Origin of the sequence: Streptomyces sp. NPDC048496 (genome assembly GCF_043200055.1) — a bacterium.
Classification (GTDB): domain Bacteria; phylum Actinomycetota; class Actinomycetes; order Streptomycetales; family Streptomycetaceae; genus Streptomyces.
In genome coordinates this window covers 1-57,671 of sequence record NZ_JBICXB010000029.1, presented here as the reverse complement: position 1 = coordinate 57,671, position 57,671 = coordinate 1, and the positions used below count along the sequence as shown (strand labels likewise).

The following is a 57,671-nucleotide window of genomic DNA, read 5'->3' as shown; positions in this document are numbered from 1 at the left end:
GACGTACCGACCGCCATCAAGCGCAAGATCTCGCTGATGTGCGACGTCGACGAAGCCGCTGTGGTGGCCTGTGTGGACGCCAAGTCGATCTACGACATTCCGAAGGTGCTGCACACCGAGGGTCTGGACGCGTACGTGGTGCGCAAGCTCGACCTGCCGTTCCGCGATGTCGACTGGACCACCTGGGACGACCTGCTGGACCGCGTCCACAACCCTGACCACGAGGTCACCGTCGCACTCGTCGGCAAGTACATCGACCTGCCCGACGCGTACCTCTCCGTCACCGAGGCCATCCGGGCCGGCGGCTTCGCGAACAAGGCCCGGGTCAAGGTCAAGTGGGTCGCCTCCGACGACTGCAAGACCCCGGCCGGTGCCGCCAGGCAGCTCTCCGACGTCGACGCCATCTGCGTCCCCGGTGGCTTCGGCGACCGCGGTGTCAACGGCAAGATCGGTGCCATTCAGTACGCCCGTGAGAACAAGGTGCCGCTGCTCGGCCTCTGCCTCGGCCTGCAGTGCATCGTGATCGAGGCGGCGCGCAACCTCGCCGAGATCCCCGACGCCAACTCCACCGAGTTCGACGCCGCCACCTCCCACCCCGTCATCTCGACGATGGAGGAACAGCTCGCCTACGTCGAGGGCGCGGGTGACCTGGGCGGCACCATGCGGCTCGGCCTGTACCCGGCGAAGCTCGCCGAGGGCTCGCTGGTCCGTGAGGCGTACGGCGACCAGCCGTACGTGGAGGAGCGTCACCGCCACCGCTACGAGGTCAACAACGCCTACCGCGCCGAGCTGGAGAAGAAGGCCGGTCTGGTCTTCTCCGGCACCTCGCCGGACAACAAGCTCGTCGAGTACGTCGAGTACCCGCGCGAGATCCACCCCTACCTGGTCGCCACCCAGGCGCACCCGGAGCTCCGTTCCCGCCCGACCCGCCCGCACCCGCTCTTCGCGGGCCTGGTGAAGGCGGCCGTCGAGCGCAGGACGGGCGCCCGGGCAGACAGCAAGCGGGGCGCCACGTCGGGCAAGTAGTCCGGCGGCAGGCAGGCGTTACCGTTGACCGGGGTACGGATCGATCGAGGATCCGTACCCCGGTTTCTTTTTTGTGGGAGGACGTAGATGGTTATCCAGGACACGCCCGAGGAGTGGCAGGTCACTGCGACCGGGACCCCCTTCACGGGCAACAAGACCAGCGTCCGCACCGATGACGTGGTGATGCCCGACGGATCGGTCGTCCGCCGCGACTACCAGGTCCACCCCGGATCGGTCGCCGTGCTCGCACTCGACGACGCGGGCCGGGTCCTCGTACTGCGGCAGTACCGGCACCCCGTGCGCCACAAGCTCTGGGAGATCCCCGCCGGACTGCTCGACGTCCCCGGTGAGAACCCGCTGCACGCGGCGCAGCGCGAGCTCTACGAGGAGGCGTACGCCAAGGCCGAGGACTGGCGGGTACTGACCGACGTCTACACCACGCCCGGCGGCTGCGACGAAGCCGTACGGATCTTCCTCGCCCGGAACCTCTCCGAAGCGGACGGTGAGCGCTTCGCGGTCTCCGAGGAGGAGGCCGACATGGAGCTGGCACGGGTGGAGCTGCAGGAGCTCGTACGCGGGGTGCTCGCCGGGGAGCTGCACAACAACTGCCTCGTGGTGGGTGTCCTCTCGCTCGCGGCCGTGCTCGCCGGTGACGGGATCGATTCGTTGCGGCCGGCCGAGGCGCCGTGGCCGGCCCGGCCGTTCGAGGCCTGACGGTCTATCGGGACGCAGGTAAGTCTTCCGGTCGGACGAACTGCTGATCCGATCGGGGGGCGCACCCGCCGCGCTCCACTCTGAGGGCGCATACGCCTGAACTACGCTCGGAGTGCCCTGACCGGAGTCCCGGCGGGCAACGCGTGCAGCGAAGTGGAGCGTGGCCCGTGACGGATCAGGCGGTGGACACCAGCGGCCCGGCGACGGCAGCGGGTACCGAGAAGCCGTCCGGCGCCGCACCACCCCGATTCTTCGGCCGCGAACGCGAGTTGAAGGCGCTGCGGGCCGATATCGAACGGGCCGGGCTGGACACCCTGGCCGGCCGCAAGACCGCCCGTGCCCGGGTCCTGCTGATCGCCGGACGCCCCGGCTCCGGACGCACCGCACTCGCCGAGGAACTCGCCCGCGGGCTCATGGACTCCGGCGACTACCCCGACGGGCTGCTCCGGGTCCGGCTTACCGAACCCGGCGGCGCCCCCGTCCCCACCGAACGCACCGCACGCGAGCTCCTCGACCAACTGGGCGTCACCGGCCCGCCCGGCGCGGACGGTGACGAACTGTCCGGGATGGTCCGCGAGGCCCTCGCCGCACAGAGCGCCCTGCTGCTGCTCGACGACGCGGCCGACGCCGAGCAGGTCGACCCGCTGCTGCCGGACAACCCGGACTGCCTCGTCGTCGCCACCGCGCAGGGCCCGCTGACCGGCATTCCCGGCGTCCGGCCCTGCACCCTCGGCGGTCTCGACGCGGGCTCCGCCGTCCAGCTGCTGGCCCGCACCATCGGCCAGGTCAGGATCACCGTCGACCCGCGGACCGCCGAGACCCTCGCCGAGGTGTGCGGCGGGCAGCCGGCTGCTCTGGTCATGATCGGCGGCTGGCTCGCCACCCATCCGATGGCATCGGTCGCCGACGTCACCAAGCAGCTGCACGAGCTGCCGGACGACGACGAGCAGTCCACCGGTGCCCGCCCGCTGGCCCGTGCCTTCCGGCTGGTCCACGAGTCCCTGCCGCCGACCGCCGCCCGGATACTGCGCCTGCTCGCGCTCGCCCCGGCCGGACTCGCCGACGCCCACACCGCCTCCGCGCTGGCCGGCTGCTCGGTCTCGGCCGCCCAGTCGACCCTCGACGACTTCGTCCTGCTGGGCCTGCTGCGGACCAATGGCGCGGAGCTGTCGCAGTACGCGGTGCCCGGCTGCCTCGTCCCGTTGCTGCGCGCCCTGCTGGCGGACCGGGACCGGCCGGCCGAGGTCCAGCTGGCCCGGGCCCGGATGCTGGAGCGGACCGTACGGCAGCTGCAGTCCTGCCGGGCGGTCACCGAGCCGGAGGGCTCCCCGGCCGGCAAGAAGCTCGCCGGGCTGCCGCGCTCGCTGCGCTTCCCGGATCCCGAAGCGGCCGCTGCCTGGCTGCGGATCCGCCGGCCCGCTCTGCTCGCCTCCGCCCGGATCGCCGTCGAGGACGGTGAACTCGACACCCTGGCAAGGCGGTTGGTGGCCGCGCTGGTGCGGGCGCTGGCCGTGCACCAGGGCACCGAGGCCGCCGCACCCGATCTGTACGGGCTGCACGGACTGGTCCTGGCCGTCGCCGAGCGGCGCAAGCTGCCCCGTGAGCAGGCTGCCGCGCTGCTCAATCTCGCCGATCTGGATGCCAGGACCGGGCGTACGAAGGAGGCGCTGACCCGATACCGGGCCGCGCTGGACGCCGGGCGGGCGGCGAAGGACCCGTACGCGACCGGCAGGGCGATGGAATCCGTAGGCGGCGCCTACGCCGAGCTGGGGGACTTCCACCGGGCCTCCGACTGGTTCGGCCGGGCGCTCGCGCAGCGGCTCACCCAGGGCGAGCGTGCCGACGAGGCGCGGTTGTACGGGCGGCTCGGCGCCGTCCACACCTATGCCGGGCGGTACGGCGAGGCGCTGCGGAACTGGCGGGCCGCGGCGGCCGGGTACCGCAGGCTCGGCGACCTGCCCGCCCAGGCGCGGGCGCTCAGTGAGGCCGCGCGGGTGCAGGAGTACGCGGGGCGGCCGCAGGAGTCGCTGCAGACCTGCCAGGAGGCCGTGGAGTGGGCGCGGCAGGCCAAGGACGTACGCCTGCAGGCGGCGCTGGAGCTCCGGCTGGCCGACACCCTCGAGCGGCTCGGAGACCCCACTGCGGCCCGGCTGCACCGCGGTATGGCGGACAGGCTGCTGGGCGAGAAGGGCCCTACCTGCGAAATCCGCAGTGTGTCGGCAGAAAATTAATGCTTTGTAAGGCTAGACAGCAGGAAGCCCTTCATTAGACTGGTCTTGCCGCGAACCTCCGTGGTGTCTCCATTTACACTAAGTGTGTCCGGGTATGTACCGCCGTGCCCGAGTAACCCTCTGAGTCAAGGACCGTGATCGACGTGAAGGTCGGCATCCCCCGCGAAGTCAAGAACAACGAGTTCCGCGTGGCCATCACGCCCGCCGGTGTGCATGAGCTCGTCCGCAACGGCCACCAGGTCGTCGTCGAGCAGAACGCCGGCGTCGGGTCCTCGATCACGGACGAGGAGTACGCCGCCGCCGGTGCGCAGATCCTGCCCACTGCCGACGAGGTCTGGGCCACGGCCGACCTGCTGCTGAAGGTCAAGGAGCCGGTTGCCGAGGAGTACCACCGCCTCCGCAAGGACCAGACGCTCTTCACCTACCTGCACCTCGCCGCCTCCCGCGAGTGCACGGACGCACTGCTGGAGTCCGGCACCACCGCCATCGCGTACGAGACCGTCGAGACCGCGAGCCGCGCACTCCCGCTGCTCGCGCCGATGTCCGAGGTCGCGGGCCGCCTGGCACCCCAGGTCGGCGCCTACCACCTGATGCGCTCGGTCGGCGGCCGTGGTGTGCTGCCGGGCGGCGTCCCGGGCACGGCCCCCGGTGAGGCGGTCGTCATCGGCGGCGGCGTCTCCGGCTGGAACGCCACGCAGATCGCCGTCGGGCTCGGCTTCCACGTCACGCTGCTCGACAGGGACATCAACAAGCTGCGCGAGGCCGACAAGGTCTTCGGCACCAAGGTCAAGACCGTCGTCTCCAACGCCTTCGAGCTGGAGAAGGCCGTCATCGAGGCCGACCTCGTCATCGGCGCCGTGCTGATCCCCGGCGCGAAGGCCCCGAAGCTGGTCACCAACGAGCTCGTCGCCAAGATGAAGCCCGGAAGTGTACTTGTCGACATTGCAATCGATCAGGGTGGTTGCTTCGAGGACTCGCACCCGACGACGCACGCCGACCCGACCTTCACGGTCCACAACTCGGTCTTCTACTGCGTCGCCAACATGCCTGGCGCGGTGCCGAACACCTCCACGTACGCGCTCACCAACGCGACGCTGCCGTACATCCTGGAGCTCGCCAACCGCGGCTGGGTCGAGGCGCTGCGCCGCGACGCCGCGCTCGCCAAGGGCCTCAACACCCATGAGGGCCAGGTCGTTTACCGCGAGGTGGCGGAGGCGCACGGCCTGGAGCACGTCGAGCTGAGCACGCTTCTCGGCTGACGAGTCGGCGCATCCCGTCAACCCCGCACGTCCGGCCGGACCTTGCCGAGCAAGGTCCGGCCGGACGTGTGTCGGCCCCTGTGAAGCCTCCGCGCAACTCGCGCTGAATGTAACTCTTTGCCCGTTTCGTACAGTTGTGAAATGTGCGCCGGAGTGACTGCGCACCCTTGACAGGGGGGTGTTCGATTGCCGACACATCGGGCCGGGTCCGGCGGATTGTGTTGCTGCGAACCGGTGACACGCCATAGAGTCGCCAATCGTCGGCATGGTGTCACGCTGACCTATCGATAAGTTTCCTGGTCACGTCCAAGGAGGTAAGACGACTTGTGAATGAGTCGACATTTACTCCCGGGGGTGTTCAACCAGGGATGCCTGCACGGGGCCAGAGCCCGATCGGGCTGGAGGCTGTCGGCTCCGTCGCTGTCCGCACCTTCGCCACCCACCAGCACATGACGACAGCCCCCCAGATGATGGACGGCCTAAACGTGAACGCCATGGCCGGCAACGAGAGTGGCCGAGAGACCGCCCACTTCGCCGACTTCGACGAGGTGCCCCAGGGGCACTTCTACGACCCCGACGCCGAGTACGAGCCCGATCCGGAGTACGCGGCCACCCTCGCGCCCGACGCTGCCCGCCAGCGCCGCGAGCGGATCGGCCCGACCGGCCGGCCCCTGCCCTACTTCCCGATCCCGGGTCCGCTGACCGACCACGGTCCCGCGAAGATCATCGCGATGTGCAACCAGAAGGGCGGCGTCGGCAAGACCACGTCGACCATCAACCTGGGTGCCGCACTCGCGGAGTACGGACGCCGTGTCCTGCTCGTCGACTTCGACCCGCAGGGCGCCCTGTCCGTCGGTCTCGGCGTCAACCCGATGGAGCTCGACCTCACGGTCTACAACCTGCTCATGGAGCGGGGCATGTCGGCCGACGAGGTCCTCCTGAAGACCGCCGTGCCCAACATGGACCTGCTCCCGAGCAACATCGACCTGTCGGCTGCCGAAGTACAGCTGGTCAGCGAGGTGGCCCGGGAGTCCACGCTGCAGCGCGCCCTGAAGCCGCTGATGGCCGACTACGACTACATCGTGATCGACTGTCAGCCCTCGCTGGGCCTGCTCACGGTGAACGCCCTGACGGCCGCTCACAAGGTGATAGTGCCGCTCGAGTGCGAGTTCTTCGCTCTGCGCGGCGTGGCACTGCTCACCGAGACCATCGAGAAGGTCCAGGAGCGGCTCAACCCGGATCTGGAGCTCGACGGCATCCTTGCGACCATGTACGACTCCCGTACGGTGCACAGCCGCGAGGTGCTCGCGCGGGTCGTCGAGGCCTTCGACGAGCACGTCTACCACACGGTGATCGGGCGCACGGTGCGTTTCCCGGAGACCACGGTCGCCGGTGAGCCCATCACCACGTACGCCTCCAACTCGGTCGGTGCCGCCGCCTATCGCCAGCTCGCCAGGGAGGTGCTCGCCCGGTGTCACGCCGAGTGAGTCTGCCCGGGGCCGACGAACTGTTCCGTACCACCGGGGGGATGGGGCTGCAGTCCTCGTCCCCCGCGGACCGGCGGCGCAAGGCGAACGGCGAGGCGCGGGTGCCGGCTCCGGCCGGTGAGAACGAGACTGCGGCGGACAGCTCCGGAGCGACCGGGGGAGCGGCCGAGGCAGGCGCCGTACCCTCCCAGGAGGAGCACGCGCCGGCGGACGCCGACGCGGGGGATTCCCGCAGCCGCGGCGACGACAGCGACCGGGTGGCCGTGGCCGCGCAGACGGCCCGCCGCCCCCCGGCCTCCTCCCCTTCCGCCGCCGCGCAGCAGGAGGCCGTTCCGGCCGTCCAGCAGCAGCGCAGGCGCGGAGGCGGGCGCGGAGCGAACCGGCGGCCCAGCGGCCGGGAACGCCACGACGAGAAGATCACCGTCTATGTCTCCGCCGAGGAACTGATGGACCTCGAGCACGCGCGGCTCGTGCTGCGCGGCGAGCACGGACTCGCCGTCGACCGCGGGCGGATCGTCCGTGAGGCGGTCGCGGTGGTCCTCGCGGACCTGGAGGCGCGGGGCGACGCGAGCATCCTCGTACGGCGGCTGCGCGGCCGCTGACCGGCGGGGCGCCGGTAGCCTGCCCGGAGAGCCGCGCTGCTCGGCGGGCGGACCGTACCGTAGTGGCCACCGCCGACCGGCGGTCCGGCCCGTACTGAACGGGCTGCCGCCCGCCGCCCGTATCCCGCCGCACCCTGGACCTCCATGCCGACGAACGACGAGCCCGCCCGCACGCCCCGGCGACCCCTGGGGCGCGGTCCGGGGGGCCGGCCTGCGCCGGGTGCGGAGGCGCCGTCGGCGACCGGCGGGCCGCGGGAGGCCGGCGCCCCGGCCGTGCCTCTCTCCGTCACCGGGACCACGGAGTCCTCGGCGGTCACATATGGCGACGTGACGTCGGCGCACGGCGACCGGGCGACCGCGGCGGACGGGCACGGCGCCGCGTCCGCCAGAGAGCCTGCGGCGCCCGTAGAACCTGCGGCGCCCACAGAGCCCGCAAAACCCGCAGAGCCCGCAAAACCCGCAGAGCCCGTAGAACCCGCGGCGCCCGTAGAGCCTGCGGCGCCCGCGGAGCCTGCGGAGCCCGCAGAACCCGCGGAGCTGGAGCTGCCGGATCCCGCTGGGCCCGCGGAACCCGCTGAACCCGCGGGCGACGGGCGGTTCACCGTGCGGCTCGCCAACTTCGAGGGACCGTTCGACCTTCTTCTGCAGCTCATCTCCAAGCACAAGCTCGATGTGACCGAAGTCGCTCTCTCCAAAGTCACGGATGAGTTCATGGCCCACATCCGGGCCATGGGGCCGGACTGGGATCTCGACCAGACCACCGAGTTCCTCGTCGTCGCCGCGACCCTGCTCGATCTCAAGGCGGCCCGGCTGCTGCCCGCCGCCGAGGTCGAGGACGAGGCGGATCTCGCGCTGCTCGAAGCGCGCGACCTGCTCTTCGCGCGGCTTCTGCAGTACCGCGCGTACAAACGCATCGCGGAGATCTTCAGCGCCCGGCTCGAGTCGGAGGGACGGCGTTTTCCACGGACCGTCGGGCTGGAGTCGCACCATGCCGAGCTGCTGCCCGAGGTGGTCATCAGCATCGGCGCCGAGGGGTTCGCCAGGCTCGCCGTGAAGGCGATGCAGCCGAAACCCAAGCCGCAGGTGTACGTCGATCACATCCACGCCCCGCTGGTCAGCGTGCGGGAGCAGGCCGAGATCGTGGTGGCGCGGCTGCGGGAGGCGGGGGAGATCAGTTTCCGGCAGCTCACCGAGGACGCCGCGGACACCCTCACCGTCGTCGCCCGGTTCCTCTCGCTGCTGGAGCTGTACCGGGAGAAGGCTGTCACCCTCGACCAGGAGGAGGCGCTCGGCGAGCTCATGGTGTGCTGGGCCGGGGGAGCGGATGCCTCACCGAGGGTGACGGACGAGTTCGACCAGGACGTACAGGAGGACGCAGAGGCATGAGTGAGCGCAGCGAGCAGGACGGCATCGGCGCCACCGTCGCGGATCTCGAGCTCAAGCCCGCCCTGGAGGCGGTCCTGATGGTCGTCGACGAGCCCGCCACCGAGGAACACCTGGCCAAGGTGTTGGAGCGGCCCCGGCGGGCCGTCGCCGATGCGCTGCGGGAACTGGCCGACGAGTACACCGTGCAGCGCCGCGGTTTCGATCTCCGGCTGGTCGCGGGCGGCTGGCGCTTCTACACGCGCCCGGAGTACGCGGAGGCCGTCGAGGGCTTCGTGCTGGACGGCCAGCAGGCCCGGCTCACCCAGGCCGCCCTGGAGACCCTGGCAGTGGTCGCGTACCGGCAGCCGGTCAGCCGCTCACGCGTCTCCGCGGTGCGCGGAGTGAACTGTGACGGCGTGATGCGGACCCTCCTGCAGAGGGGCCTGGTCGAGGAAGCGGGCGCGGAACCCGAAACAGGTGCGATCCTGTACAGGACGACGAACTACTTTCTGGAGCGGATGGGCCTGCGCGGCCTGGATGAGCTCCCGGAGCTCGCGCCCTTCCTCCCCGAGGCGGACGCGATCGAGGCTGAGACGCTAGAGGGTGTGCCGTCGTTCGATCCGGACGCACCGGACACCCCGGATACTCACGCAGACGACAAGACGGAATTTTGATGCGAAGCAGTGGCAGGAACAGCGGAAGCGGCAGCGGCAAGAGCGGCGGCAACCGGAACCCCCGGGGTGGCGGCGCCGGGCGTGACGACAGGCAGGACCAGCGTCCCCGCCGGCCCCGGCCCGAGGAGCGCCGCTACGACGTGGGCGGCACGACCGGTGCCGGTGAGAAGAGCGGCGACGGCCCCCGCAAGGGCCGCGGCGCCGCGGCGCGCGGTGGCGCCAAGGGCGGGCCGAAGACCGCGCAGGGCGGCGGCAGGAGCGGCGGCCCGCGGCGTGGACCGCAGGGCGCCCCGTCCCGTCCGCGCGAGCTCGACGCCAAGATCGAGCAGCGCAACCGGGACAGGTACGCGAACAAGCCCGACATCAAGACGCCCAAGACATTCCCGGGCGCCGAGCAGGAGGGTGAGCGCCTGCAGAAGGTCCTCGCCCGCGCCGGCATGGGCTCGCGCCGCGCGTGCGAGGAGCTGATCGAGCAGTCCCGTGTCGAGGTCAACGGGCAGATCGTCGTCGAGCAGGGCATGCGCGTCGATGTGCACAAGGACGAGATCAAGGTCGACGGTCTGACCGTCGCCGCCCAGTCGTATCTCTTCTTCGCGCTGAACAAGCCCGCCGGTGTCGTCTCCTCGATGGAGGACCCGGACGGCCGCCAGTGCCTCGGCGACTACGTCACCAACCGTGAGACGCGTCTCTTCCACGTCGGCCGGCTGGACACCGAGACCGAGGGCATCATCCTGCTCACCAACCACGGCGAGCTGGCCCACCGTCTCACCCACCCCAAGTACGGCGTGAAGAAGACCTACCTGGCCGCCATCCAGGGACCGCTCCCGCGTGAGCTGGGCAAGCGCCTCAAGGACGGCATCCAGCTGGAGGACGGGTACGCCCGTGCCGACCACTTCCGGGTCGTCGAGAACACCGGCAAGAACTACCTGGTCGAGGTGACCCTCCACGAGGGCCGCAAGCACATCGTCCGCCGCATGCTGGCCGAGGCGGGTTTCCCGGTCGAGCGGCTCGTACGGACGTCCTTCGGGCCGATCCCGCTGGGCGACCAGAAGTCCGGCTGGCTCCGCCGCCTCACCAACACCGAGGTGGGCATGCTGATGCGGGAGGTCGGTCTCTAGTGCCCCTCCCGGCAAGTTTTGCCCCGTCGCGCCGCCCAGTGCGCCCGCTCGCCGCGTTGGCCAAAAGCCCTGGTAGCTCCGCTACGAGGGCTTCCGGCCGCCTTGCGACCGCACGCACTGGACGACGCTCCTCACGGGGCAAACATTGCCGGTCACGGCACTAGCGGCCCCTTCGCCCGCGGCTCCGTCCGCTCTCAGGCCCGCGGCCGGTTCCTTGCTTCGATTTTCGAACAGGAATCGGTCGCGGGCCTTTTGCTGCCATCGTTGAGTCTTTATAGTCAGAGTGACTATTAAGGAGGCGGGTGTGAGTCTCGCGGACATCCTCGATCCCCTGCAGCAACCCTTGGTGACGGTCCTGGACACCCCGGTCAGCTGGACCGAGGTCCTCGGCTTCGGCAGTGGAGCGCTGTGCGTCTGGCTCGTGGCCCGTCAGCACCTCGCCAACTGGCCGATCGGCATCGACAACAACCTCTTCTTCATCCTGCTGTTCACCCAGTCCGGTCTGTACGCCGACGCCGGCCTGCAGATCTTCTTCATCACCCTTGCCGTGTACGGCTGGTGGACCTGGACCCACGGGGGTGGACCGGGTTCGTCCGCCCTGCCGGTGCGCAGTACCACGCGCACCGAATGGGCCTGGCTGTGCGCGGCAGGGGTGGCGGGGACCCTCACCGACCACGACGGCGTCGCCTTCGAGGACGACGGGCTGCGCGACGGCGAGGAGCTGCGGCCCTGGATGACCGACCGGTTCCGGGCCGAACTCACCCGTACCGGAAGGGCGTTCGTCGAGCTGACCGGGACGCATGAGAAGCGCCTGGAGACCGCGCTCACCGCTGTCGACGCCCTGCTCGCCGCAGGCTGGAACTTCGCCGCACCCCTCCCGGAGCGACGATGAGCACCGCCCCGGAGGGCTACGACCCGCATGCCTTCGAGCCGTTCGCCGTCACCGTCGACCTCGCGGTCTTCACGGTCCGCGGCGGACGGCTGCACGTCCTGCTCGTCGAACGCGGAGAGGACCCGTACAAGGGTCACTGGGCGCTGCCGGGCGGCTTCGTCCTGCCCCGTGAGTCCGCCGAGTCCGCCGCCCGCCGGGAGCTCGCGGAGGAGACCGGGCTGACCGAGTCCACCGTCTCCGCCCTCCACCTGGAACAGTTGCGTACCTACAGCGATCCGGACCGCGACCCCAGGATGCGGGTCGTCTCCGTCGCCTACGCCGCGCTCGTCCCCGACCTGCCGGAGCCGCGCGGCGGCGGGGACGCGGCCAATGCCCGCTGGTGGGACGCCGGAGCACTCGGCGCGCTTGCCTTCGACCACGACCGCATCCTCGCCGACGCACACGACAGGATCGGCGCCAAACTCGAATACACGTGTCTTGCCACCGCCTTCTGCCCGGCCGAGTTCACCCTGGGCGAGCTCCAACAGGTGTACGAGACCGTCTGGGGCGTCGAGCTCGACCGACCCAACTTCCGGCGCAAGGTCCTCACCACGCCCGGCTTCGTCCAGGCCGTGGAGGGATCACCGCGCCGCACCGGCGGACGGGGGAAACCGGCCGCCCTGTACCGGGCGGGTGCCGCCACCGCCCTGCACCCTCCACTGCTGCGACCGGAAGGAAGAAGCACATGATCGTGACCAGGACCATCACCAAAGGCGCTGCCACCGGCGCGCTGACCGGGCTCGCGCTCGGTGACGCGCTGGGCTTCCCGACCGAGTTCAACAACGTGCCCTCGATCCTCGCCAAGTGCGGGCCGTGGCGGCAGATGCGGCTGCCGCGTCCCGCGATCGTCTCCGACGACACCCAGATGACGCTGGCCCTTGCGCGGGGCATCCGCACCGCCATGGACCGGGGACTGCTCACCGCGCTGCGGCTGACCCGGCCGGTACGCGAAGAATTCGTCGAGTGGTACCACTCACCGGAGAACAACCGCGCCCCCGGCCGCACCTGCATGACCGCCTGCCGACTGCTCGACAGCGACCGGCTCTGGCAGGAGGCCAGCCAGACCGGCTCCAAGGGCTGCGGCGCCAATATGCGGGTGGCGCCCGTCGGACTCGTACCCGGGCTGAGCGAGGAACAGCGCTCCGGCGCGGCGCAGTTGCAGGCCGCTCTCACGCACGGACATCCCACGGCGCTCGCCGCCTCCGACCTGATGGCGCGCGCGGTGTACCTGCTTGCGCAGGGCGCGGAGCCGGCGGGGCTGATCGGGCAGCTGCGCTCGTACGCGTACGAGAACAGCAGCCGTTACCTCTCGCGCTGGCTCGGCGACCTGTGGCGGTACGCGGGCGACGACTCCGGCGAGAGCTACATCCGGCGTGGCTGGGACGAGTGCCTGACCGCACTGGCCCGAGTGCAGGACGCCCTGCGCGACCCGTCACCGGAGGACGATCCGTGCGAGACGACCGGTGACGGCTGGATCGCCGAGGACGCCCTCGCCACGGCCCTGCACTGCTTCCTGCTGTTCCCCGACGAACCGGTCACCGCCCTGCGCCGGGCCGCCTGCACGCGCGGCGACTCCGACTCGATCGGCTGCCTGACCGGGGCGCTGGCCGGGGCACATCTGGGGGCCGCGGCCTGGCCCAAGGAGTGGTCGGAGCGGATCGAGTACCGCAGCGATCTGCTGTCGCTGGGGGCGCTCTGGGACTCTTGATCCATGCGCACGAAATCGATGCACCTGCACGAGGCCGGGCTGCCGGTCACGGAGTTCGGTCCGGTACTCGCCGAGGAACCCGGTCCGCTGCTGTTCGCCACGGTCTCCGGGGCGCATCTGTACGGGTTTCCGTCCCGGGACTCGGATGTGGACCTGCGGGGGGTTCACCTCCTGCCCGCGGAGGATCTCGTCGGGCTGCGCGAGCCGGAGGAGACACGTTCGCGGATGTGGGACCGGGACGGGATCGAGATGGATCTCGTCACGCACGACCTGCGGAAGTTCGTCCGGCTGATGCTGAAGCCGAACGGATATGTGCTGGAACAGCTGCTCTCGCCGCTGGTGGTGCATACGAGTGAGCTGCATGCGGAACTGATGGAGCTTGCGCCCCGGGTGGTGACCCGCAACCATGCCCACCACTACCGGGGGTTCGCGAAGACGCAGTGGCGGCTGTTCGAGAGCACCCGTGAACTGAAGCCGCTGCTCTACACGTTCCGGGCGCTGCTGACCGGTATCCATCTGATGCGCAGCGGCGAGGTACGGGCGCACCTGCCGACCCTGCTGGGGGAGGTGGCGGCGCCGGGGTATCTGCCGGAGCTGATCGCGGCCAAGGCGGAGGCGGAGCACGGGGGCGCCGGGGGTGTGGACGGCGCGGTGGTGTCCGGTGACGTGAAGGCGTTGCACCGGGTGCTCGACGAGGCGCAGGAGGAGTCGGGGCTGCCGGAGGCGGCCGGGCGTGCGGTGTTCGACGGGCTGCATCAGCTCGTGGTGCGTGCGCGGTTGACCGGGGGCGGGACTCTGTCCTCGGTCTCCCCCTGACCCAAAGAGCATGGAGACCCCCTCGACGGGCCTGAGGGCGGCTCGTCAGCGAGGTGCTGGTCGCACGGGGGTGACCCCGCCGGGGACGGTCCGCTGTGACCCGGTGCCCCTGCGGAGCGTCTCCCCGGGCGACGAACGTCCGGGCGCGACGCGGGGGAGCCCGGGTTCTTCTTCATCGCCCTGCGGGGCTCCCCTGTGCGACCCCGGACCGGCCGTCACGGGGCAGCAGACCGGTGGTGGTTGCGGGCGGGCCCGCTCAGCCGGTGCCGGGTGACAGCGCCGACGTTCGGCGGGTGCGAATCAGGAAGTCCTCCACCCGGGCCCGGTCCGGCTCCGGTGGGAGCGGGGAGCCCGCTGCCGCCTCGTCGTTCTCCTCGGCCAGGCGGGTCATCCGGCGTTCGACCTCCGGCCAGGGAACCTCGCCGCGCTTTACCGCGAGCAGTTCCTCCCTGGCCGCGCCGACGTCGACCGTCAGCTCTCCCGTACGCAGCAGATCCCGGCCGCTCGCCAGCAGCCGCAGCAGATGCATGGCGTGCTTCCAGCGCGGCGCACCGTAACTACGGACATCCGCCTCCAGCTTCCTGCGCTGGCCCAGCGCGTAGCGGACGAAGGTCCGGTGGGCGAGACGGGACAGGAACGCGTCGCGCAGAGAGAGGAGTTCGTGGCCGACGGGGGTGACCCGTTCCACCAGGGGGGAGTGCAGGCACTCCAGGACATTGGGGTTGGCGATCAGCGCCAGTTCGCAGAAGCGCTCCAGTTCCCAGGAGAATTGCTCCTCCGCCGGGCCCTCGACGTGTTTCGGCGGTTTCTCGAACCGCCAGAAGAGGGGGGTCGGCGCCAGAAAGACACCGCGCCGGTCGATGTCACTGCTGTCCGTGGCGAGCCCGAACGCGCGTGAGCCCATCACACAGGAGTAGATCGTGTGGTCGCGTACGAGGGCCGTGGCGTCCGGGGTGGTCATGCAGGTGAGCGTACGTGAGGGCAAATGCGTTGCGGGCAGGGAGCCATGGTGCCGGCATCGGCCGCATGACGATGATCCGAAAGGCCCGGCGCGCACCCCTCCGGTGAGCGCGACGACCCCACCTTCGGGGTACGTTTCGCCGCGGTGGAGCTGCTGTGCGGATGGGCGACCACTGAGGACGGGCGGCCGTTGCTGGTGACCGCGCTCGACGCGCTGGTGGGTCGGGTGCGCTCGGGGAACGAGGAGCGGGCAGCGCTCCGGGTTCTCGACTCGTTGCACCACCGGTACTACGGGCTCCGCCCGATCGGCGCCCTGGACGCCGTCACCGAGGCGCTCCGGGCCGCGGGGCTGACGCACTCCGCCTCCGATGTCGCCGAGGCCGCGCTGCTCGCGGACGCCCGCAGACTGCCCTGACGCGACCGTCCCGGCGGGGGCTTCGGCTCCCGTCGGGACGGCCGGTGTCATACGAGCCGGATGGTGTCACCGGTGACGGTGATCCGTTCGGTGGGCAGCGGGCCCGGCGCGGGACCGGCCACGACCGTCGCGTCCGTGATGCGGTACTTGCTGCCGTGGCAGGGACAGTTGATGGTGCCGTCACTGACCGAGTCGACGGTGCACCCCGCATGGACGCAGATGGCGGAGAAGCCCTTGAACTCGCCCTTCTTGGGCTGGGTCACCACGACCTTCTGCTCCGTGAAGATCGTGCCGCCGCCGACCGGGATGTCCGAGGTCTTGGCGAGAACCGTGCCGCTCGCGGTGGAACCTTTCGGCGCCGTGGTGCTTGCCTTGGTGCTCGGGGTGACGCCCGGTGAGGTCTCCGGTGCGGATACCGTGCTGCCTCCGTCCCCGGACGAGCCGCATGCGGTCACCAGCCCGGCGGCGCCCGCCGCGGCTGCCGTGAGGACCGTCCTTCGTCGTGCGTCCATGGGCTTGCTCCCTGTGTGGTGGCCACGACCGGGTGAGCTGTCTGCTCCCGGCATGGGCATCGTGACCCCGCGGACGCCAAGGGCCTAGCAACCTGGCGGCAGACTCGCCCGAGTGGCAGACGCACCGGTTCTGGCCGACATTGTCGATATTCCATCCCTCTTCCGAGGGGCAGCAGCGCCCCCGTACCGCACGCACCCGCGGCAGGCTCTGCGAGGCGCTCCTCGCAGCCTGCGAGGAACAGCCGCTCGACCGGGTCAGCGTCTCCGACGTGGTCCGCCGGGCCGCAGCCGGCCGGGCCACCTTCTGTCTGGACTGCAGCGATCTGCGTCCCCTGGCCCTGGACGTCTGCGCCGAGACCGCCCGACAGGCGGTCGACGCCCTGCACGCGTGGGACGACGTGCCCCCGGCGCCGAGGCGCCCCGACGGCCTGGTTGCCCTCATGGAAGCCGTCCGCACCCGCGCCGGGGTCTACCGGAGCCTGCTGCGCGCGGGCCGCTCGGCGAGCTGCTGTACGAGGAGCTGCGCCAGTGCGGCATCGGCGAACTCCACTGCCGCCGCCCCCGGAAGCGGCGAGGACCCGATCGCGAGTGCCGTCGCCGGACTGTTCACCGGCGTCCTCGCCGACTGGGTGCACGGCCGGATCGATGCCTGCCCGGCGCAGCCGGCCGGTCGGGTCCGGCGGACTCTGCTCGCCGTGCACGCCACCGCCGCGTCCCGATGACCGCTGTGTCTCACGGACAGAGCACCTCGGTCGTCGGCGGCCCCGCCCCTCTAGGCTGAAAACGCGCAGGTTGGCGCGGAGCAGGCGCGACAACCATGCAGCGGCACGAAGAACAACGGCACGAAGAACAACAGCACGAAGAGTGAGGAGCCAGACGTGGCGGTACGAGCGGTCCGTGGAGCTGTCCAGCTGGACCGGGACGAGGCCGGACACATGGACGAGCGGGTCAGCGGCCTGCTCACCGCCATCCTGGAGCGCAACAGCCTCGTTGCGGACGACCTGATCAGCATCTGGTTCACGGCCACCCCCGATCTGCACAGCGACTTCCCGGCCGCCGCCGCACGCGGCATCGGCATCGTCGACGTACCGCTGATCTGCGCCCAGGAGCTGGACATCGAAGGGGCGATGCCCCGCGTGGTGCGCATCCTCGCCCATGTCGAGACGTACCTCGCCAGGTCCGAGATCACGCACGTCTACCTCGGGGCCACCGCCTCCCTCCGCAAGGACATCGCCCAGTGAGAACCGCCGTCGTCATCGGAACCGGCCTGGTCGGCACCTCCGCAGCCCTCGCCCTTGCCGGGCGCGGCGTCCACGTCCACCTCCTCGACCACGACCCGGCGTCCGCCCGCACCGCGGCCGCGCTCGGCGCCGGTACGGACGAGGCGCCCGAGGGCCGCGTCGACCTGGCGGTCATCGCTGTACCGCCCGCCCATGTGGCCTCGGTGCTCGCCACCGCCATGCGGGACGACATCGCCCGCGGCTACCTCGACGTCGCCAGCGTCAAGGGCGGCCCCCGCCGCGAGCTGGAAGCCCTCGGCGTCGACCTCACGCCGTACATCGGGACGCACCCGATGGCCGGCAAGGAGCGTTCGGGTCCCCTCGCTGCCACCGCCGACCTCTTCGAGGGGCGCCCCTGGGTCCTCACCCCGACCCGCGACACCGACACCGAGGTCCTCAACCTCGCCCTGGAGCTGGTCGCGCTCTGCCGCGCCGTTCCGGTCGTCATGGACGCCGACGCCCACGACCGGGCCGTCGCCCTTGTCTCCCACACCCCGCAGCTGATCTCGTCGATCGTCGCCGCACGCCTGGAGGAGGCCGATGAGACGGCCGTACGCCTCTGTGGCCAGGGCATCAGGGACGTCACCCGGATCGCCGCCTCCGACCCCCGGATGTGGGTGGAGATCCTCTCCGCCAACCCCGGCCCGGTCGCCGATGTGCTCGCCGGGGTCGCCGCCGATCTCGACGAGACGGTACGGGCGCTGCGCAGCCTCCAGACCGGCGACGAAGACAAGCGCCGCGAGGGCACCGACTCCATCGAGGACGTGCTGCGGCGCGGCAACGCGGGCCGGGTCAGGGTGCCCGGGAAGCACGGGGCGGCCCCGGCGTCGTACGAGATCGTGGCCGTGCTCATCAGCGACCGGCCGGGCGAACTGGCCGGGATCTTCGCCGACGCGGGCCGGGCCGGGATCAACGTCGAGGACGTCCGCATCGAGCACGCCACCGGGCAGCAGGCGGGTCTGGTGCAGCTGATGGTCGAGCCGAGCGCGGCCCCCGCACTCGCCGCGGCGTTGCGCGAGCGGGGCTGGTCGATCCGCCAGTAGGTGGTGTCCCGCGCATCACGGCCGGACGCCCCAGGGCCCGCGGCGGCCAGGTCCGGGGGCACTTGTCCACAGGGTGCAAAGGCCCGTCCAGACACTCGGTAACCTTGAGCGGGGCGGGTTCGCGCGTCCCCGTCCCGCCCACCCCGAGTACCAGGAAGGTGTCCACCACCGTGGAAACCGTAAGCGCCGCCGCCCGGACGGCCCCGGCCGCAGTGATCGTTGCCATAGACGGCCCGTCCGGCACGGGTAAGTCGAGCACGTCGAAGGCCGTCGCCGCCCAGCTCGGCCTGAGCTACCTGGACACCGGCGCCCAGTACCGGGCGATCACCTGGTGGATGCTGAACAACGGCATCGACGTGCAGAACGCCGCGGAGGTCGCGACCGCCGCGGACAAGCCGGTCATCGTCTCGGGCACGGACCCGGCCGCCCCGACGATCACGGTCGACGGCGAGGACGCCGCGGGGCCGATCCGTACGCCGGAGGTCACCTCCAAGGTCAGCGCCGTCAGCGCGGTCCCCGAGGTGCGGGCCCGGATCACCGAGCTGCAGCGGTCCATCGCCGCGGGCGCCGAGGTCGGCATCGTCGTCGAGGGCCGTGACATCGGCACGACCGTGCTGCCCGACGCCGACCTCAAGATCTTCCTGACCGCCGCCCCGGAGGCCCGCGCGGCCCGTCGCAGCGGAGAGCTCAAGGGCTCCGATCTCGCCACCACCAAGGAGGCGCTGATCAAGCGGGACACCGCGGACTCCAGCCGGAAGACCTCGCCGCTCGCCAAGGCGGGCGACGCGGTCGAGGTGGACACCACCGAGCTGACCCTGCAGCAGGTCATCGAGTGCGTCGTCACCCTCGTCGAGGAGAAGCGGGCCGCGAAGTGACCCCTGCCACGGGCACGCCCACGCTGCGTGGAGCGGCGGTCGGGCGCGGGATCGGCATCGGGCTGATGTACGGGCTGTGGAAGCCCCGCGTCCTCGGTGCGTGGCGGGTACCCGCCTCCGGACCCGTCATACTCGCGGTGAACCACTCCCACAACATCGACGGGCCGATGCTGATGGGCACCGCGCCACGGCCCGTGCATTTCCTGATCAAGAAAGAGGCGTTCGTCGGCCCCCTCGACCCGTTCCTGCGCGGAATCGGTCAGCTGAAGGTGGACCGTACGAGCGCCGACCGCACCGCCATCACCCACGCCCTCGGCGTGCTGCAGAACGGCGGGGTGCTGGGGATCTTTCCCGAGGGCACCAGGGGTGAAGGAGACTTCGCCTCGCTGCGGGCCGGACTCGCGTACTTCGCGGTTCGCAGCGGGGCGCCGATCGTCCCCGTGGCCGTTCTGGGAAGCACTGAGCGCCGCGGGCGGTTGATATCGGAACTGCCGCCGTTGCGCAGCCGGGTCGATGTCGTCTTCGGCGATGCCTTCGAAGCACAAGAAGGTGCGCCCCGGCGCACCCGGAAGGTGCTGGACGAGGCGACGGTACGGATCCAGGAGCGGCTGACCTCGCACCTGGACAGGGCCAGGCGCTTCACCGGGCGCTAAGTAAGACTTGAGTAGTGGGCCGCGTGATCGTGGTCCATCGATGATGATGCAAAGAGGAACGGACTTCATGAACGACCAGATTCACTCCGGCGGCTCGGACCACGAGCACGGAGCGCTTGGCGACGCCGAGTACGCGGAGTTCATGGAGCTCGCCGCGCAGGAGGGCTTCGACGTCGAGGACGTCGAGGGCGCGATCGACGAGGCCGGTCACGGACCGCTGCCCGTCCTCGCCGTCGTCGGCCGCCCCAATGTCGGCAAGTCGACCCTGGTGAACCGGATCATCGGCCGCCGCGAAGCGGTCGTCGAGGACAAGCCCGGAGTCACCCGGGACCGAGTCACCTATGAGGCCGAATGGGCCGGCCGCCGCTTCAAGGTCGTCGACACCGGCGGCTGGGAGCAGGACGTGCTGGGCATCGACGCCTCCGTCGCCGCCCAGGCCGAGTACGCGATCGAGGCGTCCGACGCGGTCGTCTTCGTCGTCGACTCGACCGTCGGCGCGACCGACACCGACGAGGCCGTCGTCAAGCTGCTGCGCCGGGCCAAGAAGCCTGTCGTCCTGTGCGCCAACAAGGTCGACGGTCAGAGCGGCGAGGCCGACGCCACCGCGCTCTGGTCGCTCGGCCTCGGTGAGCCGCACCCGGTCTCCTCGCTGCACGGCCGCGGCACCGGCGATCTGCTCGACGCCGTCCTCGAAGCACTGCCCGAGGCCCCGGCCCAGCGCTTCGGCACCGCCCTCGGCGGACCGCGCCGCATCGCCCTCATCGGCCGTCCGAACGTCGGCAAGTCCTCGCTGCTGAACAAGGTGGCGAACGAGGACCGGGTCGTCGTCAACGAAATGGCCGGCACCACCCGTGACCCGGTCGACGAGCTGATCGAGCTCGGCGGCATCACCTGGAAGTTCATCGACACGGCCGGCATCCGCCGCCGCGTCCACCTCCAGGAGGGCGCGGACTACTACGCCTCGCTGCGTACCGCGGCAGCCGTCGAGAAGGCCGAGGTCGCCGTCGTCCTGATCGACGCCAGCGAGTCCATCAGTGTGCAGGACCAGCGCATCATCACCATGGCCGTGGAGGCCGGGCGCGCGATGGTGATCGCGTACAACAAGTGGGACACCCTCGACGAGGAGCGCCGCTACTACCTGGAGCGCGAGATCGAGACGGAGCTCGCACAGGTCGCGTGGGCACCGCGGGTCAATGTCTCGGCTGTCACCGGCCGTCACATGGAGAAGCTGGTCCCGGCGATCGAGACCGCGCTCGAAGGCTGGGAGACGCGCGTTCCCACCGGCCGGCTGAACGCCTTCCTCGGTGAGATCGTCGCCTCCCACCCGCACCCGGTCCGTGGCGGAAAGCAGCCCCGCATCCTCTTCGGCACCCAGGCCGGCACCAAGCCGCCGCGCTTCGTGCTCTTCGCCTCCGGGTTCCTGGAGCACGGTTACCGCCGCTTCGTCGAGCGCCGACTGCGCGAGGAGTTCGGCTTCGACGGCACCCCGATCCACATCTCGGTGCGGGTCCGCGAGAAGCGTGGCCGCAAGAAGTGACGCCCGGCCGGCCCGCTGACTGACCGGCCGACTGTCTGTCCGTCCGTCCCGGACATGGCGAAGCCCCGCACCGTTCCTGTTGTGAGCGGTGCGGGGCTTCGTCGTACGGTCAGGCTCCCCCGGAGCCCGGTGGCAGCGCCGCAGGGGTGCTGCGCCCGGCGTGCCGGCCTACCCGCTGCCAGGAGCCGAGGCTTCCGGTGCGCGGCCCCTGACCGGAGGGGCCGGAGGCGCCGCCGGAGTGGCCCGCACGGCCGGAGTGGACGCTCAGCGGGGTGCGGGTGCCGAACAGACCCGTACCGAAGGCCATGAAGGCCAGGCCCTCCTCGCCGCTCCGATCACCTGGCAGCGCCCGGAACGACCGGCGGTACTCGGAGTACAACGCGTCGTAGATCGGGGTGTGGGACTGGCCGCCCGATGGCTCCCGCGACGGGCGCATGGCAGGGATCGGGCTCGGACGCTGGTGGGAGGGGTCGTATGAGTGCACGTACGTGCCAACGACCCCACCGGCCGTCGGATGCGGGCCCGGCGAAGAAATAGCTGTTCGTTCCGGGTGCGAGGAGCGTACGGACATGATCAGGTCCCGGCCAGCGGCATCGCCGCCGCGACCAGGAGGCCGCCGCTCGCGGCCTTCTCCAGTGCGTCGCGCAGCAGGTCCTCGCGGGGCTGCTGGCCGATCGATCCGGCCGGGGCGGCGAAGACGAGAACGGTCCGCGATTTGCTGGCCGCGGTCCGCCAGCCCTCGGTGACCTGCAGCGGGGCGTGCGCCTGCCACCAGGCGACGGGGGCGCCGCCGCCCGTGCCCGGCTGCAGCACGGCGTGCAGCTGGCCCATGGCGAGCAGGATCGACCAGCCGTGCAGCAGGGCGGGCAGCCGACCCATCCGGTGGACCGGCTGGAAGCCCTGCTCCAGCAGGAGCTGCAGGAATTCGTCGCCTCCGCTGCCGTCCGTACCGGGGCGGGCGATCGCGCCTGTCGGTTCGACGACCAGCGCCGGGTGGAGCTCGTCGTCGATCAGGACGAGACCGCTGGTGACGCCGAGGACGGCCTGGCCGGGCATGAGTCCCTCCGGGCCCTCCGGCTCGCTGCCGGTGATGCTGCGCACGGCGCCCTGCAGCTGCTCCTCGGAGACCTGGACGACCTGGGAGGGGATGCAGGTCGCGTGCGCGAAGGCGAGAACGGCGGTCTCGTCGCCGACGAACAGCACCGTGCTGGTGCGCTCCTGCTCGGAATCGCCAGGGGTGCGGCAGGAAGTGCAGTCGTAGCTGCCTGGGGCGTTGTCGCCGACGAGCAACCGATCGGCTTCGGCATCGCCGATCTCGGCGCGTACGTCCTCGCTGACGTCGAGCATGCGCGGCACGGGTGGCTCCTCGAACTCGGTACGTGCGCCGGGCGGTTCCCGGCTCATGAAGAGACAACGGGCAATCCGTGGCCGGGGTCACGCGCGAAAGGGAACGGAATCGAACCGTCCGGCGCAGAGGGTGAATCGAAGCCCCGAAGGGGTTGCTTTCGGTCAATTGTTGCCGATTGGAGGCACATTGGCCTGCCTGGCCCGACGAGCGGTCGGTTCGGCGACAGGTCGACAAATCATGAAATCGGTGAAAACGGGAGTGGCTGGACTGGCGTACCTTCCGGGCGGACCGGATCACCCCCACGCCGCCGCACGGTCCCCGCTTCGTTCCGCGTCGCCCGCCCGCCGAGGACCTGGCCGCCTATGTCTCGAAGGGCGTATCCACCGCTGCGTACGCGACGCATGGGGTGATCCGGCTGAAGGTGCCGGTCGAGCTGGCCGCCGAGCGCATCTCGCCGTCCTCCGGAGTGCTGGAGGCGATCGACGCGGACAGCCGCCTGCTGCGCACCGGCGCGGCGAGCCTCGACGTCCTGGTGATCCACGTCATGCTCATGGGCTTCGACTTCGAGGTCGTCGAACCGCAGGAGCTCACCGATGCGATCAGGGCGGCCCGGGACCGGCTCGCCCGGGCGCTCGGCTGAAGGGACCCGCGGACTTTCGACCGACCGCTCGCCCGGTGTGTCCGGCCGGTGAGGGCAGGCTTGTGTCCGGTATACGTGCGGATGCGGGCGGCGGTTGCGGTCGGATGGTGTGGATATCCCGACCAGAAGATAAGGCTGCCATAAGGAAGCATGAATTCCCGGCGGCGGGCCCGTTTTCGAATGTCTTACGGGAAGGAAATTCTGACCATCGGGTAGGTCGTATTTCCTCTGGTTTGCCGAGACGTTGGTGATCGTCTGTAAGTGTGCATGATTACTGTGCGTCGGCCTGAGAACCGCACGTTCGAGTGAAGCAGTTCGAGTGAAGCGGCTGTCGTGATCCTGTGACACAAGCGTGACCGGCGGCGTACGTGAGGATGCCGTGCCGGGTGCCCGCGTCCGGCTTCCGTACCTGCCCGGGGCCGCCTACGGTGAGTGGCATGGCACCTGTTCCGACCCCTCCCGCCCAGCCCGATGACACGCCCGACGCGTATGTCGGCCTCACCGCAGAAGCCGCCGAGCGGAGGGCCCGTGCCCGCGGCTGGCGCACTGTCAGAGCTCTGCCGCCAGGGGCGATCATCACCATGGAGTACCTGGCCGGGCGGATCAACTTCGAGGTCGACCACGCCGTGGTGACCCGCTGCTGGGTCGGCTGAGACTCCTGTCATGAGCAAGGCCCCGACCGAGGTCGGGGCCTTGACTGTGCGGGGGGAGGCTGTGCGTACCGTCCCCGCACGAGGATGCGGTCCGTCAGCCGCCGGCCACCGGGCGGGCCGGGCTCGTGTTGCCTCGCGGCGTTCGGTCCGCGTGCGGTGGGCGCCGACTGCCGGCCGGGGTGACCGGCGTCCGCTCCGAGCGCACCATGTGCGGCGTGTGGGCCCGCTGCCGGGTCCCCGCCGCCGGAGCGGCAGGAGCCGAGGCGGCCGGGCGGCCGCCTGTGGCGACCGGTTCGAGCACCGGCCTCTCGCCCGCGCCGCCACCACTGTCAGGTTGCGGCAACGGCACGGTCCGGGGCGCACCGGCCGCGACGGGCACCGGGGGAGCGGCCCGGCGACGCGCACGGAACTGCTCGCGCACCGCGAAGATCCAGTCCTCGGTACGGGTGATCAACGGCTCGACCCATGGCAGGCCCAGCAGGATCAGCAGCCCAGCGGCCCAGCCGAGCAGCACATCGCTCAGCCAGTGCGTACCGAGGTAGACGGTCGTGAGCCCGACCCCGAGCGAGACCACCGCCGATACGGCCGACAGGTAGCGTCTGGCCCGCGGCGTAGTGGCCAAGTAGGCGAGGATTCCCCAGGTCACCACAGCGTTGGCGGTGTGGCCGGACGGAAATATATCGCCGCCGGCGAAGAGCTCCGCGGAGCCGATCTGGGTCGCGTAGTGCGGGCCGAGCCGGCCCAGGCCGAGCTTGGCGGCGCCCACGGTCAGATTGAGCAGCAGCAGCGAGGCGCCCAGGGTCAGCAGGGGCCGCAGGGTGTGCTGCCGCCAGGAGCGCCAGCCGAGCCAGCAGGCGACCATCACGGCCGTCGGGCCTCGCTGGCCGAGGACGACGTAGTAGTCGAGGAAGGCATGGATTCCGGGCCACTGCTGGTAGGGCCGGAAGAGCATGACCTTCCAGTCCAGGGACACCAGCCAGGAGCCCATCAGCACGGCAACGACGATGGCGAGATAGAACGCCAACGTCCCGCCGAAGAGAGCGATGCGGTGACGGCTCATCCGCGGTGGCTCTATCTTCGGCGGTTCCGGCTCCCGGTCCAGCCGGGCAAAGATGTCGGTACGCACCCACTCGACGTTACAGCGAGTGAGTGCGTGATCCGGTCGTTCCGGCCGCTTTGTGATGACGATGTGATGTGGACTATGTCTCAGTCGGGTCAATATTCCTGACCCGTCAGTGAATCCCGGTGACCTCGTGCTCTATTTCTTCCGCGCTTATTTCGGAAGGGCGTTTGAGTAGCTCCGAATTAACGGGTGCGGTGCAGGTATCCATTTCTCCGGCCGTGATGGGCGGGTGAACGGACGGTGCCCGGCCGGTCACGGAACGGCCACGCGCCGTTGGCGGGGCCGGTCCGGCGTGGCGTACGCCACACCTGTGACCTGTCGGGGTATGAGATCGACCACGTGTGGCCACGTCGAACTCGCGTACGCTGACGGATCACTCGCCCGTCGATGCCGGGCCTGGAGGGGCAGCGCACGCTGCATCCCCGGTTGGCCTGCCGAGCGCGAGGGACCTTTGGGAGGTACATGCATGTCCGGGACGACCACAGCCCGATTCCGGCTGCGCGCAGCCGCCGACGGTGCCAATCGATGGGTCGTCCTGGTCGTCCTCTGCCTCAGTCTGTTGCTCGTGGCGCTCGACGCGACGGTGCTCCACGTCGCCGTACCCGCCGTCACCGAGGATCTGCGGCCCAGCGCCGTCGGTCTGCTGTGGATCGTGGATGCCTATCCACTGGTCTGCGCCTCGCTGCTGATTCTCTTCGGCACCCTCGGTGACCGGGTCGGCCGCCGCCGCATCCTGCTGATCGGCTACGCGCTCTTCGGTGCCGCCTCCGCGATCGCGGCGATGGCGGACAGTCCCGGCGTGCTGATAGCGGCGCGCGCCCTGCTGGGCGTCGGCGGCGCGATGATCATGCCCGCGACGCTGTCCATCCTCCGCCAGGTCTTCCCCGACCGACGCGAGCGGGCCGTCGCCATCGGGGTGTGGACGGCGGTCGCCGCCGTCGGTGCGGCCACCGGACCGGTCATCGGCGGCTTCCTCGTGGAGCACTTCTGGTGGGGCTCGGTCTTTCTGATCAACATTCCGCTGATGGCGCTGATCCTGCCGGTCGGCCGGCTGCTGCTCCCCGAATCGCGGGGCAGCGACGAGGGCCCCTGGGATGTGCTCGGCGCGCTGATGGCCGCGGCCGGAGTGCTCGGTGTGGTTTTCGGCGTGAAGCGCGCAGGCACCGGCGGGGGCGTCTTCGGCCCCGCCACCCTCGTGCCGCTGCTGCTCGGGGCGGCGCTGCTCGTCGCGTTCGTCCGTCGGCAGAAACGCCGTACGCATCCACTGATCGACATCGCGATGTTCGCGCGGCCCGCGTTCTCCACGGCGGTCGGCTGCATCGTCCTCGCCATGCTGGCCCTGGTCGGTCTGGAACTGATCGCCGTCCAGTATCTGCAGCTGGTCCTGGACCTCAGCCCGCTGGAGACCGGCCTGCGGCTGCTGCCGCTCACCTTCGCAGCGATGGCCGCGGGTGCGACCGGCTCGTACACCCTGCGCCGGATCGGACCGCGCCGGATGGTCGGCTGGGGCTTCGTGCTCACCGCCGCCTCGGTGCTGATCCTGACCCTGATGGGGCAGCACGACCGGCCCGCCCTGCTGACCGTGGCGTTCGTCGTGCTCGGCTTCGGGCTCCAGTCCACGCTCTTCGGGGCGTACGAATCGATGCTCAGCGAGGCCCCGGCGGACCGGGCGGGTGGCGCGGCGGCCATCGGCGAAACCTCGTACCAGTTGGGTGCGGGCATGGGGATCGCCCTGCTGGGCAGTGTCATGAACGCCGCCTACGCGCCCGGACTGGCCAAGCTCCCCGCAGCGGGGGTCCCCGCCGAGGCGTCCGCCGCCGCCTCCCACTCACTGGGTGAGGCGTATCAGGTCGCCGCTCAGCTGGGCGGTCCGCTGGGCGGGGTGCTGCGGAGCACGGCCCGGCATGCCTTCATCCACGGGCTGCATGTCACGCTGCTGGTCAGTGCCGGTCTGCTGCTGCTGGGCGCGCTCGCCGCGCTGCGACTGCCGCGGGTGATGGAGTGCCCGCCGGTGGAGATCTGCGAACCCCGCGAGGCCGCCCGGGCGACCGTCGCCGTGGAGTCGCGAGGGCCCCGCGCGTTCCCCGCTCCCCAGGGTGCGCCGGTCCAGGGCCTGCCGAAAGGACCCCCTTCGGCGCCTGCCCGGCGGCAACCCGCCGAGGCCACCGGCTCTGGACGCGCGGCACACTGAGCCGTAACGTCAGCACGACGCCATAACTAACACTGCTAGTTTTAGTATCGTGCGAGCCGCCGGAGGCACCCTCATGTCCACCCCATCTCCCGCGAAGCCGTCGAAGCTCCCGCCCTTCGACCCCGGCGACCCGATCGGCATCGACGATCTGCTCAGCCCCGAGGACCTCGCGATCCGGTCCATCGTCCGCGCCTGGGCCGCCGACCGGATCCTGCCGCACATTGCCGAGTGGTACGAGAACGGTGAGCTGCCCGGCATCCGCGAGCTCGCCCGCGAACTCGGTTCGATCGGCGCCCTCGGCATGTCCCTGCAGGGATACGGCTGCGCGGGCGCCACCGCCGTCCAGTACGGACTGGCCTGCCTGGAGCTCGAAGCGGCGGACTCGGGGATCCGCTCCCTCGTCTCCGTGCAGGGCTCCCTCGCGATGTACGCCATCCACCGCTTCGGCTCCGAGGAGCAGAAGCAGCAGTGGCTGCCGGGCATGGCGGCCGGCGAGATCATCGGCTGCTTCGGGCTCACCGAGCCGGACCACGGCTCCGACCCGGCCGGGATGCGGACGCACGCCAAGCGCGACGGCGGGGGAGACTGGGTGCTCAGCGGCCGCAAGATGTGGATCACCAACGGCTCGGTGGCCGGGGTCGCCGTCGTCTGGGCGCAGACCGACGAGGGCGGCAGCGGCAGCGGCATCCGCGGATTCGTCGTGCCGACGGACACCCCCGGCTTCTCCGCGCCCGAGATCAAGCACAAGTGGTCGCTGCGTGCCTCGGTCACCAGCGAGCTGGTCCTCGACGAGGTACGGCTGCCCGCCGACGCCGTACTCCCCGGGGTCACCGGCCTGCGCGGACCGCTCAGCTGTCTCAGCCATGCCCGCTACGGCATCGTCTGGGGAGCCATGGGCGCGGCGCGTGCCAGCTTCGAGGCAGCGGTCGACTACGCGAAGACCCGGGAACAGTTCGGCAAGCCGATCGGCGGTTTCCAGCTCACTCAGGCCAAGCTCGCGGACATGGCCGTCGAACTGCACAAGGGCATCCTGCTCGCCCACCATCTGGGCCGCCGGCTGGACGCGGGCAGGCTCCGCCCGGAACAGGTCAGTTTCGGAAAGCTCAACAATGTGCGGGAGGCCATCGAGATCTGCCGCACCTCGCGCACGATCCTCGGCGCCAACGGGATCTCGCTCGAATACCCGGTGATGCGGCATGCGACGAATCTGGAGTCGGTGCTCACGTACGAGGGCACCGTGGAGATGCACCAGCTGGTGCTGGGCAAGGCGCTCACCGGCCTGGACGCATTCCGGTAGAACGGGACGCCGGCCGGACCGATCCGGCGAGCGCCCTGCTCAGCTCTGGTTGAAGAAGCCGTCGGCCGGCCGGCCGACGGCTTCGCCGTTGAGCACCCGGGTGTCGGCCGGGGTCAGCAGGAAGACCCGGGTGGCCACGCGGTCGATCGAACCGCGCAGCCCGAAGATCAGCCCCGCGGCGAAGTCCACGACACGCTTCGCGTCGGCAGGGTCCATGGCCGTGAGGTTGATGATCACCGGGACGCCGTCCCGGAAGAGCTCGCCGATCGCGCGCGCGTCCCGGAAGCTGTCCGGGGTGACGGTGGCGATCCGGCGGCCCGTCTCCTCGGCCGCCTCGGAGACCACCTGCACCCGTGGGTCGGTCACCCAGGCATTGCCGGTCCCGGTCCGTGCACCCTCGGCGTACTCGTCGTCGTCGTAGTAACGCTCGTCGTTGTCCTCTACGAGGCCCAGCCAGGCACTCGCCTTGCGCACCGATCCCATGGACGCCTCCTCTCACCGCGGTTCCTTGGTGTTCCGCATCTCTTTCGTATCCCTATGGTCGACCATGATGCGGATCGTGCGCCAAGTGGATAGTCGGCATGCAGGCGATTCGTGACGCTACTGGTGCAAAAGATGTGGCGATTCGTCATGGTTCCTCCCGCATGGGACCCCTGGGAAAAGAAAATATGATGCCCCGGTCCGTACGGGTGACATGAGGGACGTACGGGTGAACGGATCACTCGATACGATGCCTGTCGCGCACCCGCACGAGCGCTGCGCATGACTGAACGGCTCTCGGGGGATTGTCGTGTTCGGAATAGTCAGGCCCTGCACCCATCGGTTGTCCGACGGACTCAAGACCGCGTGGATGGCCCATCTCTGCGGGCTCTGTCTCGCACTTCGCTCGGACCACGGCCAGTTCGCCCGGGTCGTCACGAACTACGACGGCCTGATCGTCTCGGTCCTGACGGAAGCTCAGGCGGAGCGCACCACGGGCCGGTGGCGCACCGCGGGTCCTTGCCCGCTGCGCGCCATGCGGACCGCGCCGGTCGCCCGCGGCGAAGGGGCCAGGCTCGCGGCCGCCGTCTCGCTGGTGCTGGCCTCGGCTAAGGTACGGGACCACGTCGCCGACCGGGACGGGCTGTTGAAGCGCCGCCCGGTAGCCGCGGCCGCCCGCCGGGCCGCCGCGGGCTGGGACAGGGCCGGGGCGCGCACCGGTGCCCAGCTGGGCTTCGACACCGCGGTCCTCGTCGACGCCGTCGACCGGCAGACCGGCATCGAGCGACTCGCGGGGCTCGGTACCCCGCTGCTGACGGTCACCGAGCCCACCGAGACGGCCACCGCGGCGGCCTTCGCCCACACCGCCGTACTCGCGGGCAAGCCGCAGAACGCCGAGCCGCTCGCCGAGGCCGGGCGGCTCTTCGGGCGGCTGGCCCATCTGCTGGATGCCGTGGAGGACCAGGAAGCTGACGCGGCGTCGGGCGCCTGGAACCCGCTCACCGCCACCGGTACCTCGCGCGCCGAGGCCCGGCGGCTGTGCGACGACGCGCTGCGCGGCGTACGGTTGGCGCTGCGTGACGCCGAATTCACCGACGACAAGCTGGCGCATGTGCTGCTCGTGCATGAACTGCGCCGATCGGTGGACCGCGCGTTCGCCACGCAGACGTGCTCCCACCAGGCGGATGCGCACCGGGCCGGTGGACACGGCGTCATCGGGTCCTTCGGGGCGCCGCCCGGCAGTCCGTACGCACCGAACACCCCTGGCAGCCCGTTCGGCCCGCCGTCGCCCCCGCCGGAACCGCCGCGCGACCGGCGCGGGCTGATCACGGGCTGTCTGGTGTGGGCGGGACTCGCCTGCACCTGCCAGATGTGCTGCGGGACCTTCGAGGACCCGTGGAGCCGTCAGCGCCGCGAGGGGCTGTGCAGCCGATGCGACTGCTGCGATGCCTGCGACTGCTGCAGCAACTGCGGTGACTGCTGCAGCAGCTGCGACTGCGGGTGCGACTGCTGAGCCACGGTTCTGGCGCGGGTCAGCAGCCCCGGGGTCACTTGATCTCGGGCGGCGAGATCTGCGAGGTCTCGATCGCCGACGCGCCGATGCCCCACTTCTTGCGGAACCGGATCGACCACTGACGCACCACCGCACCCGATCGGTTCAGGCCCCGGCGGCCCGCGCGCTGCCGGGGCCTTCGCGGGCGAGCGGCGGTACGGATGGCCGGCCCGTTCCGCCGAGTTCAGGCCAAAGGGCCCTCTTGCGCATGGAGTTGACGCCTTGAATACTCCCGAGCAGCGCTTGTCAGGGGCACGTCACATCTGGACTGCGGACACGCGGCCGTGCCCCCGACTGCGCCTCACGGGTCCGACCACCCCACAGGCGGACCCCCGTTTCCCCTCGGGAGGAATGACAAGTGAGGAACAAGCGCACCACCCCCCTCAGCGCCACAGCGAGACGAAGCCGGATCGTCGCCGTCGCCGCGGGCCTGGTGGCCGTCGCCGCAATCGCCGTCCCCAGTGCCCACGCCAACTCCACCACGACATTCAGCGCCGACCAGCTCTCCGCCGCCAGTGATGCGGTGCTCGGCGCCGACATCGCCGGTACCGCCTGGAACATAGACCCGACGACCAAGACCCTCGTCGTCACCGCCGACAGCACGGTCGCCCAGGCCGAGATCAAGCAGATCAAGAAGTCCGCCGGCGCCAACGCGGGCGCCCTGCGCATCGAGCGCACGTCCGGCACCTTCAGCAAGCTGCTCTCCGGCGGCGACGCCATCTACGCCCCCGGCTGGCGCTGCTCCCTCGGCTTCAACGTCCGCAGCGGCAGCACCTACTACTTCCTGACCGCCGGTCACTGCACCGACGGCAATCCGCCCTGGTACACCAACTCGTCGAACTCGACGTACATCGGCCCGACGGTCGGATCCAGCTTCCCGACCAATGACTACGGCCTGGTGCGGTACGACAACACCTCCGTCGCCCACGCGGGTACCGTCGGCAGCCAGGACATCACCAGCGCGGCCAACGCGACGGTCGGCATGTCCGTCACCCGTCGCGGCTCCACCACCGGCATCCACAGCGGATCCGTCACCGGTCTGAACGCCACGGTCAACTACGGCGGTGGAGACATCGTCTACGGCATGATCAAGACGAATGTCTGTGCGGAGCCCGGCGATTCCGGCGGTCCGCTCTACTCCGGCACCAAGGCGATCGGACTCACCTCGGGCGGCAGCGGCAACTGCAGCTCCGGCGGTACGACGTACTTCCAGCCGGTCACCGAGGCGCTCAGCGCATACGGCGTCAGCGTCTACTGACGCACCGGCGCCCGATCGCACACATGACGGGGCCCTCGCCCGAATTCCGGGCGGGGGCTCCCGCACACCCCGCGGCTTTTGAGAGGATGTGGGGGAGGTCGGTCGCGCAGGAACGACGGGGGCGGATGCTGTGCCTCCCGGAGGGATGTCCTCCGGGAACCCCCCGGAGACACTCCAGGGGGTTCCAGTCCGTGAAACGCATCGGAGTGACCGGCCATCGCAGCATTCCCGAGGAGGCGCATGCCCATGTGCTGGCCGGGATCCGGGCGGCGCTCCGCGGGCTCGACGGCTCCCTGGAAGCCCTCTCCAGCCTGGCGGTGGGGGCGGATCAGCTCTTCGCCGACCTGGCACTCGCCCACGGGGCCGAACTGACCGTCGTCATCCCCAGCGGGGACTACGAGACATCGTTCGCCGCCGGCGCCGAACTGGCCCGCTACCGGAGCCTCAAGGACCGGGCTGCCCGGGAGGTGCTGCTGGACTTCCCGCACTCCACCGACGAGGCGTACTACGCGGCGGGTGCCTATATCGCCGATCACTGCGACCGGCTGCTCGCGGTGTGGGACGGCCGGCCGGCCCGCGGCTTCGGCGGCACGGGCGACATCGTGACGTACGCGCGGGCGCTCGGCCGCCCGGTCACGGTGATCTGGCGCGACGGGGTCGAGCGCGCCTGATCCGGATCCGTACGCGCCGGTCGTATACGACCGAATGTGCAACAGCACTCCGCATACGGATCTATTGGCCGCTCGTCACATCTGGTGCCGGGCGAGCCAGTCGGTGTGCTGCGGGGAGACGACGCGCTCGGTCTCGAACACCGCCCGGGGCCACTGCCGTTCGGTCAGCGTGGTCTCCATCGCGACCTGCATCGACTCCAGATCCTTCTCCACGAGCGAGTGTGCGGAGATCAGCGGATGGTGGCGGCGTATCTCGCTCCACGCCAGGCAGGCCGCCGCAGCCGTGGACAGTATTCCGGTAGTGGCGAAGGACTGGGTGGCGGAGAACGTCCTCAACAGGGCGAGGACCAGGGCGAAGGCGGTCAGTGCGGCGATCGTGGTCGACCAGACCAGGGTGGCGCGCCGGGACACCTCCTGGCGACGGCGGTACCAACTGCGCTGTTCGATCAGTCGATCCCGCACATATGTCTCCTTGCGTACGGTATACGCCCTGTCCCGTAACTCGCGCATGGAATCCGTGATGAGTCCGCCCGAATCCGCCGTCCGGTCGCGCGGGTCGGTCCAGCCGACTTTTCTGAGCTCCTGCAGCCCCTCTTCCAGCCGGTTGGCGAACACCGCTTCCGGGTGCTGGGTGCTGGTGTCGAAAGGTGAGCCGTGCACCGAGTAACGCCAGCACATCGATTTGATGAACTCTGCCGCCGAGCGATTTAGTTGCCAATGCGACTTTGCTTTGCGGCGGGAGGAGAGGTACGTCGTGATCAGGACACCCAGGTAGGCCAACACCCCGACCCCATCGATGAGTTGAAACGTGTCAGCAACCTCCCAGCGCCAGGGAAGCGCTGCCGGTATCGCGCCCACGACCAGTAGGATCAGTTGCCAGCGGGTGGTGTTCACAGCCTCCCGTTGCCGTGCGATCGCGATGGCGTCCGTGTGGTGAAAGAGCGCCGGCAGATCAGCGTTCCGGAAGACCATGCTCTGCAGTGGTCCGGGAATCGCCGTCATGTTCACTCCCGTCTGCGGTTTTGTCTTCACCCATATGGCGGAATGGATGGTTCCGTAGCGTCCTGGGCAGTCCCACGTGACGCTCGCGTTGTAAGAGGATGCCCTCAGTTGCCAACCGAGGTCATGAGAGTAAAGTCGTGCCGCCGGACACTGCAATGGTGCAGCTGGACGGTGCAGTTTCCGTGTCCGGAACAATCCCATCAAGGACGGCCGTGAAGAACTCTGAATCCTCCCGCCCCTTCGCCGATGCGAAGAAGAGCCGTGTGCCGCTCGCCGAGATCGACGCGCGCGGCAAGGAAGCCACTCGGAAGCTCGGACGGGTGCATGCCGCCTCCGCCGGTCGCCCGACCCAGGCAGCTACCTTCAACTCGGCTCTCTAGTCACCCCCTCCGGGCTGGCTAGACTGGTGGAATGACAGGACCCCTGGTCCCTTTCCGCGAAATCGTTCTCAAGGTTCACAGCAGGTGCGATCTTGCCTGTGACCATTGCTATGTCTATGAACATGCAGATCAGAGCTGGCGTACCCGTCCGAAAACTATCTCTGACCAAGTCATTTTCCGGACTGCTCAGCGCCTGGCTGAGCATGCCAAGACACATGCACTGCCCTCCGTGTCAGTGATCCTGCACGGAGGGGAGCCTCTGCTGGCGGGCCCCGCGCGTCTGCGCCGCGCCTGCGAGGAACTCACCTCGGCGCTGAACGGCATCGCAGATCTCGATCTACGGATCCATACCAACGGCCTCCAGCTCAGCCCGCGCTATCTCGACCTCTTCGACGAGTTCGGCGTCAAGGTCGGCATCTCGCTCGACGGCGACCGGGCCGCCAACGACCGGCACCGCCGTTTCGCCGACGGACGCACCAGCCACCCCCTGGTCCTGCGAGCCGTCGAACTTCTCCGCCAGGAGCGCTACCGGCATCTCAACCTCGGCCTGCTGTGCACCGTTGACATCCGGAACGATCCGCACGCGGTGTTCGACGCCCTGGCCGAGCTCGATCCACCGCTCATCGACTTCCTGCTTCCGCACGCCACCTGGGACCAGCCGCCGCCGCGTCCGGACGGGTCGCCCACGGCCTATGCCGACTGGCTCCTCGCGATCTTCGACCGCTGGAGGGAACAGGGCCGGCCGGTGCCGGTGCGGTTCTTCTCCTCGGTCCTGTCCAGCCTGAGCGGCGGACCCAGTCTCACCGAGTCCCTGGGCCTGGCCCCCACCGATCTCGTCGTCGTCGAGACCGACGGGCAACTGGAACAGGTGGACTCGCTCAAGAGCGCCTATGAAGGCGCGGCCTCCACCGGGTTCGACGTCTTCACCCACGCCTTCGACGAGGTCGCGGCGCACCCCGGGGTCCGGGCGCGGCAGCTCGGACTGGCCGGGGTCAGCGAGACCTGTCGCCGTTGCCCCGTCGTACGTTCGTGCGGCGGGGGGCTCTACACACACCGCTACCGCTCGGACAGCGGATTCGACAACCCCTCGGTGTACTGCGCGGATCTCGAAGCGCTGGTGCGCGGCATCGAGGTGCGGACGGCCGCGGAAACCGAGTCGGCCGCGGTCGCGGAGCCGCACGAGCTGATCGCCGCGCACCAGGACCTGACGCGGACTCTGCTCGCCCGGCTCCACGCGGACCTCGACGGCCGGGGCGGAGAGCGCTGGGACGAGGCCTGGGAGCTGGTGCAGGCCTTGGACCGGACGGAAGCGGGCGCCGACGGCCTGGACGGTGTACTGGCCCATCCCTACACCCGCACCTGGCTGCTCGACGCGCTGGACGCCGTGTACGACGACCGGCCGGGTGCCGACCGGCCTGCGACGCTGCGGCTGTCGTCGTCCGTGGCCGCTGCCGCCGTACGCGCCGGACTCGAGCGAGATGTCCCCGTCGCCTACCGGGACGGCAGAATCTTCCTCCCCACCCTCGGAGAGGCACGGATCGGTGGGTCGGGGGAGCACGGCACCGCCCTTGTGCGCGCCACCGACGACGGATTCCTGATTCGGCCGGACGGGCAGGCGGCCGAACGGCGGATCGTGCGGACGTCGACGGAGGACCCCGGCTGGCTTCCGGTGCGCCACGTGGGTGTCGGCGGGGCGCCCGGCTTCGTACTCGACGACCTCGACCCGTACCGGGACTGCTTCGACACGCCCGTCGCTCCGCGGCTCGGGCAGTCCGAGGCCGAGGCGTGGAGCGTGGGACTCGCCGGGGCCTGGGAACGGCTGACGGCGGTCGTGCCGGGGCAGGCGGCCGAAGCGGCGGGCAGCCTGATCGCGCTGACGCCGCTCACCGCCGGACACCCCGCTGTGGGGCGGCACGGCTACGGGGCGTTGGGGATCGGCGTGTACACGGATGCCGAGGAACTGGCGCTCGGCCTGCTCCGCGGATTCCGGCGGGCCAAGCTGAGGGCCCTCGTGGATGTCACGGATCTGTACGCATCGGACGGAGCCTGGGACCATCGGACGCCCTGGCAGGAAAAGTCCGTTCCCTTCTCCCGGCTGCTGTCCATGACCTATGAGCGGGTGGGGCTGGGTCTCTTCGACCCCCGGTTCCTGGACGGGGTGCCGCAGGCACTCGACACGCTCGAAACGGCGGCCGAACTGACCATCGACGGAAAGCAGCTGCTGACCGCAGTCCGGAAAGAGATCAGCGGTACACACGGGACATCCGGGGAGAACAGTTGCAAGACTGCTTTTGATCAAGAACCTGATTGACCGGGCGTGAGGATGGATGACTGAAAAGCAGTGTTGAATGACCGAACGCCATGGGGGTGGAGCAACGTCCGCTCCGGAATGATGAATTCGCTCGCATTCTTCCTACACTCCTCGGATGCGAGTGCTCACACAGGACGGGGGTCGTGTGCACGCATCAACGCAACCGCGAGCGGCGGACCATCGGCCGTACTTCTTCTTGAGCTACGCGCATACACCGGGGTACGGCGGTGGAACGGACCCGGATATGTGGGTCGAGCGGCTGTTTCAGGATCTCTGCGGCCATGTAATGGCCATGACCGACCTCCCGGCGGGTGCCTCCGCCGGGTTCATGGACCGGGAGATACGGTCCGGCGAGGGGTGGTCGGAACGGCTCGGAAGCGTGCTGGCCACCTGCCGGGTGTTCGTTCCGCTCTTCTCGCCGCGCTACTTCGCCAGCGAGATGTGCGGAAAGGAGTGGCACGCTTTCGAACAGCGCGCCATCGCCCACCGGGCCCGCAGCAATCAGCCCGCCGAAGCGATCGTACCCGCGCTCTGGGTGCCGGTTCCACCGAACCAGCTGCCCGGGCCGGCGGAGCGACTGCAGTTCAATCACCGTGATTTCGGGGACCGTTACGTCAGTGACGGGCTCTACGGGCTGATCAAACTCAGACTCTTCGCCCAGGAGTACGAACGGGCCGTCTACGAACTCGCCAAACGCATCGTCAGCGTCGCGGCCAGCGCCCGGATCGAAGTGGGCCGCCCCGTCGACTACCGGCTGGCCCCCAGCGCCTTCGGCTCGCAGAGCAGCGGTGCCGGTGCGCCTCGCCCGATGAAGGTGACCATCGCGGCTCCCACCCGGCACGACCTGCCCGAGGGACGCAACGCCGACTACTACGGCGACAACCCGCACGACTGGAACCCCTACCACCCGGCCTCCGCACGGCCGCTGGCCTATGTCGCCGAGGACCTGGTGCGCTCCCTCAACTACCAGGCCACCGTCACCTCCTTCGACGAGGAGTCCGGCCACGCGGAGAGCAAGGGGCCACCGAACAGACCGGAAATCCTGGTCGTCGACCGCTGGGCGCTGATGGACGAGGACCGACGCCGCAGACTCGCGGCCTTCGACGCCGAGAACCGCCCGTGGGTGACCATGGTCGTGCCCTGGAACCGCGAGGACCCCCAGAGCAGAGCCGCCGAGGCGGAGCTGACGGAGAAGCTCGAACAGACCATGCCGTCCAAGATTCGCCAGGGGCGTGCGTATTGCCGCGCCGCGGCAAGGGGAGTGCCCAGCATGGATGCCTTCGGACAGGTGCTGCCCCAGGTGGTGGAGGCGGCGGCCCAGCAGTATCTGCGCCACGCGGTGGTCTATCCGCCGGCGACCGGCGGCGGTCACACTGAACGAACACGACTGATGGGGCCCATGGGCAACACACAGTTCATACCGGACATGCACGACCCTGCGACGGATGCGGAGGACGTATGACGGCCGGGCGTGACGGACGCATCGTCACTTTCTACTCGTACAAAGGCGGTACCGGGCGCACGATGGCCCTGGCCAACACCGCCTGGATCCTGGCTGCCAACGGCAAACGGGTACTGGCCGTCGACTGGGACCTGGAGGCGCCCGGACTCCACCGGTTCTTCCATCCCTTTCTCGACCCGTCGACACTCGGCGCCACCACCGGCGTCATCGACCTGATCACCGAGTACGCCTGGGCCGCCACCAGCCCGGTCCAGCGTGCCGACGACTGGCACCGCGACTACGCCCGCATCCAGCCGCACGCCGTCTCCCTCGCCCCGGAGGCGCTCGGCTGGGAGTTCCCGCAGGGGGGCACCCTCGACTTCGTTTCCGCCGGGCGCCAGAACCGCGAATACTCGGCGACCGTCTCCACCTTCGACTGGGACAACTTCTACGACCGGCTCGGCGGCGGGCACTTCTTCGACGCCCTGCGCGACGACATGAAGGCCAACTACGACTACGTCCTCATCGACAGCCGGACCGGTCTCAGCGACATCGCCGACATCTGCACCGTCCACCTTCCGGACCTGCTCGTCGACTGCTTCACCCTCAGCGACCAGTCCATCGACGGCGCGGCATCCGTCGCCCGGCAGATCTCCGAGCGCTACACCGGCCGCCCCATCTCGATCTTCCCCGTCCCGATGCGCATCGACGAGGGCGAGAAGGAGAAGGCCGACGCGGGCCGCGCGCTGGCCCGGCTGAAGTTCGACCGGCTGCCCCGGGACCTGTCCAGTGACGAACTCACCGCCTACTGGGGAGCGGTGGAGATTCCGTACCGCCCCTACTACGCGTACGAGGAGACGCTGGCCACCTTCGGCGACGAGGCAGGTCTGACCAACTCGCTGCTCTCCGCCTTCGAGCGGCTCACCGCCGTCATCACCGACCGGCAGATCACCTCGATGCCCCCCGTGGGGGAAGAGGTACGGCTCCGCATCCGCGACGCCTTCACCCGGCGCAGGCCCGCACTGCCCGCCGACCTCTTCCTCAACTATGTGGCGGAGAACCGGATGTGGGCCGACTGGATCGAGTCGGTCCTCACCCGGGCCGGATTCCGCGTCGTCCCGCGCGATGTCTCCGCCGAGCCCGGCGAGGCCGACCCGGCGCAACTCGCGGCCGAGACCGCCACCCGTACCGTCGTCCTGCTCTCCAGCGCCTATCTCAAGTCCCAGCGGGCCGTCAGCCTGTGGGAAAGGGCGGTCGCCGAGGACCCGGGCGGCGGCAGGCGTCAGCTGCTCCCTCTCAGGGTCGGGGACGTACGCCTCTCCGCGGCCTACATCGACCGCAACCCCGTCGACCTCTTCCGGCTCGACGAGGTGCACGCCACCGCGGCGCTGATGCGTGCCCTGGACCGCCCGGTGCAGCTCGTCGACGGGGTCGCGCCCGGGCCCCGCTTCCCCGGCACCGTGCCGAAGATCTGGAACGCACCACCCCGCAACCCCGGCTTCACCGGGCGCTCCCTGGTCCTGGAACGGATGCGCGACCAGCTCGGCGGCGGCATGGCCGTCGTGCTTCCCCAGCCGCAGACCCTGTACGGGCTCGGTGGCGTCGGCAAGACCCAGGTCGCTCTCGAGTATGTGCACCGCTTCATGGCCGACTACGACCTGGTGTGGTGGATATCGTCCGAGCAGACCGACGACGTGGTGGCCGGCCTCGCCGAACTCGGCGTCCGGCTCGGCGCCCAGGGCGGCGACGACATGGCCGCGGCCTCCCAGGAGGCCGTCGACCTGCTGCGTCGCGGAGTTCCGACGGACCGCTGGCTGCTGGTCTTCGACAATGCCGACGACCCCGAACGGCTCCGGCGCTACTTCCCTCAGGGCGGCTCCGGTCACATCCTGGTCACCTCCAGGAACCAGACCTGGTCCCAGCACGGCGACGCGCTGCCTGTCGACGTCTTCCTGCGGGAGGAGTCCATCGAGCACCTCCAGCGCCGCGCCCCGGGGCTGAGCGTCGAGGACGCCGCGCAGGTGGCCACCGCTGTCGGTGACCTGCCGCTCGCAGTGGAACAGGCGGCGGCCTGGATCGCGGAGACCGCCACGCCCATCGACGCCTATCTGGAACAGCTCGCCCAGCAGGCCCCTCAGGTCCTGGCCCTCAACCAGCCCGCGGGCTACCCGGAACCCGTCGCCGCCACCTGGAACATCTCCATCCAGCGCCTCAAGGAGCGCTCGCCCGCCGCGGTGCGGCTGCTGCAGCTCTGCGCCTTCTTCGCTCCCGAGCCGATCAACGCCAACCTCCTGTACAGCAAGGAGATGATCGAGGCGCTGAAGCCGTACGACGCGTCGCTCCAGGAGAAGCTGGTGCTCGGGCGGGTCATCCGGGAGATCGGCCGGTTCGCCCTCGCCAAGGTCGACCAGGTTTCCAACTCCATCCAGGTGCACCGCCTCGTTCAGGCCGTCATCCGGGCGCAGCTCAGCGAGGAGGAGCAGCGTGACGCCCGGCATGTCGTCCACCGCATTCTGGCGGGTGCCCGGCCCGATGACGACGAGCCGATCGACAACCCGTTGACCTGGCCGCGGTTCGCGACCATATGGCCGCACCTCGGCCCGTCCGATGCGCGCAACTGCAGGGAACCCGAGACCCGCAGGCTCCTGATCGACCGGGTGCGCTACCTGTGGAAGCGCGGTGACTTCAGGACGGCCGGCACCCTTGGTGCCGAACTGCGCGAGGCATGGGAGGAGATGCTCGGCGAGCGGGATCTCCAGTACCTCTACCTCTGCTTCCACCTCTCCAACATCTATCGTGCGCGCGGACGTTATGTGGAGGCGAAGGAACTCGACGAGATCACCCTCGCCCGGCAGCGGGAGGTACTGGGTTCGGAGCACCCGCACACGTACATGACCACCAGTAGCCTCGCGACGGACCTTGGCACCCTCGGCGAGTACGACCGGGCGATCGAGCTGGCGACCGAAGCCCACGAGGGGTTCAGCCAGATCTTCCACGACTCACACCCCAGGACGCTGGCGGCGGCCAACAACCTGGCTCTGAATCTGCGCCTCGTCGGACAGTACGCCAGGGCCAGGGAGATCGATCAGGACGTCTACGACCGGCGCACCGAGGTGCTCGGCGCGAACCATCCGTACAGCCTGTCCTCCGCCATGAGCCTGGCCCGCGATCTGCGGGACGTGGGACGGTACGAGGACTCCGTCGGTCTGCTCAGCCGCACCTACGACAGCTACAAGACACACCTCGGGCGAACCTTCCCCGGCACGCTGAGTGCGGCGAAGAGCCTCGCGGTCTCGCTGCGCAGGGCGGGCCGGCTGGAGGATGCCCGCAGACTGACGGTGGCCACCCGCGCCAGGTACCGGGCCAAGTACACCTCGGCCAACCCCGAATCGCTGGCCTGTGATCTCAACATGGCGGCCGACCTGTTCGCGGCCGGCGAGGCGGTCGAGGCCAGGGACACCGCACAGGAAGTCGTCGACCAGTACATGAAGGTCCCGGGGGAGAAACACCCGTACACCCTGGCCGCCCAGAACAACCTCGGTGTCTATGTCTCGGGGGCCGGTGCGGCGGAGGAGGCGGAGAAACTGCTGAAACGGGTGGTCGCCTTGATGCGCGAGGTGTTCGGACGCGAGCATCCGCACACCCTGTTCTGCGTCATGAACCTGGCCAACGCAACCGCGGACCTCGGCGACCTCGACATCGTGCTGTCGACGGAGCGGCACGTGTCCGCGCAGCTTCGGGAGGCCCTCGGGGCGCACCATCCGGAGACCTTGGCCATGACGTCGAACATGGCTGTCACGCTCGATGCGATGGGGCGCAAGGACGAGGCGTTGCAGGTGCGGGCGGAAGTGGTCGAAGAGCTGACCCGACAGCTCGGCGATGAGCATCCGCTGACCCGGATCGCCAGGGAGGACAGCCGGTTCCAGCGCGAACTGGAACCGATCACGATCTGAGCCAGGCGGGGCCCGCCGATGGCGGGCCCCGCCTGGCTCAGCCCTTCGAGGGGGCGGCGGTGGCGTGCTCCTCCAACAGCCAGTTGAGGATGCCAGGGAGCACGGACAGCGCATCGAAGTGCGCCGCCGTCGGCTCCAGCACCGCGGTGGCGCCCGGGATCTGCCCGGCCAGCCAGCGGGAGTGTCCGACCGGTGAGAAGACGTCCTTCTCGCCGTGCCACAGCATCACGGGGCCGGTGATGTCCGCCGGGTCGAAACCCCATGGGGTGCAGAACGCGATCGCGTCGTCGATCCATCCGTACGCCGAAGTGCGCAGCCCCTCACTGTAGTTGCGCAGCAGCATGGTACGGATTCCGGCGTCGTTGACGACGACCCGGTCTGAGTCGGTCAGCTCCCGGCGGAGATCGTCGAGGAGCTTGACCGGATCCTGTCTGATCACTGCCGACCGGGAGATGAAGGACTCCGCGAGACCGTCCGGGTCGGCCGCCGCCGTGGAGTACGCCAGCACGTTGGAGGCGGCCATCCCGTCGAACCAGTCCAGTCCGTCCGCGCCCCAGGGGGCGAGCGTGACCAGAGCGGCGGTACGGGTGACCCGGTCCGGCATCAGTGCGGCGCAGGCCAGGGCATGCGGGGCGCCGCCGGAACGGCCCACCACGGCGAACCGTTCCAGCCCGAGCGAGTCCGCGATGGCCCGCACATCCTCCACGACGTCCGCCACGCAGCGGCCCGCCAGCCGGTCGGAGCCGCCGTAGCCCGGCCGGTCATAGGTGATGAGCTGTGTCTTGCGCTGGTACAGCACCATGCCGCGCGGCGCCGGACCGAGCCGGCTGCCGGGCATTCCGTGGAGCAGGAAGACCGGTCTCCCCTGCGGGTCGCCCAGACGCTCCACCATCAGATGCCGCCCGTCCCTTGCGCGCACCCGATTGCGCACTCCGCGCCTCCTCCACTCCGTGCGGGCACGAAGTGCCCGACTTTTCCACCAATTCGATGATGGCCCATCAAAGTCCTTGAAAGGAATGGCAATTGAGGTAAATCAACAGCGAATACCGGACAGGTCCAGCCCTCACCCATTGTCGACCGGCCGGTCGCACGGTGTGTTCGCAGACGGACCCGATGTGGTGCGGCTCCAGGTAGGTGAACGGGGTGGGGTGGAACGGTGCGATCGTGTGTGCGTCCTGAAGTCGACCTTGTGTTCTATCTGGCCGGTGCGGTGAAGTCGGAGGCGTCCGGCGGCCACTCTGTCCTCAATCGCCGGACGGGCTTGGTCTTTGGCCCGTCCGACGATTGAGGTGCGTCCTGGGCTGCGGTGTCCTCGATCGCCGGTCGGACTTGAGTGTGCCGGGCGGGCTTGGTACGTCGGCCCGTCCGGGCGGGTCCGTCAGTTGTGCGCCCGTGCCGGCGCAGACGACCCGCCGCGGGCAGTTGCGAGACCGCCGGCAGCGAGCCGGTCGCCCACATCGGCCACCAGCCCCTTGCCGAGGCCCTCCGCCTTGGTCAGCAGCGCCTCGAAGGCGGTGAGACGGCGGAAGGTCTCGGCATACGTGGCCTGTTCCTCGACGGGGAGCTGGAGCACCTGGAGTCGTCTGATGTCGACACGGGACGAACTGGACGCGTGGGTACCCGCCTGGCGTCCGTTGGCCGGTGCGCGCAGGCAGCCGGCGAGGAAGTGGGCATCCAGCTTCTCCGGGGTGACGCGCAGGGCGTACAGCTGGGGCCCCAGCGCGACCGGCGGTCCTTGATGCACCCACGCCCTGAACGCGCGAACGACCCCCGCAACCACCACGTCGCCCTCCTCGGCCACGGTCTGGGCGGCGCCCGGATCCAGCATCCCACTGGGGGTGCCGTCCATCAGCAGGTCGGCAACGGTGAGCAGCGGAACACCCGCTCCTTGCGGCGGCGCCGTGCTGTCCGAAGGCTGCTGCCCCGAGAGCAAGGTGAGCGCGCCTGCTTTGACGAGATCCCCCACGGTGGCAGTTGTCCGCGGCTCCGCTGCGGAGAGGCCGATCTGCGACAGGTATTTCGTCAGATCGCCGAGCTCGCTCAGAGAGCCGGCCAGCGCGTCCCACGAAGCAGCGAGTTCGACCCCGGACGGTTCGCTGCCGGATGCCGTGTAACGGCCCGGGGTGACGTCCACCTCGTCGTCCAGCAGGTCCAGCAGGGACACCCGTACGGCACCTTCGGGCAGTTCGCCTCCGGGCTTGTCGAGTTCCGAGACGGCGGAACGGACGAACCCGGTCAGTGCATCCCAGTCGGGCCCCTGCTCGCGTGTACCCGGCTTCCCCAGCCGTGTCGCGTCGACCAGGAGGGCATCCTGAGCGCTTGGGCCGGCTTGGGGGCCCTCCGGTGCTGCGCGGAGTACCCACAGCTGAAGCGAGACACTGTGTGGCTGCGCGCATCCTGGCGGCAGTGCCACGACCGCCCTCAACAGTCCGGTACGCAGCAGTGACCCACGGATACGGCGACCCGCCTTGCGGGATGCGACGGCCGGAGGCAGGACGACGACTGCGGTCCCGCCGGGCCTGAGGTGTGTCAGCAGGTGTTGTACCCAGGCCAGCTCCGGCTCGGTGCGCGGCGGCAGGCCGTGTGTCCAGCGTTGGTCGGTGGCCAGTTCCTCGTAGCCCCAGTCACGTTCGTTGAACGGCGGGTTGCACAGTGCGATATCCGCCCGCAGGCCGGCGAACGGATCGTCGCGCAGTGCGTCGACGGTCGCGATCTCCGTGCGGACGTCCCGGCCCTCGGTCACGAAGTCGAGGCGCGCGGACGCGAGGGCAGCCAGAGCCGGATCCCGCTCGCACGCCAGCAACGTCAGACCCGGACCGTCGTACTCCTGAGCGGCAGCTGCTGCCAGATGCCCCGTACCGCATGCCGGATCGAAGACCGTGAGCCCTCCTTCACCTTCGCCGAGCCGGCTGTCGAGCGCGATCCGGGCCATCAGCGTGGCCAGTTGCGTAGGTGTGGTGCTGAGCTGCCGTACGTGTGTGTCCAGCCACCGTTGCAGCAAGAACTCGAACGTCTGGCGTGGCCCTTCGCCGCGCCCCAGACGCGCAGCTTCGCCGACCAGGTCCTTTGCTTCGGTGGAGAGTCCCGGTGCCGCGGAGCGGGCCCGGGGGGAGCGCATCCGGCGGGCTGCCTCGGCGATGGCGAGCCCCGACTCGTCCCTGCTGCCGAGCGCCTCGAACCGCGGCCACAGGAACTCGCGGGCGCCGGCGTCCGTCAGCTTCCCGTTGCCGCGCAGCCACTGCTCGACCTCGGAGAGTGAGAACTGCGGGCTGACGTCCGTGCCGCCGATGCGTGAGGGGAACGAGTCGTGGCGGCGGCGCCAGTTGCTCACCGCCGCGCGTCCCACCCCGGCGATCCGGGCGATCTCGGCCAGGCTGACCGGTACAGCGTTGGTTGTACTCATCGAGGGTCTCCGGGGTCCTTGGCGGGCTAGGCGGGTCGGCATCCCAGCGGCGGCCGCAGTACTGGCAGGCTACTACGCATATTGACTTTGTTCACAGGCTCGGCTTGTGGTGTCACTGTGCAAATCATGTGGAGGGTGGGAGATGTGCAGACGTTCGCACCGGGAATGGTGCTGGGCGACCGTCGTCAAGATCCTCGACTTCGGCCTGGTCAAGTCCCTCGCGGACGTGGACCCGCGCCTGACCATGACCGGGGAGGGCATCGGCAACAAACTGCCGAGGGCGCCCTGTTCTGAACCGTCAGCATGACAACGGGCTCGCCCGCATCACTTCAAGTGACGTGGGCGAGCCCGTTGTTCCGTTCAGAAGCCCGGCTCGGCACTACCCGGCTGTGAGCGACAAGAAGGCCGCCCACTCGCCCCGGCTGACTCGCAGGACCGGTCCGCCACCCGCCACCTTCGAGTCCCTTACGTACATGGCGTCGTGACCGGCAGCCACCTCCACGCAGTCGCCGCCGTCCGATCCGCTGTAGCTGCTCTTGAACCAGCGCAGCTCGTCCGCGTTCTCGGTTACCTGCTCCACGCTCATGTCTCTCCCGCCATCCGTTCGATGAGCCGCGCAGACTCCTCGACGTTCAGGGCCTGCGATCGCAGCTTGCCATATCGCATTCCAAAGGCGCTGACGTCAGCAGGATCATGAACAACGCACCCGACGCCTTGCGATTCGAAGTACCCGAGGTGCCGTAGTTCCTTCGACTCAACGACCACGAACGGCCCGTTCTTCCCCGGATGAAACCCGCGCCCGGCGGGCATGACCTGAACCGCGACGTTCCGCAACGCGTTCACCTCCAAGAGGCGTTGCCGCTGCCCACGCATCACCTCCGCATCGCCCACCGGATCGCGAAGCGCCTCCTCGCTCACGATGAACGACAGCTCCGCAAGCGGGTTCCGCGTCAGCAACTTCTGCCGTGCCAGCCGTGCCTCCGTGTGCTGGTCGACGATCTCATCGCTCAGCGGCGGACAGTGCCCCGCGAACACCGCCCGCGCGTACCCCTCCGTCTGCAACAGCCCCGGCACCAGCAGCGGATCGTACGAGAACCGGCTCACCACCTCCGCTTCGATGAGCGCGAAGCTGCGGAAGAACTGAGGCAGCTTCGCCCGGTCCACCTCGTCCTGGAGCACCTCCAGCACCCCGCCCGCAGCCAGCACCCGGTCAGCCGCCACGGTGAACGCCTCTTTTGCCGGCCGTCGCCCCTGCTCCACCGAGGCAACCTGCTCCAGCGAGTAGCCGATGGCGTCCCCGAGTGCCTGCTGGTTCATCTCGGCCCGCTTACGCAGATGCTGGAGGAGCCTGCCGTACGCCACCCACACCCCCGGCAGGTCGTTCTCCTCTTTCGCCTTCACCTTTGTTGCGCGGCCGTTCCGCGTATCCCGCACTGCCCTCACGCCCTTCCGGTCACCGCACTGCGACTGGGCAAGGTTCAACAGGAAGGGACATTCCCGGGACACGGCCCCGACCCGTACAGCACCCGTACAAGCCCCGTACAACCAAGGGGAGCGACGCACCCCACCCTCGTACGACCGTCCCCGCGTACGGCCATCACGCCTGGTCAGTGCCGTTCACGCGCACCCAGGATGGCGGCGTGAAGCAACAAGCAATCACCCCCGAATCGCATCCACCCGCAACCGAGTTCAGCCTGCGGCTCAGCAGCACCCGACGCGGGGCGCGACTCGCACGCACCCTCGCAGTCCAGCAGCTCACGGAGTGGTGCGGCCTCCCGCACGACTCAGACCCCGCACGGACCGTCGCCCTCGTCACGGCCGAGCTGGCATCCAACGCGATCACCCACGGCCACCTCCCCGGCCGCGACTTCCGGCTGACGCTCCGCCTCCTGCCCCATGCCCTGCATATCGAGGTAACGGACACCCGACCCGACCGACTTCTGCCGAGCCCGCCCCCCACCCCCACCGATGCCACTTCTGGCCGCGGCCTACTGCTCATTGACGCCTACGCGAACCGCTGGGGCTGCACAGTCCGCGACGCCTATACCAAGACGGTCTGGGCGGAGGTGACGCTCTTGGAGACGGCGCCGGCCCCATAGGAAAGCGGCCCGGATCAGGAGGCCTTCGACTCCAGGTGGTAGGTCGTGTCGACCCAGAAACCGTTCGTGGCCCTGGCCTTGATCTCCAGTACGTACTGACCGGGAGTCAGTGACGCGATGCCGCCCCAGATGCCCCATGCGTAGCGCTGGGTCAGCCCCGTCCTGAACGGCGCGGAGAACTCCTGCAGCGGCAACGGAATGCCGTTGAGCGATGCCGTGGCCTCCGCCACCGTCATGGACTGTGGGACCCTCGAGTACGACCTGGTGTGCTGCATATTGAGCACCGGGAAGAAGATCGGCCGGTCCGAGGGGATCGGACAGCGTCGCTCCACGCGGCCGCCGTAGGTGCCGGACATCTTCGCCGAGAAGCAGCCCCCGTCTCACCGAGGCCCACCGGTGTCCTGCCCGAACCGGTGGGCCCAACCCGCAACACCGGCTGGAAGCGGTGGACAGGCAGGTCCTGCGCGACGTGTCCTTTCGCGACCTTCTCAAGACTGCCGCTCTCGCTGTTCCTCCGACCGAGGAAGACCCGCTGGAGATCTGGCGCCGTGGAACAGGAACTGCGCGCCCACGCTGTCTACGCGAACCCGCCGGGGGTCATGCCACCGGCGAGAGCCGAACGGTCGGCTGTGCCCATGGCTGAAACCAGGCGGGTGGGTTGTGAACTGTGTCAGCCGGCCCAGACCTCGGCTTCGTCGGCCGGGACGGTGGTGGCGAGCTTCAGCTCCTTGCGGGCGGCGACCGTCTTGCCCGGGTCGATACCGGCGAAGGCCCGGTCGTAGGCGAGGTAGAAGGCGTCCGTGTCACCGGCCGAGGCGGCCTTTTCCCACGCACCGGCGGTCTCCTCCAACCGTGCACGGAGCTTGGCGGTCTCCGGCTGCTGAATGCTCTTCAGGGCCGTGAGGTGGGTGCCGAGCGCGGCGGTAACGGCTTTGGCCTGCTTTTTGTAGCCGACGAGGTCGTCCTCGACATGCTCTGCTTCGGGCTGGTTCGTCCACAGGGCCTCGTAGACGGCGTTCGAACCCTTCAGGTACGCGAGCTGGTCGGCGTTCAGGGGCTTGCTCTTCAGCGAACCGGAGAACGTGCCTTCTTCCTTGGTGTATGTGCAGCTCACGGCCCGATCGCCCGTCGCCCAGCTCTCCTTGGTGGGGGAGTAGTAGTAGACGTCGACGCCCTTGGGCAGGGCCCAGGCGTCGGGGGTGAACTTCTGCGCCTCGGCCGGGCATCGCTCGTCGGCGATCTGCGCTGTTTTGTCCTCGCCGGGGTACGCCGACTGCCCGTCGATCTTGAAGTCACCGACGACCTGGCCCTTGTGCGGTTCCTTGCACGGCACGACCTCGACGCTGAACTCCTCGCTCTTGGGCGCCTCGTTGTTCGGGTTGTAGCAGTCACCGGTCGCGAGCGAGAAGACCGATCGCTGGCGAACCACTTTCTTGGCGCCGGTCTTTGCGCTGTCGAGGGCTTCGGAGCATCCCACCGCTCCGACCGAGATCAGGGCTACGACAGCGGATATACCGCGCAGGGAACGGGACGTGACACCGAGAGACATGACGTAGGAATCCTCAAACGGAAGGGTTGTGAACAAGTGTGCGCATCGTATGGCATGTCAGTGACAGTGCTGTGCGCAGGCACTTTGGTGCACCGGCGGTCGTGGTGCAGGCGATATCCGGACGAGTTGTCGTCCGGCGCTCAAGGGTGGCCGAGAAGTGTCGGACGAGCTTGTGAACTCAGTCAATGACTGACATGCTTGCGTTGGTGACAGCTTCAGAAGGGTGCCGTGTTCGCGGCTGTCGCCGCGCAAAGGGCCGGCCCGCGCGTGACCTGATCCGCGTTCAACGGGGGGCGGGAGTCCGGCTCGGGGCAAGGCTCCGACTCACCGTGAAGAAACGGATCCTGATGGCCATTCAGCGCGGCGCTGACGTATACCCGGTGCGGCGTTTCGCCGGACGGCGCCAGGGAGGGACAGCAGATGAACACCATCGCTCGTAACCAGGTCATTGCAGAGGAGCAGAAGGCCGTCGACCGGGCGTACGACTGCTATACCGCGCGCCTCGCCGAGATGACCGGGACGTCGGCCGCCCAGGCCGCGGCCAGCGGCAAGGACGGTATCGCCAACCGGCTCGACGTCGTGAAGAAGGCCGAGGCTTACGGGGGGCTGGGCGAGGAGTCCCTGGTGATCGCCCGTGTCGACGCGCCGGAAGACCCGGGCGAGGAGCCCCGCCCCTGGTACGTAGGCCGCCGCGCCGTATCCGATGTCCGGACCCGCGACACCGTCGTCGTGCTGTGGACCAGCCCGCTGGCCACGAAGTGGTTCGAGGCGCAGCCGCACACGCCGGGCGACGTCGTCCTGCGGCGGCAACTACGCTGCGCGCAGCAGGTCGTCGAAGACTACTTCGACGACATCGCCTCGGCGACTCCCGTACCTGTCGCCCCTGTGCTGGAAGCCGTCCCGGAACCGCGGCCCGCCGGGGACGACGCGATCACGGCGGAGCCCGCCACCGCCGACGAGGCCGGGGCGGAAGCACCGCCCCGAGCCGCGAAGCAGCCGGAAGCCGGCGAGCGCGGAAAACGTACGTCGGCCCGCACGCCCGCCGATGTCGCCCGGTTGCAGCGCCGCAAGCCCCTCCAGCCGGACGACTTCCTGCTCCGGGAGCTCCAGCGCTCGCGCAGCGGCCGCATGCGGGACATCGTCGAGACCATCCGCCGTGACCAGATGGACCTGGTCACGGGTTCCCCGTCCGACATCCTCGTCGTGCAGGGAGGTCCGGGCACGGGTAAGTCCGCCGTCGGTCTGCACCGCGTGACCTGGCTCGTCAACAACAACCACTTCAAGGCCCAGGACATCCTCGTCATCGGCCCGCACCAGCGGTTCCTCGACTACGTAGGCCAGGTCCTGCCCACGCTCGGCACCCGCGACGTCAACGCCGTCCAGCTCTCCCGCCTGTGGGACGGCGAGATCCTCGGCACCGACACTCCGCGGGCACGGCTGGTGAAGTCCGACGAGCGCATGGCGGCCGTCCTGCGGCGCCGCGTCGAGCACGAGTGCCGCCCCGAGGCCCTCGACAGTCAGCTCGCCCCGCCCTCCTTCGAGGGCGACGAACCCGCGTTCGCCGTCACCGCCGGCAGCACGACCCTGCGCGTTCCGCGCTCGGATATCCGCGCCCTCTTCGACGAGGCCCGTGACGGCGACGGCTCCTACCGCGAGCGCCGCGACCGCTTCCGCAGCCTGCTTGTCGACCGGCTCCTTCGGGAACTCACCGCCCTCGCCCCGCGTCGCGGTGCGGACGGCACGATCCGCCGCAGCCTGGAACGCAACCGCCGGGTGGAGCGCCTCCTCGAACGTGTCTGGCCCTCGCCCGGCGCCAGGGAAGCCCTGCGCAGCCTCTACGACTCGCCGGACCTCCTGCGCGCCTGCGCCGACGGCATCCTCGACGAGGAGGAGCAGGCCGCTCTGCACCGCCCGCGCACCGACAAGGCCGAGGACGACCCCTGGACCCTGGACGACCGCGTCTGCCTGGAAGAACTCCGGTACCTCGTCACGGGCGAGACGACGCGGCGCTACGGTCACATCGTCGTCGACGAGGCCCAGGACCTCACCCCCATGCAGGCCCGCGCTCTGCGCCGTCGCGTCGCGAGGGGCGGCTCGATGACCGTCCTCGGCGACCTTGCTCAGGCCACCGGCCCTTATCCGTACGCCGGGTGGGACCGCCTGGGCGCACTCCTGTCCGACCATGGCGACTGGCGCGTGGAAGAGCTGACCACCAGCTACCGCGTGCCCGCCGAGATCATGGAGTTCGTCGCCCCCCTGGCCCGTACGGTCGCACCCTCGCTGCCCTATCCGCGGGCCGTGCGCGAGGCAGGTGCCGACGCCGTACGGACGATCGCGACCGAGCCGTGGAAGCTGCTCGGCGACACCGTCGACCAGGCCGTCCGCCTCGTCGGCAGCAGCGACGGGCGCACGCTGCGTTCCGTGGCTGTCATCGTCCCCGACGACTCCGGCTGGCTCGACGAGATCGGCCGCCACCTGGACGCGGCCCACGGCATGACGGAAGAGGGGCGCCGGGCCGTGACCGTCCTGGCCGCCGCCCAGGCCAAGGGCATGGAGTACGACCACGTCCTGGTCGTCGAGCCCGCCACCATCGCCGACCGCGGCCTGTCCGGCCTGCGCCAGCTCTACATCGCGCTGACCCGCAGCACCCAGAGCCTGACGGTTCTGCACACCGCCCCGCTCCCGGAGGCCCTGACGGACACGGCCGACAGCCCGGGGCAGTCGCTCCCCGGCATCGGCACGGACACCGGTTCCGAACCGGAGGCGGCGGGAGACATCCCGGAGATCGGCACCGACATCCGGGTCCGGGTGATCGGCCACACCACCGGCGGCAACTACAAGGTCGAGGCCGTCTCGCCCACCACCCACCGTCCGCTGCTCATGGCCGTGCGCCACGGCTCCACGCCCCCGTCCCGAGGGGTGGAACTGGACGCCTGGGTGCTGCGCCACGCGTCCAGCGTCAGCTTCGTCACGGTCGACGAACGCGGCCGCCGGCCCATCTCGCCCACCATGGCCCCGCGGTACGCGGAAGCGCTCGGCGTCGTCGAGGAGCTGGCAGGCGGGAACGTCCCGGACGACTTCCGAGCCCGGCTCTCGGAGCTCAAGGGCATGGCCAACCGCTGCCTGCGCCTGGACCAGCACGACTGGCTGGATGTCTGGCGCGTACTCGGATCCCCGGACAGGACCCGGCTGAACCTGCTACGGGACCTGGCGGCCAACGCCAACCGGGCGACGGCCTCCGGGACGCCGGACCTGGACCGGTTCCGTGCCGAGCTGGAGCTCAGTGGCTGGGCCGAGGACCTGGCCGAAGCACGGCGGACCATCGAGCGGCGCATCGGTGCCGCGGCCGACCCGGGGACGAAGGGCACGCCAGGCCATCCCGTTTCCGCGCCGCGGTCAGCGCCATTCGAGCCGGCCGCGACCCCCGAGCCGTCCGATCCGACCGAGACCCCCGCGTCGTCCGAGACCCCCGCGTCGTCCGAGCCGAAGGAAATCGACCCCATGACCGCCACCGCAGTCGCCTCCGCCCCATCGGAACAGGCAACTCCGAGCACCGGACTTCGCCACATCCTGGAGGCCTCGGCCGCAGCCGACCGCACCTGCAAGACCCATGAGGCGGTGCGCTTCGAACTGATGGCGGCTCTCCTGCGAGCCGACCGGCAGCCGAAGTCCGACTCCGCGGTCGCCGACGTCGAGTGCGTGACCGAGGACGGTCACCTGCTGTACGAAGTGCTCGGTGCCGGTCTCGCCACGTACGCCGACCTCCGCGCGGGAGCGGTCCGCCTCATCGAGATCAACCACACGCTGCCCAAGCCTGCCGACCGCCTCTGCCTCGTTCTGGCCGGGCCCCCGGCCGAGGACTGGTCAGCGGCCACTGTCCACGAAGTCTTCGGCATCCAGGTCCTGTGGCGCACCCGGCAGGGCTGGGAAGGCGAGGGCGTCGAAATCGCCCTGGCCGAAGGGGTGCCGGCCCGGACGGAGAAATTGGCCGGGGAGTGAGGCCGCGGGGCGTGTTCTCGGCGCGGGCGACCCGTTGCCCGCAGACGGGCGGCGCGGCTGCCGGAACACGCCTCAGGTGGGTGCTGAGTTGCCGGGGACCGTCTCCGTGCGCGTCGCCTCCGCATCGTCCTGCCTGCGGCGCAGGGCGAGCAGCAGGGTGAGCGCCGTGCCGACGACCGCCCACGCGGACAGCACCAGCAGCGGTCCGGTCACCGCGTTGCCCTTGAAGTACGCGATCGAGCGCGCCACCCAGGTCCCCGCACCCGGTGGCAGCGCGGGGCCGATCGCCCGCCAGAAGTCCGGCAGCATCGGCAGCGGGAAGGCGCCGCCCGCGCTCGGGTTGCCCGCGATCACGATGATCAGGACGGCCAGGCCGATGCCGACGATGCCGACGATGCCGGTGAGCGCCTGCAGGGCGAGTGTGATCATGCCGACCGCGAAGACGACCAGGGCGCCGAGCCCGGACAGGGCCCATATGCTTCCGGGCAGGGCACCGAGGATCGGTCCGATGATGATCGCGCCGCCGATACCGCCCGCGATCGAGTACAGCGCCATGGCGCCGGTCCGGATCAGTGCCCGTTCGAGGTTGGCCGGCCGGGAGCCCGCGCTGATCGCGAGGATCGAGGCACAGAGATAGCCGCCGACGCACCAGCCGACGACCAGATAGAAGGACGAGAGCCCGTCGAAGTCCTGGTCGGAAGCCGGTGCCACGTCGATGGACCTGACCGTGCGCTGCCGGGTCAGACCGACCTTCTCCATGATCGCGGTCAGTGAGCTTGCCAGCGCCGCTCCGCCGCCGGAGGCGACCAGGACGGTATCGGTCGGGCCGGCCGGGTTGACGATCAGTGCCCCGTCGATGGCGCGGTTCAGGATCTGCTCGCGGGCCGTGGCCGCGTCGCTGATCGCGCGCGGGGCCAGCGGGCCGCCAGGGAGGTTCTTCAGCTCGGTGACGAGTTGCGCGGACATTTGCTGGGGTGCGACCACCCCGAAGGGGACGTCCGTCGGCTTCGGGGCGTGCAGTGCCCCGATGTAGGACGCGATGAACAGCAGCTGCAGCGCGAGCACACCGATGACGAGCAGTGCGGCCCGTGGAGCGACGGCCTTCTTCACCTCGTCGGCGAAAGTCATGCCCCCCATGGTCCGGGGTGCCCCCTGTCTGCGCAGGTGGGGCTGGGCCGAACGGCTGCCCGGCTCGCCCGCCGGATGACCCGTGCCGGCGGAGTCGTGGTGAGCCGCTGTGTGGAATGCCACGGAATAGGCCATGCGTTCGAATCACGTCATCGTCCGAGGTGGATGGGGGTTAGAGTAATCGAACGAGTGTACGATGGATGTATTGGGCAAAGGGTTCAAATGGGGTGAAGTGATGGAGGTGCGGCATGGCGGGTTACGCCCATCTGCATGTCGCGTCCGGATACTCCGCCCGCTACGGTGCCGCCCACCCCGAACACCTCGTCCGGCGAGCGGCTGAGCGCGGCACGACGGCGCTCGCGCTCACCGACCGGGACACGGTCACCGGTGCCGTACGGTTCGCGAAGGCCTGCGCCGGAGCCGGGATCCGGCCGATCTTCGGCATCGATCTGGCCGTGGAGGCCATCGCACCCCCTCCTCCGGTGCAGCGCCGCCGCACCCCGGCGCGCGGTGGTGCCCACGTCGTCGAGCCGCTCCTGCGAGTCGTGCTGCTCGCGCGGAACCGGACGGGATGGGCACGGCTGTGCCGCATCACGTCGGCCGCGCACGCGGGCACGGCAGGCGGCGCGGCCCCGGTGGTGGTGCCGTGGGAGGCGCTGCGCGAGTACGGCGGTCCCGGTCTGATCGTGCTGCTCGGACCGCTCTCGGAGCCGGTACGGGCACTGACAGCAGGCCGGGAGGACGTCGCGGTGAAGCTGCTGGCGCCGTGGCGGGAGATCTTCGGCAGCGGTGTACGGCTGGAGGCTGTCCTGCACAGGCGGTCCGGTACGGGCCCGGGATCGCTGCGGCTGGCCGCCCGCACCCTGGCGCTGGGGGACCGTACCGACACCACCGTCGTGCTCTCCAACGCCGTCCGCTATGCCGACCCGGAGCAGCACCGGCTCGCCGACGTCCTTGATGCCGCGCGACTGCTGCGCCCCATCGACCGGCGCCGCCTGGACAGCGGGCAGCGCTGGCTCAAGGACGAAGGAGCGATGGCGCGCATCGCGCAGTCGATCGCCGAGTGTGCCGGAGCGGACGTCCGGCGGGCAGACCGTTTGCTGGCGGACACCGCCGTCACGGCAGCCGAGTGCTCCGTCGATCCCAGGGCGGACCTGGGGCTGGGCACACCGCACTTCCCGGAACCGGCAGTGCTCGGAGTCGAGCCGGGAACGGGCGGCGCGGCACAGTTTCTGCGTCGCCAGTGCGAGGCCGGCATGGTCCGGCGCGGCCTGGACCGTGACCGGGCGGCGCTCGACCGGCTGGACGAAGAGCTCGGCGTGATCTCCGAGCTGAACTACGACTCGTACTTCCTCGCCGTCGGCCAGGTCGTGGCCGACATCCGGGAGCTGGGCATCCGGGTCGCGGCCCGCGGCTCGGGCGCGGGTTCGATGGTCTGCCACGCGCTGGGCATCGCCACGGCCAACCCGCTCGATCACCGCCTGCTGTTCGAACGCTTCCTGAGCGTGCGACGGGCATCGCTGCCCGACATCGACATCGACGTGGAGTCCGCCAGAAGGCTGGAATGCTACGACGCGATCTTCGCCCGGTTCGGCACCGAGCGGGTGGCGGTCACCGCGATGCCCGAGACCTACCGGGCCCGCCGGGCGCTGAGGGACACCGGCCTCGCGCTGGGGATCGCACCGGCGGACGTCGACCGGATCGCCAAGAGCTTCCCGCACCTGCGGGCGTCGGACATCACCGGCGCACTCGCCGAACTGCCCGAACTGCGTCAACTGGCGGCCGAAGCGAAGCGGTACGGGCCGTTGTGGGAGCTCGCCGAGGGCCTCGACTCCCTGGTTCACGGCATGGCCATGCACCCCTGCGGAGTGATCATCAGCGACGCGACGCTCCTGGACCGGCTGCCCGTGCAGCCCACCCCCCAGGGCGACTACCCGATGGCGATGGCGGCCAAGGAGGAGATCGAGGCGCTGGGCAACATCAAACTGGACGTTCTGGGAGTCCGGATGCAGTCCGCGATGGCTCACGCCGTTGTCGAGATCGAACGGACGACCGGCAACCGTATTGACCTGGACGACCCCAAGCAGGTGCCGCTCGACGACGTCTTCGCGTTCAAACTCATTCAGGAGAGCCAGACCATAGGGCTGTTCCAGCTCGAATCGCCCGGCCAGCAGGATCTTCTCTCGCGCCTGCAGCCCCGTGACCCGCAGGACGTCATCGCCGACATCAGTCTCTTCCGCCCCGGACCGGTTGCCGGGGGGATGCCCGAGCGGTACATCGCCGCACGTCATGGCGGTACACCGGCCTACGCCCACCCGGACCTCGAACCCGTGCTCGCCGACACCTACGGCGTGACCATCTGGCACGAGCAGATCATTGAGACGCTGTCGGTGCTGACCGGCTGCGATCGCGCTCTGGCCGAGGTCGCCCGGCGGGCTCTCGGTGACAAGGGGCGACTGCCCGGAATCAAGGACTGGTTCCACCGCCGGGCGGCCGCCCGCGGTTACAGCCCTGCGGTCCGGGACCAGGTGTGGAAGACCGTCGAGGCCTTCGGTGCCTACGGCTTCTGCCGGGCGCACGCGGTCGCCTTCGCCGTACCGGCTCTGCAGAGCGCCTGGCTCAAGGCGCACTACCCGGCTTTCCTGCTGGCCGGCCTCCTCGAACACGACCCCGGTATGTGGCCCAAGCGCGTCATCGTCGCCGACGCCCGCCGACGCGGCGTCCCGGTCCTGCCCGTCGACGTCAACCACTCCAGGACGAAGCACACCGTGGAGCGGGCCGACGGGGGACAGTGGGGCGTGCGGCTCGCGCTGTCCGCGGTGCGCGGTATCAGCGAGGAGGAATGCGCGCGGATCGAGGAGGCCCAGCCGTACGGATCGCTGTCGGACTTCTGGCAACGGGCCCGGCCCAGCCGACCGGTCGCCGAACGCCTCGCGGAGATCGGCGCTCTGAACTCCCCGCACGACGGGCGCCTCACGCGGCGGGATCTGCTGCTGCAGATCGTCGAACTCCACCGGCAGTCCCGCGCCCGGTCCGCGAGCAAGGGCCAGTTGCCCATCGACGTGGAGGCGGTCGGCGGAGCGGAGCCGAGTGGTCTGCCGGAGATGACCGGACGCGAAGCCCTCAGCGCGGAGCTGAACACGCTCGGCATCGACGTCTCCAGGCATCTGATGGAGCACCATCACCGGCTGCTGCGGGAGATCGGTGCCACCGACGCGGCGCATCTGGCCGGAGCCCGTCCAGGCGGGCAGGTTCTCGTCGCCGGGGTACGGGCCTCGACGCAGACCCCGCCGATCGTTCACCGCACCAAGTCAAGCCCGTACGGAGAGGCGACCGCGCGGGAGCCGCAGCGGATCATTTTCGTCACCCTCGACGACTCAACCGGCCTGGTAGACCTGGCTTTCTTCAGCGACAGTCAGGCCGACTGCGCTCACACGATCTTTCACAGCTGGCTGCTGCTGGTCCGCGGGAAAGTCCAACGCCGTGGGCCGCGTTCGCTCAGTGTTGTCGGCTCTGCCGCGTGGGATCTGATGGAACTGGCGGAGTTGCGCCGGTCCGGAGGCCTCGACGCTGTGGCGGACCGATTGGCAGAGCGCCAGGAGCGCCCTGCCCCTGAGACGAGAAGGCATGGCCGAACGATTCAAGTTGCCAACGGCGTCGAAATGGATCCATGGGCGGATCTCAGGCCCGCCGGCGGTGACTCCATGGGGGGCGGAAAGTTCTGGCTCTCCAGTCCTGGAAGCGCAGGGTGAGCGAGATGGCTGTTATCTATACCCGGGCGCCAGGACCGCCTCGGGAAACATGGGAGACACTTCTTCAGGTCCTGGGCGACATCACCCCGGTCGTCGAGGTCGTTCCCCCCAACGCCGCATTGGCGGATGTGAGTGGGAGCGGAGTAATCGTCAATACCTGTGGATCGAAGGTGGCATGGCAGGCGTCCGGTCCGCAGGGGAAATCGAGGTGCGTGCGGCCTCCGGCGCTGTCAAG

Annotated in this window: 48 protein-coding genes and 1 pseudogene (1 of these 49 running past the window's edge); 35 read left to right on the top strand and 14 right to left on the bottom strand. The window is 69.8% G+C overall.

Going from position 1 to position 57,671, the window contains the following annotated elements:
* From ACGFSA_RS23780 to ACGFSA_RS23720, 13 genes are all read left to right on the top strand, one after another.
* Window positions 1–1,026, top strand: partial view of a CTP synthase gene (locus ACGFSA_RS23780; protein WP_393307308.1) — the 3' portion only. It extends 660 nt beyond the left edge of the window; the window shows 1,026 of its 1,686 coding nt (coding positions 661–1,686); its start codon lies beyond the left edge, outside the window; it ends in the stop codon at window positions 1,024–1,026.
* 87 nt (window positions 1,027–1,113) lie between these two features.
* Window positions 1,114–1,740 carry an NUDIX domain-containing protein gene (locus tag ACGFSA_RS23775; protein WP_393307306.1) on the top strand — a complete coding sequence of 209 codons (627 nt, stop codon included), beginning with the start codon at window positions 1,114–1,116 and terminating at the stop codon, window positions 1,738–1,740.
* Between the two features lie 167 nt (window positions 1,741–1,907).
* Window positions 1,908–3,971 (top strand): tetratricopeptide repeat protein, encoded by a 2,064-nt coding sequence (locus ACGFSA_RS23770; RefSeq protein WP_393307304.1) that lies wholly within the window; start codon window positions 1,908–1,910, stop codon window positions 3,969–3,971.
* 143 nt (window positions 3,972–4,114) lie between these two features.
* Window positions 4,115–5,230 (top strand): alanine dehydrogenase, encoded by a 1,116-nt coding sequence (ald, locus tag ACGFSA_RS23765; RefSeq protein ID WP_393307338.1) that lies wholly within the window; start codon window positions 4,115–4,117, stop codon window positions 5,228–5,230.
* A 368-nt stretch (window positions 5,231–5,598) separates the two neighbouring features.
* Window positions 5,599–6,717, top strand: a complete 1,119-nt coding sequence (locus ACGFSA_RS23760) for a ParA family protein (protein ID WP_393307302.1) — start codon at window positions 5,599–5,601, stop codon at window positions 6,715–6,717.
* Complete coding sequence (locus ACGFSA_RS23755) at window positions 6,714–7,319, top strand: hypothetical protein (protein ID WP_393307300.1); 606 nt, start codon at window positions 6,714–6,716, stop codon at window positions 7,317–7,319. The genes ACGFSA_RS23760 and ACGFSA_RS23755 overlap by 4 nt, the downstream gene beginning before the upstream one ends.
* Window positions 7,320–7,463: 144 nt before the next feature.
* A complete protein-coding gene (locus ACGFSA_RS23750) occupies window positions 7,464–8,705 on the top strand; it encodes a segregation and condensation protein A (protein ID WP_393307298.1) in 1,242 nt (413 codons plus the stop codon).
* Window positions 8,702–9,358, top strand: coding sequence for an SMC-Scp complex subunit ScpB (gene scpB / locus ACGFSA_RS23745; RefSeq protein ID WP_393307296.1), 657 nt, complete (start codon window positions 8,702–8,704; stop codon window positions 9,356–9,358). The genes ACGFSA_RS23750 and scpB overlap by 4 nt, the downstream gene beginning before the upstream one ends.
* The gene (locus ACGFSA_RS23740) at window positions 9,358–10,476 is read left to right on the top strand and encodes a pseudouridine synthase (protein ID WP_393307294.1); all 1,119 of its coding nucleotides are present in this window, start codon (window positions 9,358–9,360) and stop codon (window positions 10,474–10,476) included. The genes scpB and ACGFSA_RS23740 overlap by 1 nt, the downstream gene beginning before the upstream one ends.
* A gap of 283 nt (window positions 10,477–10,759) precedes the next feature.
* Window positions 10,760–11,368, top strand: a complete 609-nt coding sequence (gene pnuC, locus ACGFSA_RS23735; RefSeq protein WP_393307292.1) for a nicotinamide riboside transporter PnuC — start codon at window positions 10,760–10,762, stop codon at window positions 11,366–11,368.
* Window positions 11,365–12,096 (top strand): NUDIX domain-containing protein, encoded by a 732-nt coding sequence (locus ACGFSA_RS23730; protein WP_266987277.1) that lies wholly within the window; start codon window positions 11,365–11,367, stop codon window positions 12,094–12,096. The genes pnuC and ACGFSA_RS23730 overlap by 4 nt, the downstream gene beginning before the upstream one ends.
* Window positions 12,093–13,115 carry an ADP-ribosylglycohydrolase family protein gene (locus ACGFSA_RS23725; RefSeq protein WP_393307289.1) on the top strand — a complete coding sequence of 341 codons (1,023 nt, stop codon included), beginning with the start codon at window positions 12,093–12,095 and terminating at the stop codon, window positions 13,113–13,115. The genes ACGFSA_RS23730 and ACGFSA_RS23725 overlap by 4 nt, the downstream gene beginning before the upstream one ends.
* A gap of 3 nt (window positions 13,116–13,118) precedes the next feature.
* Entirely contained in the window at window positions 13,119–13,931 is an 813-nt protein-coding gene (locus ACGFSA_RS23720) for a DNA polymerase beta superfamily protein (RefSeq protein ID WP_393307287.1), read from the top strand.
* A 256-nt stretch (window positions 13,932–14,187) separates the two neighbouring features.
* Here ACGFSA_RS23720 and ACGFSA_RS23715 read toward each other — a convergent pair whose 3' ends face one another.
* Window positions 14,188–14,892: a DNA polymerase beta superfamily protein gene (locus ACGFSA_RS23715; protein WP_393307285.1), complete on the bottom strand. Its 705-nt coding sequence runs from the start codon at window positions 14,890–14,892 to the stop codon at window positions 14,188–14,190.
* 144 nt (window positions 14,893–15,036) lie between these two features.
* Between ACGFSA_RS23715 and ACGFSA_RS23710 the strand changes: the two genes are divergently transcribed.
* Entirely contained in the window at window positions 15,037–15,306 is a 270-nt protein-coding gene (locus tag ACGFSA_RS23710; RefSeq protein WP_393307283.1) for a hypothetical protein, read from the top strand.
* Between the two features lie 47 nt (window positions 15,307–15,353).
* Here the strand turns inward: ACGFSA_RS23710 and ACGFSA_RS23705 are convergent, their stop codons facing one another.
* On the bottom strand, window positions 15,354–15,818 hold the full coding sequence (locus ACGFSA_RS23705) for a Rieske (2Fe-2S) protein (protein ID WP_393307281.1): 465 nt from the start codon (window positions 15,816–15,818) through the stop codon (window positions 15,354–15,356).
* A 140-nt stretch (window positions 15,819–15,958) separates the two neighbouring features.
* On the opposite strand from ACGFSA_RS23705, the gene ACGFSA_RS23700 reads away from it, so the two are divergent.
* The 6 genes from ACGFSA_RS23700 to der all read left to right on the top strand — a co-directional run bounded on the left by ACGFSA_RS23700 (window position 15,959) and on the right by der (window position 21,206).
* A complete protein-coding gene (locus ACGFSA_RS23700; RefSeq protein ID WP_393307279.1) occupies window positions 15,959–16,540 on the top strand; it encodes a TetR/AcrR family transcriptional regulator in 582 nt (193 codons plus the stop codon).
* 156 nt (window positions 16,541–16,696) lie between these two features.
* Entirely contained in the window at window positions 16,697–17,059 is a 363-nt protein-coding gene (aroH, locus tag ACGFSA_RS23695) for a chorismate mutase (protein WP_393307276.1), read from the top strand.
* Window positions 17,056–18,141, top strand: coding sequence for a prephenate dehydrogenase (locus ACGFSA_RS23690; protein ID WP_393307274.1), 1,086 nt, complete (start codon window positions 17,056–17,058; stop codon window positions 18,139–18,141). The genes aroH and ACGFSA_RS23690 overlap by 4 nt, the downstream gene beginning before the upstream one ends.
* 158 nt (window positions 18,142–18,299) lie before the next feature.
* Window positions 18,300–19,016 (top strand): (d)CMP kinase, encoded by a 717-nt coding sequence (gene cmk / locus ACGFSA_RS23685; protein ID WP_393307272.1) that lies wholly within the window; start codon window positions 18,300–18,302, stop codon window positions 19,014–19,016.
* Window positions 19,013–19,669 (top strand): lysophospholipid acyltransferase family protein, encoded by a 657-nt coding sequence (locus ACGFSA_RS23680; RefSeq protein WP_393307270.1) that lies wholly within the window; start codon window positions 19,013–19,015, stop codon window positions 19,667–19,669. The genes cmk and ACGFSA_RS23680 overlap by 4 nt, the downstream gene beginning before the upstream one ends.
* A 67-nt stretch (window positions 19,670–19,736) precedes the next feature.
* Window positions 19,737–21,206 (top strand): ribosome biogenesis GTPase Der, encoded by a 1,470-nt coding sequence (gene der / locus ACGFSA_RS23675; RefSeq protein WP_358858151.1) that lies wholly within the window; start codon window positions 19,737–19,739, stop codon window positions 21,204–21,206.
* A gap of 109 nt (window positions 21,207–21,315) precedes the next feature.
* Here the strand turns inward: der and ACGFSA_RS23670 are convergent, their stop codons facing one another.
* Both ACGFSA_RS23670 and ACGFSA_RS23665 read right to left on the bottom strand, forming a co-directional pair.
* Entirely contained in the window at window positions 21,316–21,642 is a 327-nt protein-coding gene (locus ACGFSA_RS23670; RefSeq protein WP_393307268.1) for a hypothetical protein, read from the bottom strand.
* 137 nt (window positions 21,643–21,779) lie between these two features.
* The gene (locus ACGFSA_RS23665; RefSeq protein WP_393307266.1) at window positions 21,780–22,562 is read right to left on the bottom strand and encodes a hypothetical protein; all 783 of its coding nucleotides are present in this window, start codon (window positions 22,560–22,562) and stop codon (window positions 21,780–21,782) included.
* Window positions 22,563–22,819: 257 nt separating this feature from the next.
* Here ACGFSA_RS23665 and ACGFSA_RS23660 point away from each other — a divergent pair.
* Window positions 22,820–23,194, top strand: a pseudogene (locus tag ACGFSA_RS23660) (WYL domain-containing protein); the annotation flags it as partial.
* A 437-nt stretch (window positions 23,195–23,631) separates the two neighbouring features.
* The gene (locus ACGFSA_RS23655; protein WP_393307264.1) at window positions 23,632–23,847 is read left to right on the top strand and encodes an I78 family peptidase inhibitor; all 216 of its coding nucleotides are present in this window, start codon (window positions 23,632–23,634) and stop codon (window positions 23,845–23,847) included.
* Between the two features lie 94 nt (window positions 23,848–23,941).
* On the opposite strand, the gene ACGFSA_RS23650 is transcribed toward ACGFSA_RS23655, so the two are convergent.
* Window positions 23,942–24,973 carry a phosphatase PAP2 family protein gene (locus ACGFSA_RS23650; protein WP_393307262.1) on the bottom strand — a complete coding sequence of 344 codons (1,032 nt, stop codon included), beginning with the start codon at window positions 24,971–24,973 and terminating at the stop codon, window positions 23,942–23,944.
* 463 nt (window positions 24,974–25,436) lie between these two features.
* On the opposite strand from ACGFSA_RS23650, the gene ACGFSA_RS23645 reads away from it, so the two are divergent.
* Together ACGFSA_RS23645 and ACGFSA_RS23640 are read left to right on the top strand one after the other, a co-directional pair.
* On the top strand, window positions 25,437–27,161 hold the full coding sequence (locus ACGFSA_RS23645) for an MFS transporter (protein WP_393307260.1): 1,725 nt from the start codon (window positions 25,437–25,439) through the stop codon (window positions 27,159–27,161).
* Window positions 27,162–27,234: 73 nt separating this feature from the next.
* Window positions 27,235–28,458: an acyl-CoA dehydrogenase family protein gene (locus ACGFSA_RS23640; RefSeq protein WP_393307258.1), complete on the top strand. Its 1,224-nt coding sequence runs from the start codon at window positions 27,235–27,237 to the stop codon at window positions 28,456–28,458.
* 39 nt (window positions 28,459–28,497) lie between these two features.
* Here ACGFSA_RS23640 and ACGFSA_RS23635 read toward each other — a convergent pair whose 3' ends face one another.
* A complete protein-coding gene (locus ACGFSA_RS23635; RefSeq protein ID WP_327247169.1) occupies window positions 28,498–28,941 on the bottom strand; it encodes a cell division protein SepF in 444 nt (147 codons plus the stop codon).
* Window positions 28,942–29,248: 307 nt separating this feature from the next.
* On the opposite strand from ACGFSA_RS23635, the gene ACGFSA_RS23630 reads away from it, so the two are divergent.
* The 3 genes from ACGFSA_RS23630 to ACGFSA_RS23620 all read left to right on the top strand — a co-directional run bounded on the left by ACGFSA_RS23630 (window position 29,249) and on the right by ACGFSA_RS23620 (window position 32,419).
* The gene (locus ACGFSA_RS23630; protein WP_393307255.1) at window positions 29,249–30,451 is read left to right on the top strand and encodes a DUF5685 family protein; all 1,203 of its coding nucleotides are present in this window, start codon (window positions 29,249–29,251) and stop codon (window positions 30,449–30,451) included.
* Between the two features lie 397 nt (window positions 30,452–30,848).
* Entirely contained in the window at window positions 30,849–31,748 is a 900-nt protein-coding gene (locus ACGFSA_RS23625; protein ID WP_393307253.1) for a S1 family peptidase, read from the top strand.
* A gap of 191 nt (window positions 31,749–31,939) precedes the next feature.
* Window positions 31,940–32,419, top strand: a complete 480-nt coding sequence (locus tag ACGFSA_RS23620; protein WP_393307251.1) for a hypothetical protein — start codon at window positions 31,940–31,942, stop codon at window positions 32,417–32,419.
* A 75-nt stretch (window positions 32,420–32,494) separates the two neighbouring features.
* Here the strand turns inward: ACGFSA_RS23620 and ACGFSA_RS23615 are convergent, their stop codons facing one another.
* Window positions 32,495–33,421 (bottom strand): DUF4231 domain-containing protein, encoded by a 927-nt coding sequence (locus ACGFSA_RS23615; protein WP_393307249.1) that lies wholly within the window; start codon window positions 33,419–33,421, stop codon window positions 32,495–32,497.
* 212 nt (window positions 33,422–33,633) lie between these two features.
* Here ACGFSA_RS23615 and fxsA point away from each other — a divergent pair, with 212 nt between their 5' ends.
* The 4 genes from fxsA (at window position 33,634) to fxsT (ending at window position 41,506) form a co-directional block, all read left to right on the top strand.
* On the top strand, window positions 33,634–33,801 hold the full coding sequence (gene fxsA, locus ACGFSA_RS23610; protein WP_393307247.1) for an FxSxx-COOH cyclophane-containing RiPP peptide: 168 nt from the start codon (window positions 33,634–33,636) through the stop codon (window positions 33,799–33,801).
* 31 nt (window positions 33,802–33,832) lie between these two features.
* Window positions 33,833–36,112, top strand: a complete 2,280-nt coding sequence (fxsBH, locus tag ACGFSA_RS23605) for a radical SAM/SPASM protein FxsBH, inactivated beta-hydroxylase extension form (RefSeq protein WP_393307245.1) — start codon at window positions 33,833–33,835, stop codon at window positions 36,110–36,112.
* Between the two features lie 115 nt (window positions 36,113–36,227).
* Window positions 36,228–37,574, top strand: a complete 1,347-nt coding sequence (gene fsxC, locus ACGFSA_RS23600) for an FxsC protein (protein ID WP_393307243.1) — start codon at window positions 36,228–36,230, stop codon at window positions 37,572–37,574.
* The gene (gene fxsT / locus ACGFSA_RS23595; RefSeq protein ID WP_393307241.1) at window positions 37,571–41,506 is read left to right on the top strand and encodes an FxSxx-COOH system tetratricopeptide repeat protein; all 3,936 of its coding nucleotides are present in this window, start codon (window positions 37,571–37,573) and stop codon (window positions 41,504–41,506) included. The genes fsxC and fxsT overlap by 4 nt, the downstream gene beginning before the upstream one ends.
* Before the next feature lie 37 nt (window positions 41,507–41,543).
* Here the strand turns inward: fxsT and ACGFSA_RS23590 are convergent, their stop codons facing one another.
* On the bottom strand, window positions 41,544–42,437 hold the full coding sequence (locus ACGFSA_RS23590; RefSeq protein WP_393307239.1) for an alpha/beta fold hydrolase: 894 nt from the start codon (window positions 42,435–42,437) through the stop codon (window positions 41,544–41,546).
* Window positions 42,438–42,884: 447 nt separating this feature from the next.
* Entirely contained in the window at window positions 42,885–44,909 is a 2,025-nt protein-coding gene (locus ACGFSA_RS23585; RefSeq protein ID WP_393307237.1) for an N-6 DNA methylase, read from the bottom strand.
* A 142-nt stretch (window positions 44,910–45,051) separates the two neighbouring features.
* Here ACGFSA_RS23585 and ACGFSA_RS23580 point away from each other — a divergent pair, with 142 nt between their 5' ends.
* Window positions 45,052–45,216 carry a hypothetical protein gene (locus ACGFSA_RS23580; protein ID WP_393307235.1) on the top strand — a complete coding sequence of 55 codons (165 nt, stop codon included), beginning with the start codon at window positions 45,052–45,054 and terminating at the stop codon, window positions 45,214–45,216.
* A gap of 72 nt (window positions 45,217–45,288) precedes the next feature.
* Here ACGFSA_RS23580 and ACGFSA_RS23575 read toward each other — a convergent pair whose 3' ends face one another.
* Complete coding sequence (locus ACGFSA_RS23575; protein WP_393307232.1) at window positions 45,289–45,495, bottom strand: DUF397 domain-containing protein; 207 nt, start codon at window positions 45,493–45,495, stop codon at window positions 45,289–45,291.
* Window positions 45,492–46,310: a helix-turn-helix domain-containing protein gene (locus ACGFSA_RS23570; RefSeq protein WP_393307336.1), complete on the bottom strand. Its 819-nt coding sequence runs from the start codon at window positions 46,308–46,310 to the stop codon at window positions 45,492–45,494. Before ACGFSA_RS23570 ends, ACGFSA_RS23575 begins: the two co-directional genes overlap by 4 nt.
* Before the next feature lie 239 nt (window positions 46,311–46,549).
* Between ACGFSA_RS23570 and ACGFSA_RS23565 the strand changes: the two genes are divergently transcribed.
* The gene (locus ACGFSA_RS23565; protein WP_393307230.1) at window positions 46,550–47,008 is read left to right on the top strand and encodes an ATP-binding protein; all 459 of its coding nucleotides are present in this window, start codon (window positions 46,550–46,552) and stop codon (window positions 47,006–47,008) included.
* Window positions 47,009–47,022: 14 nt separating this feature from the next.
* Here ACGFSA_RS23565 and ACGFSA_RS23560 read toward each other — a convergent pair whose 3' ends face one another.
* Complete coding sequence (locus tag ACGFSA_RS23560) at window positions 47,023–47,364, bottom strand: hypothetical protein (RefSeq protein WP_393307228.1); 342 nt, start codon at window positions 47,362–47,364, stop codon at window positions 47,023–47,025.
* 314 nt (window positions 47,365–47,678) lie between these two features.
* Window positions 47,679–48,557 carry a septum formation family protein gene (locus ACGFSA_RS23555; RefSeq protein ID WP_393307226.1) on the bottom strand — a complete coding sequence of 293 codons (879 nt, stop codon included), beginning with the start codon at window positions 48,555–48,557 and terminating at the stop codon, window positions 47,679–47,681.
* 420 nt (window positions 48,558–48,977) lie between these two features.
* On the opposite strand from ACGFSA_RS23555, the gene ACGFSA_RS23550 reads away from it, so the two are divergent.
* On the top strand, window positions 48,978–52,556 hold the full coding sequence (locus tag ACGFSA_RS23550) for an AAA family ATPase (protein WP_393307224.1): 3,579 nt from the start codon (window positions 48,978–48,980) through the stop codon (window positions 52,554–52,556).
* A gap of 72 nt (window positions 52,557–52,628) precedes the next feature.
* On the opposite strand, the gene ACGFSA_RS23545 is transcribed toward ACGFSA_RS23550, so the two are convergent.
* Window positions 52,629–53,684, bottom strand: coding sequence for a DUF3533 domain-containing protein (locus ACGFSA_RS23545; RefSeq protein ID WP_393307222.1), 1,056 nt, complete (start codon window positions 53,682–53,684; stop codon window positions 52,629–52,631).
* Between the two features lie 248 nt (window positions 53,685–53,932).
* Here ACGFSA_RS23545 and ACGFSA_RS23540 point away from each other — a divergent pair, with 248 nt between their 5' ends.
* Window positions 53,933–57,436 carry a DNA polymerase III subunit alpha gene (locus tag ACGFSA_RS23540; protein ID WP_393307220.1) on the top strand — a complete coding sequence of 1,168 codons (3,504 nt, stop codon included), beginning with the start codon at window positions 53,933–53,935 and terminating at the stop codon, window positions 57,434–57,436.
* Window positions 57,437–57,671: the final 235 nt, after the last annotated feature.

Excerpts from the sequence above, each read along its gene's own strand:
- ACGFSA_RS23775 (WP_393307306.1), top strand. The coding sequence starts at position 1,114 with ATGGTTATCCAGGACACGCCCGAGGAGTGGCAGGTCACTGCGACCGGG.
- ACGFSA_RS23760 (WP_393307302.1), top strand. The coding sequence starts at position 5,599 with ATGCCTGCACGGGGCCAGAGCCCGATCGGGCTGGAGGCTGTCGGCTCC.
- ACGFSA_RS23750 (WP_393307298.1), top strand. The coding sequence starts at position 7,464 with ATGCCGACGAACGACGAGCCCGCCCGCACGCCCCGGCGACCCCTGGGG.
- scpB (WP_393307296.1), top strand. The coding sequence starts at position 8,702 with ATGAGTGAGCGCAGCGAGCAGGACGGCATCGGCGCCACCGTCGCGGAT.
- ACGFSA_RS23740 (WP_393307294.1), top strand. The coding sequence starts at position 9,358 with ATGCGAAGCAGTGGCAGGAACAGCGGAAGCGGCAGCGGCAAGAGCGGC.
- ACGFSA_RS23730 (WP_266987277.1), top strand. The coding sequence starts at position 11,365 with ATGAGCACCGCCCCGGAGGGCTACGACCCGCATGCCTTCGAGCCGTTC.
- ACGFSA_RS23725 (WP_393307289.1), top strand. The coding sequence starts at position 12,093 with ATGATCGTGACCAGGACCATCACCAAAGGCGCTGCCACCGGCGCGCTG.
- ACGFSA_RS23720 (WP_393307287.1), top strand. The coding sequence starts at position 13,119 with ATGCGCACGAAATCGATGCACCTGCACGAGGCCGGGCTGCCGGTCACG.
- ACGFSA_RS23715 (WP_393307285.1), bottom strand. The coding sequence starts at position 14,892 with ATGACCACCCCGGACGCCACGGCCCTCGTACGCGACCACACGATCTAC.
- ACGFSA_RS23705 (WP_393307281.1), bottom strand. The coding sequence starts at position 15,818 with ATGGACGCACGACGAAGGACGGTCCTCACGGCAGCCGCGGCGGGCGCC.
- der (WP_358858151.1), top strand. The coding sequence starts at position 19,737 with ATGAACGACCAGATTCACTCCGGCGGCTCGGACCACGAGCACGGAGCG.
- ACGFSA_RS23670 (WP_393307268.1), bottom strand. The coding sequence starts at position 21,642 with ATGCGCCCGTCGCGGGAGCCATCGGGCGGCCAGTCCCACACCCCGATC.
- ACGFSA_RS23655 (WP_393307264.1), top strand. The coding sequence starts at position 23,632 with ATGGCACCTGTTCCGACCCCTCCCGCCCAGCCCGATGACACGCCCGAC.
- ACGFSA_RS23645 (WP_393307260.1), top strand. The coding sequence starts at position 25,437 with ATGTCCGGGACGACCACAGCCCGATTCCGGCTGCGCGCAGCCGCCGAC.
- ACGFSA_RS23640 (WP_393307258.1), top strand. The coding sequence starts at position 27,235 with ATGTCCACCCCATCTCCCGCGAAGCCGTCGAAGCTCCCGCCCTTCGAC.
- ACGFSA_RS23635 (WP_327247169.1), bottom strand. The coding sequence starts at position 28,941 with ATGGGATCGGTGCGCAAGGCGAGTGCCTGGCTGGGCCTCGTAGAGGAC.
- ACGFSA_RS23615 (WP_393307249.1), bottom strand. The coding sequence starts at position 33,421 with ATGACGGCGATTCCCGGACCACTGCAGAGCATGGTCTTCCGGAACGCT.
- fxsBH (WP_393307245.1), top strand. The coding sequence starts at position 33,833 with ATGACAGGACCCCTGGTCCCTTTCCGCGAAATCGTTCTCAAGGTTCAC.
- fsxC (WP_393307243.1), top strand. The coding sequence starts at position 36,228 with ATGCGAGTGCTCACACAGGACGGGGGTCGTGTGCACGCATCAACGCAA.
- fxsT (WP_393307241.1), top strand. The coding sequence starts at position 37,571 with ATGACGGCCGGGCGTGACGGACGCATCGTCACTTTCTACTCGTACAAA.
- ACGFSA_RS23585 (WP_393307237.1), bottom strand. The coding sequence starts at position 44,909 with ATGAGTACAACCAACGCTGTACCGGTCAGCCTGGCCGAGATCGCCCGG.
- ACGFSA_RS23580 (WP_393307235.1), top strand. The coding sequence starts at position 45,052 with ATGTGCAGACGTTCGCACCGGGAATGGTGCTGGGCGACCGTCGTCAAG.
- ACGFSA_RS23575 (WP_393307232.1), bottom strand. The coding sequence starts at position 45,495 with ATGAGCGTGGAGCAGGTAACCGAGAACGCGGACGAGCTGCGCTGGTTC.
- ACGFSA_RS23560 (WP_393307228.1), bottom strand. The coding sequence starts at position 47,364 with ATGTCCGGCACCTACGGCGGCCGCGTGGAGCGACGCTGTCCGATCCCC.
- ACGFSA_RS23555 (WP_393307226.1), bottom strand. The coding sequence starts at position 48,557 with ATGTCTCTCGGTGTCACGTCCCGTTCCCTGCGCGGTATATCCGCTGTC.
- ACGFSA_RS23550 (WP_393307224.1), top strand. The coding sequence starts at position 48,978 with ATGAACACCATCGCTCGTAACCAGGTCATTGCAGAGGAGCAGAAGGCC.
- ACGFSA_RS23545 (WP_393307222.1), bottom strand. The coding sequence starts at position 53,684 with ATGACTTTCGCCGACGAGGTGAAGAAGGCCGTCGCTCCACGGGCCGCA.
- ACGFSA_RS23540 (WP_393307220.1), top strand. The coding sequence starts at position 53,933 with ATGGCGGGTTACGCCCATCTGCATGTCGCGTCCGGATACTCCGCCCGC.